Source organism: Pseudoalteromonas sp. SWXJZ94C (assembly GCF_015864385.1).
Classification (GTDB): domain Bacteria; phylum Pseudomonadota; class Gammaproteobacteria; order Enterobacterales; family Alteromonadaceae; genus Pseudoalteromonas.
Genome location: NZ_JADYXF010000012.1, coordinates 57,672 through 106,686, shown reverse-complemented (window position 1 = coordinate 106,686; position 49,015 = coordinate 57,672). Strand labels below are relative to the sequence as shown.

General features: G+C 39.2%; 44 protein-coding genes (1 of these 44 running past the window's edge). 20 read left to right on the top strand and 24 right to left on the bottom strand.

Going from position 1 to position 49,015, the window contains the following annotated elements:
* Positions 1-309: 309 nt before the first annotated feature.
* Both I6F65_RS07290 and I6F65_RS07285 read right to left on the bottom strand, forming a co-directional pair.
* Positions 310-1,260, bottom strand: a complete 951-nt coding sequence (locus I6F65_RS07290) for a hypothetical protein (RefSeq protein ID WP_165729605.1) — start codon at positions 1,258-1,260, stop codon at positions 310-312.
* Positions 1,261-2,458: 1,198 nt separating this feature from the next.
* Positions 2,459-2,674 carry a hypothetical protein gene (locus I6F65_RS07285; protein ID WP_197112214.1) on the bottom strand — a complete coding sequence of 72 codons (216 nt, stop codon included), beginning with the start codon at positions 2,672-2,674 and terminating at the stop codon, positions 2,459-2,461.
* A 240-nt stretch (positions 2,675-2,914) separates the two neighbouring features.
* Between I6F65_RS07285 and I6F65_RS07280 the strand changes: the two genes are divergently transcribed.
* Positions 2,915-3,883, top strand: a complete 969-nt coding sequence (locus tag I6F65_RS07280) for an integron integrase (protein WP_024592411.1) — start codon at positions 2,915-2,917, stop codon at positions 3,881-3,883.
* Between the two features lie 244 nt (positions 3,884-4,127).
* Here the strand turns inward: I6F65_RS07280 and I6F65_RS07275 are convergent, their stop codons facing one another.
* The 7 genes from I6F65_RS07275 to I6F65_RS07245 form a co-directional block, all read right to left on the bottom strand.
* A complete protein-coding gene (locus tag I6F65_RS07275) occupies positions 4,128-4,907 on the bottom strand; it encodes an SDR family oxidoreductase (protein WP_024592410.1) in 780 nt (259 codons plus the stop codon).
* 9 nt (positions 4,908-4,916) lie between these two features.
* Positions 4,917-5,816, bottom strand: a complete 900-nt coding sequence (mmsB, locus tag I6F65_RS07270) for a 3-hydroxyisobutyrate dehydrogenase (RefSeq protein WP_197112212.1) — start codon at positions 5,814-5,816, stop codon at positions 4,917-4,919.
* Between the two features lie 24 nt (positions 5,817-5,840).
* Positions 5,841-6,998, bottom strand: a complete 1,158-nt coding sequence (locus I6F65_RS07265; RefSeq protein WP_197112211.1) for an enoyl-CoA hydratase/isomerase family protein — start codon at positions 6,996-6,998, stop codon at positions 5,841-5,843.
* Positions 6,998-7,789 (bottom strand): enoyl-CoA hydratase, encoded by a 792-nt coding sequence (locus I6F65_RS07260; protein ID WP_166110970.1) that lies wholly within the window; start codon positions 7,787-7,789, stop codon positions 6,998-7,000. The genes I6F65_RS07265 and I6F65_RS07260 overlap by 1 nt, the downstream gene beginning before the upstream one ends.
* 10 nt (positions 7,790-7,799) lie before the next feature.
* Positions 7,800-8,957, bottom strand: a complete 1,158-nt coding sequence (locus I6F65_RS07255) for an acyl-CoA dehydrogenase family protein (RefSeq protein WP_197112210.1) — start codon at positions 8,955-8,957, stop codon at positions 7,800-7,802.
* A gap of 172 nt (positions 8,958-9,129) precedes the next feature.
* On the bottom strand, positions 9,130-10,620 hold the full coding sequence (locus tag I6F65_RS07250; RefSeq protein WP_166110964.1) for a CoA-acylating methylmalonate-semialdehyde dehydrogenase: 1,491 nt from the start codon (positions 10,618-10,620) through the stop codon (positions 9,130-9,132).
* A 129-nt stretch (positions 10,621-10,749) separates the two neighbouring features.
* The gene (locus tag I6F65_RS07245; RefSeq protein WP_166110961.1) at positions 10,750-11,931 is read right to left on the bottom strand and encodes an acetyl-CoA C-acyltransferase; all 1,182 of its coding nucleotides are present in this window, start codon (positions 11,929-11,931) and stop codon (positions 10,750-10,752) included.
* A 330-nt stretch (positions 11,932-12,261) separates the two neighbouring features.
* On the opposite strand from I6F65_RS07245, the gene I6F65_RS07240 reads away from it, so the two are divergent.
* From I6F65_RS07240 to I6F65_RS07200, 9 genes are all read left to right on the top strand, one after another.
* A complete protein-coding gene (locus I6F65_RS07240) occupies positions 12,262-12,696 on the top strand; it encodes a MerR family DNA-binding transcriptional regulator (RefSeq protein WP_008169212.1) in 435 nt (144 codons plus the stop codon).
* 56 nt (positions 12,697-12,752) lie between these two features.
* The gene (locus I6F65_RS07235; protein WP_101163880.1) at positions 12,753-13,928 is read left to right on the top strand and encodes an isovaleryl-CoA dehydrogenase; all 1,176 of its coding nucleotides are present in this window, start codon (positions 12,753-12,755) and stop codon (positions 13,926-13,928) included.
* A 10-nt stretch (positions 13,929-13,938) separates the two neighbouring features.
* Positions 13,939-15,558, top strand: a complete 1,620-nt coding sequence (locus tag I6F65_RS07230) for a carboxyl transferase domain-containing protein (RefSeq protein ID WP_197112209.1) — start codon at positions 13,939-13,941, stop codon at positions 15,556-15,558.
* A gap of 12 nt (positions 15,559-15,570) precedes the next feature.
* Positions 15,571-16,341, top strand: a complete 771-nt coding sequence (locus tag I6F65_RS07225) for an enoyl-CoA hydratase/isomerase family protein (protein ID WP_197112208.1) — start codon at positions 15,571-15,573, stop codon at positions 16,339-16,341.
* Between the two features lie 8 nt (positions 16,342-16,349).
* Positions 16,350-18,368: an acetyl/propionyl/methylcrotonyl-CoA carboxylase subunit alpha gene (locus tag I6F65_RS07220; protein WP_197112207.1), complete on the top strand. Its 2,019-nt coding sequence runs from the start codon at positions 16,350-16,352 to the stop codon at positions 18,366-18,368.
* Positions 18,365-19,261: a hydroxymethylglutaryl-CoA lyase gene (locus I6F65_RS07215; protein ID WP_197112206.1), complete on the top strand. Its 897-nt coding sequence runs from the start codon at positions 18,365-18,367 to the stop codon at positions 19,259-19,261. The genes I6F65_RS07220 and I6F65_RS07215 overlap by 4 nt, the downstream gene beginning before the upstream one ends.
* Before the next feature lie 63 nt (positions 19,262-19,324).
* Positions 19,325-20,023 carry a CoA transferase subunit A gene (locus I6F65_RS07210; protein ID WP_197112204.1) on the top strand — a complete coding sequence of 233 codons (699 nt, stop codon included), beginning with the start codon at positions 19,325-19,327 and terminating at the stop codon, positions 20,021-20,023.
* A gap of 14 nt (positions 20,024-20,037) precedes the next feature.
* Positions 20,038-20,694, top strand: coding sequence for a CoA transferase subunit B (locus I6F65_RS07205; RefSeq protein ID WP_007376577.1), 657 nt, complete (start codon positions 20,038-20,040; stop codon positions 20,692-20,694).
* A 342-nt stretch (positions 20,695-21,036) separates the two neighbouring features.
* Entirely contained in the window at positions 21,037-21,918 is an 882-nt protein-coding gene (locus I6F65_RS07200) for a LysR family transcriptional regulator (RefSeq protein WP_024612440.1), read from the top strand.
* 798 nt (positions 21,919-22,716) lie between these two features.
* On the opposite strand, the gene I6F65_RS07195 is transcribed toward I6F65_RS07200, so the two are convergent.
* Positions 22,717-23,493, bottom strand: a complete 777-nt coding sequence (locus I6F65_RS07195; protein ID WP_166110942.1) for an amino acid ABC transporter substrate-binding protein — start codon at positions 23,491-23,493, stop codon at positions 22,717-22,719.
* A 137-nt stretch (positions 23,494-23,630) separates the two neighbouring features.
* Positions 23,631-24,920, bottom strand: coding sequence for a peptide-methionine (S)-S-oxide reductase MsrA (gene msrA / locus I6F65_RS07190; RefSeq protein ID WP_024612438.1), 1,290 nt, complete (start codon positions 24,918-24,920; stop codon positions 23,631-23,633).
* A 313-nt stretch (positions 24,921-25,233) separates the two neighbouring features.
* Here msrA and pxpB point away from each other — a divergent pair, with 313 nt between their 5' ends.
* The 7 genes from pxpB (at position 25,234) to I6F65_RS07155 (ending at position 31,882) form a co-directional block, all read left to right on the top strand.
* A complete protein-coding gene (gene pxpB, locus I6F65_RS07185) occupies positions 25,234-25,899 on the top strand; it encodes a 5-oxoprolinase subunit PxpB (RefSeq protein WP_166110939.1) in 666 nt (221 codons plus the stop codon).
* Positions 25,892-26,821 (top strand): biotin-dependent carboxyltransferase family protein, encoded by a 930-nt coding sequence (locus tag I6F65_RS07180; RefSeq protein ID WP_166110936.1) that lies wholly within the window; start codon positions 25,892-25,894, stop codon positions 26,819-26,821. The genes pxpB and I6F65_RS07180 overlap by 8 nt, the downstream gene beginning before the upstream one ends.
* Before the next feature lie 17 nt (positions 26,822-26,838).
* Positions 26,839-27,549 carry a DUF969 domain-containing protein gene (locus I6F65_RS07175; protein WP_024612436.1) on the top strand — a complete coding sequence of 237 codons (711 nt, stop codon included), beginning with the start codon at positions 26,839-26,841 and terminating at the stop codon, positions 27,547-27,549.
* Positions 27,546-28,571: a DUF979 domain-containing protein gene (locus I6F65_RS07170; protein ID WP_166110931.1), complete on the top strand. Its 1,026-nt coding sequence runs from the start codon at positions 27,546-27,548 to the stop codon at positions 28,569-28,571. Before I6F65_RS07175 ends, I6F65_RS07170 begins: the two co-directional genes overlap by 4 nt.
* Positions 28,564-29,232: a pyroglutamyl-peptidase I gene (gene pcp / locus I6F65_RS07165; RefSeq protein WP_197112202.1), complete on the top strand. Its 669-nt coding sequence runs from the start codon at positions 28,564-28,566 to the stop codon at positions 29,230-29,232. Before I6F65_RS07170 ends, pcp begins: the two co-directional genes overlap by 8 nt.
* A 153-nt stretch (positions 29,233-29,385) precedes the next feature.
* Positions 29,386-31,059 carry an asparagine synthase B gene (gene asnB / locus I6F65_RS07160; RefSeq protein ID WP_024612788.1) on the top strand — a complete coding sequence of 558 codons (1,674 nt, stop codon included), beginning with the start codon at positions 29,386-29,388 and terminating at the stop codon, positions 31,057-31,059.
* Positions 31,043-31,882, top strand: a complete 840-nt coding sequence (locus tag I6F65_RS07155; protein WP_231613129.1) for a PhzF family phenazine biosynthesis protein — start codon at positions 31,043-31,045, stop codon at positions 31,880-31,882. The genes asnB and I6F65_RS07155 overlap by 17 nt, the downstream gene beginning before the upstream one ends.
* 43 nt (positions 31,883-31,925) lie before the next feature.
* Here the strand turns inward: I6F65_RS07155 and egtD are convergent, their stop codons facing one another.
* Both egtD and egtB read right to left on the bottom strand, forming a co-directional pair.
* Positions 31,926-32,900, bottom strand: coding sequence for an L-histidine N(alpha)-methyltransferase (gene egtD, locus I6F65_RS07150; RefSeq protein WP_166110928.1), 975 nt, complete (start codon positions 32,898-32,900; stop codon positions 31,926-31,928).
* Positions 32,897-34,192, bottom strand: a complete 1,296-nt coding sequence (egtB, locus tag I6F65_RS07145; RefSeq protein WP_197112200.1) for an ergothioneine biosynthesis protein EgtB — start codon at positions 34,190-34,192, stop codon at positions 32,897-32,899. Before egtB ends, egtD begins: the two co-directional genes overlap by 4 nt.
* A 461-nt stretch (positions 34,193-34,653) precedes the next feature.
* Here egtB and I6F65_RS07140 point away from each other — a divergent pair, with 461 nt between their 5' ends.
* Positions 34,654-36,234, top strand: a complete 1,581-nt coding sequence (locus tag I6F65_RS07140) for a BCCT family transporter (RefSeq protein WP_166110922.1) — start codon at positions 34,654-34,656, stop codon at positions 36,232-36,234.
* A gap of 171 nt (positions 36,235-36,405) precedes the next feature.
* Here I6F65_RS07140 and I6F65_RS07135 read toward each other — a convergent pair whose 3' ends face one another.
* The 3 genes from I6F65_RS07135 to I6F65_RS07125 all read right to left on the bottom strand — a co-directional run bounded on the left by I6F65_RS07135 (position 36,406) and on the right by I6F65_RS07125 (position 40,173).
* A complete protein-coding gene (locus I6F65_RS07135) occupies positions 36,406-37,116 on the bottom strand; it encodes a 3'-5' exonuclease (protein WP_024612793.1) in 711 nt (236 codons plus the stop codon).
* A 3-nt stretch (positions 37,117-37,119) separates the two neighbouring features.
* Complete coding sequence (locus I6F65_RS07130) at positions 37,120-39,015, bottom strand: putative nucleotidyltransferase substrate binding domain-containing protein (protein ID WP_024612794.1); 1,896 nt, start codon at positions 39,013-39,015, stop codon at positions 37,120-37,122.
* 150 nt (positions 39,016-39,165) lie between these two features.
* A complete protein-coding gene (locus I6F65_RS07125; RefSeq protein ID WP_024612795.1) occupies positions 39,166-40,173 on the bottom strand; it encodes a rhodanese-related sulfurtransferase in 1,008 nt (335 codons plus the stop codon).
* A 209-nt stretch (positions 40,174-40,382) separates the two neighbouring features.
* On the opposite strand from I6F65_RS07125, the gene I6F65_RS07120 reads away from it, so the two are divergent.
* Both I6F65_RS07120 and I6F65_RS07115 read left to right on the top strand, forming a co-directional pair.
* Positions 40,383-41,705 (top strand): DEAD/DEAH box helicase, encoded by a 1,323-nt coding sequence (locus I6F65_RS07120; protein WP_024612796.1) that lies wholly within the window; start codon positions 40,383-40,385, stop codon positions 41,703-41,705.
* Between the two features lie 2 nt (positions 41,706-41,707).
* Entirely contained in the window at positions 41,708-42,541 is an 834-nt protein-coding gene (locus I6F65_RS07115) for a S1 RNA-binding domain-containing protein (protein WP_024612797.1), read from the top strand.
* Positions 42,542-42,579: 38 nt separating this feature from the next.
* Here the strand turns inward: I6F65_RS07115 and I6F65_RS07110 are convergent, their stop codons facing one another.
* The 8 genes from I6F65_RS07110 to aroA all read right to left on the bottom strand — a co-directional run.
* On the bottom strand, positions 42,580-42,954 hold the full coding sequence (locus tag I6F65_RS07110; RefSeq protein WP_024612798.1) for a hypothetical protein: 375 nt from the start codon (positions 42,952-42,954) through the stop codon (positions 42,580-42,582).
* A 91-nt stretch (positions 42,955-43,045) separates the two neighbouring features.
* The gene (gene pyrF, locus I6F65_RS07105; protein ID WP_024612799.1) at positions 43,046-43,750 is read right to left on the bottom strand and encodes an orotidine-5'-phosphate decarboxylase; all 705 of its coding nucleotides are present in this window, start codon (positions 43,748-43,750) and stop codon (positions 43,046-43,048) included.
* A 43-nt stretch (positions 43,751-43,793) separates the two neighbouring features.
* The gene (gene lapB, locus I6F65_RS07100; RefSeq protein ID WP_166110916.1) at positions 43,794-44,930 is read right to left on the bottom strand and encodes a lipopolysaccharide assembly protein LapB; all 1,137 of its coding nucleotides are present in this window, start codon (positions 44,928-44,930) and stop codon (positions 43,794-43,796) included.
* A 2-nt stretch (positions 44,931-44,932) separates the two neighbouring features.
* Entirely contained in the window at positions 44,933-45,214 is a 282-nt protein-coding gene (locus I6F65_RS07095; protein WP_024612800.1) for a lipopolysaccharide assembly protein LapA domain-containing protein, read from the bottom strand.
* Positions 45,215-45,239: 25 nt separating this feature from the next.
* Positions 45,240-45,527: an integration host factor subunit beta gene (gene ihfB / locus I6F65_RS07090; RefSeq protein ID WP_024612801.1), complete on the bottom strand. Its 288-nt coding sequence runs from the start codon at positions 45,525-45,527 to the stop codon at positions 45,240-45,242.
* A 67-nt stretch (positions 45,528-45,594) separates the two neighbouring features.
* Complete coding sequence (gene rpsA / locus I6F65_RS07085) at positions 45,595-47,262, bottom strand: 30S ribosomal protein S1 (protein WP_008171719.1); 1,668 nt, start codon at positions 47,260-47,262, stop codon at positions 45,595-45,597.
* 96 nt (positions 47,263-47,358) lie between these two features.
* Complete coding sequence (cmk, locus tag I6F65_RS07080) at positions 47,359-48,069, bottom strand: (d)CMP kinase (protein ID WP_197112198.1); 711 nt, start codon at positions 48,067-48,069, stop codon at positions 47,359-47,361.
* Between the two features lie 105 nt (positions 48,070-48,174).
* On the bottom strand, positions 48,175-49,015 hold the 3' portion of the coding sequence (gene aroA, locus I6F65_RS07075) for a 3-phosphoshikimate 1-carboxyvinyltransferase (protein WP_166110910.1). The gene runs 437 nt beyond the window's last position; the window shows 841 of its 1,278 coding nt (coding positions 438-1,278); its start codon lies beyond the right edge, outside the window; it ends in the stop codon at positions 48,175-48,177.

Here is a 49,015-nt window from a genome sequence, read left to right as displayed (position 1 = left end):
TATTCAAATGTGCCAGGCAAAATTTGCTCAGCGAAATTGATAGGAATGAATTTATTTTGACAGGATAAGTCAGGCTTGTAGTTAGCCATAACAGTTTACCGTGGGTGAATAATATCTATTAGATCACAGCGAACAGATGGATTCAAGGTTAAAAAGCAACCAATCAAGAATAGTTGGATACGTTCCTAAAAAGAGTAATTCTACAGCCTCAACGCCTCACTAAGAGGCAAATAATAGTTGGCTAAAATAGACGACGAAGGAGTAAATAGCCAACTGTTATTTGTCCTTTTGAGTGACTTGTTATGTGCCTTATTTAACTCGATACCTGAATAATACAAGGTTATCTAAAACAAGATTGCTTGACCAAATAAATGAAGCACCAGAACCTGAGAACTGTTCTTGGAAATTCATATAAGCTTTCTTATTATTAACACCAATTTCATCTTCCGTAAATTCCACTGAATTTGGCCAAGATAAGTAACTTTCGTTTAATTTCCAATTTACTGGGATATCCCAATGTAACGAATAGGTCTCAATATACTTATCCGCACCATTGGTACTGCATTTTGTTGTTAAACGCTGATCTCCTATTTCTTTAGCACACTTCAGATCATAAACAGGAGAGGTATAAAAAGTTTGAGCTGACCATTTAGAATTGGTTTTCGTACCATCTGAGAAGCTTGCAATAAAGCCACCGTCTCCAGGGTGAAAACGTTTACCACGGTTATCTTCACTACCCAAGCCTGAATTTTCTTCCCAATCAACAACTTTGATTGCTATATCATATGGCTTTTTAACTTTAAATTTCACGATATTGGAATTAAAAGGAGTAAAAGGTATAGGATCCACGGCTATTAACTTACCGTTTATAAATAATTCAAAGTAATTATCTGCAAATATGTACCCTGTAATAACTTCCCCATCTTTATCTACTTCTATGATAGGTACGGACGACAAGTTAACCTCAGATAAAGATTTTGGGGTTACCTTCGAGCATTCATTATAAAGGTCTGTGGCAAAATTCTTTTGTTCATATTGAACCTTTGCAGGAACAAGATATTCAATATTATCATATTTTTTAATGCCGACTGGAGACGGACGTGAACGTCCGTTTTTACAGGTAAATAACGTTGAAACGTTGACTTCAGCCTCACCTTTAATTACATGAGCAGTCCCAGCATAATCACTAGAACTAGCTGATGACGAAAAACTTAACATAGTAAATAACGATAGTACCGAAAATTTAATTTTAATATTCATAAATATTCCCATATATAGAAGAGCCAAAGCATAGGCACATAACGAGGCTGTAGAATAACTCCAACAGCCAAACCCAATTAAAAAATCGAGTTCCTGTAATTAACACTAAGCGCTTTTAAAGCATTAGGTAACGCATTTGGAACCCTATAAAACAGGCTGTTTTTCTTAAAAAAGAGAAATTCTACAGCCTCAACGCCTTGCTAAGAGGCAAAAAATAGTTTGCTAAAATGTTTGAGGAACGAAAAACAGCAAACTGTTTTTTGTCCTTTTGAGCAACTTGTTAGGTGAATTACCAACTTGTAAGTGCCACACGTTACACAAACCTAAAACTAAATAAAACCGTCGCCACCATAAAAATGACAACCAAGATTTTGAGCCATAACACAAAAGCTTGATAAGCAAATGCGCGTAGGACTTTTTGTCTCTAATAAAAGCCCGGAGACGCTATTAGCGTATGCGCCGATGCCTTTGGCGAAACCCACTAAAGCTACCAAGTTTAACAAAACACCAAACTACAATTGGCAAACGCACTTAACAATAAAAGAAGTGGCGAATGAAACCTAACGCCTTGCTAAGGGGCTAAAATGGTTGGCTTGCTTTTTTGCGGTTCTTTGCAAAAAACGAGCAAACTGTTTTAGTCCTTTTGAGCAACTTGTTATATGCTTTTTAGTTAGAAAACACATAACATTTAAAAAATATAAAGGTTAATTACATGGAATGAGTAGAATTAAAAAACCTACCACCACTTGCCACTAACCGTGAATTTGAGCCGCTTACACTATTGTTAATTATTCACGCTAATCGAGTTAGGCGAAAACTGTGTAGCAACAAATATAAAACTTTTTGATCGCGCTAAAACTTCCACGAAAAAGAACGAAACAAGCGCGAAACTTTTAATAAAAATACAAAAGCCACACAAATAAAGATCGAACAAGTGGTGGCATATAACGAGGCTGTAGAATAACTCCAACAGCCAAACCCAATTAAAAAATCGAGTTCCTGTAATTAACACTAAGCGCTTTTAAAGCATTAGGTAACGCATTTGGAACCCTATAAAACAGGCTGTTTTTCTTAAAAAAGAGAAATTCTACAGCCTCAACGCCTCATTAAGAGGCAAAAAACAGCTTGCTAAAATGCCTGAGGAACGAAGGACAGCAAGCTGTTTTTTGTCCTTTTGAATGGCTTGTTATAAGCCCAACTACTGTTCTGATTCATTAAGAACACAAGCCAATTGGTCGTCTTCGTCAAATACAGACTCGACAACCGCATATGGCGGTCCATTTAGCCAACTGCGATCTTTATTACATTCAGAAACACAAATTGCTATTACTACACGAGTACCGATATCTGTACAGCGCCACTTTTTTCCGCCGCAAAAAAACTCATTATTTATACAAAACTCATTTATATTCATATTAACCTGAGGGGCTTATAACAGCTTTATCAGAGGACACTTTCCTCTTTTTATGAGCAATGTATGTCCTCTTAATTATTTTTAATATTAATAACAAATCCTGTAACACATTGCCAGCTTTAAACTTTAAGTCAGGCTGTTCTTTTATTAAAATGCAGAAAAGAGGAAAATGTCCTCATTTCTTGACTTAGGAGGAAAAATGTCAATACTGTATATAAATACAGTTAATTGAGAATTAAAATGAAAACTAAATCCCCTTTTCTTAATAGTATTATCAACTATATGTATAGCCATCACTATGCTAAAAAATCTATCGAAACTTATGTATTTTGGATTACTGCCTATATCCATTTTCATAATAAGCGGCACCCTACCAGTATGGGCAATAATGAAGTTGAAATATTTTTAAATCACTTAACAGTCACTAAAAAAGTAGCAGCGAGAACACAAGCAACCGCTTTAAATGCACTAGCTTTTTTATATAAACATATTATCAAGAATGAGCTCTCATTAGATTTAAATTTCGTTAAAAGTAACCGCCAACAGAAACTTCCTGTCGTACTTACACAGACTGAGGTATCGCTATTTTTTAGAAATATAAATAAACGACATTATTTGATAGCAAGCCTGCTATATGGAAGTGGTTTACGGCTGATGGAAGCAGTAAAAATAAGAGTTCAAGATATTGACTTCGACTATAAAAACATACGCATTTGGAACGGTAAGGGTAATAAAAATCGTATTGTGACACTTGCTGAAGAATTAATACCAATGCTAAGAAATCAAATAATTCAAGTTGATGAATATTTACAGTTAGATTTAAAAAATGATGCGTACGCCGGTGTATGGATGCCTCATCGACTTAGTAAAAAATACCCAAGCGCTAATAAGTCTTTACAATGGCAGTTTTTGTTCCCATCACATAAATTAAGTACAGACCCTGAAACAGGAGAAATAAGACGTCACCACTTAGATCATTCAGGGGTAAGAAAGGCAGTTAAACTGTCTTCAACAAAAGCTGAAATTAATAAACACGTTACGCCACATACTTTGCGTCACTCTTTCGCTACGCATTTGCTGCAAAGCGGCGCTGATATCCGCACAGTACAAACACAGCTAGGTCATAGTGATGTGCGTACTACACAAATATATACGCATGTACTACAACAAGGTGCCAACGGTGTTATTAGCCCTTTTTCAAGATTATAAATATCTCAGTAACAAGGCAAAAATTTAGTTATATTGTTTGTCTATATGAGAAGTTTTTAACGCAGTTAATTAGAACGCTAGAATGTTCTACGCTTTAATTCAACGGGTATCCTACTCATGTTTTACAACAAATTGTCAACGCCGTTGTTAGCCCTTTTTCAAGGTTATAAACTCCCCGATTTAAAACAAAAAAGCACAGTCCACAACAACCATGCTTTTTAAATAAACCTTAATTCAGTTCGGTTTACAAACGAATACCGCCGTCTATTTCAACCACGCGACCGGTAAAAAAGTCGTTTTCGATTATGTATTGTGCAGTATGCGCAATTTCGTCGCTTTCGCCTAAGCGCCCGACTGGCGTTACTGCAAGCATACGCTGTTTGGCTTCGGGCTTCATGGCGTCGGTCATGGCGGTGCTTATTACACCTGGTGCAATAGCGCCTACACGTATACCAAAACGACCAAGTTCTTTAGCCCATGTGGTGGTAAGTGCCACTACGCCTGCTTTTGATGCCGCGTAGTTTGTTTGGCCTATGTTACCTGCTCGCGCTACGCTCGACATATTAACGATTACGCCGCCTTTACCTGATTCAATCATGTGGCTTGCAGCTTCCCGCCCTGCTAAAAACACACCTGTCAGGTTTACATCAATCACTGATTGAAATTGCTCAAGAGACATTTTTTTAACGACTTTACCGTCTTTTGCTTTTATAAACATGCCATCGCGTAAAATACCGGCGTTGTTTATAAGGACGCCAATGTGACCAAAATCGCTGTTAATGGTATTAAATACGTTTTCTACTTCGCTCTCATTTGTTACGTTTGCGGCATACCCTTTTATATTGCTAGTTACACCTTCAAGCTGCATTAGTTGCATAAGTTGCTCGCATGCGGTGTTTAATAAGTCTTGTGCCATATCTATTAAAGCGATATTTGCACCCATAAGAGCAAACTTTTGCGCCATTGCAAAGCCTAAACCTTGTGCGCCACCGGTTATTACTACCGTGTTATTTTTAATTTCCACGCGTTGCTCCTACTTAGAAAACAGTTTAAAAATGGCACTAAAGTCATCACTACCCGCACCTTGGTGTTGTAGCATAGTGTATAAATTTTTAGCCATTGAACCCATAGGGGTTGTTGAATTACTTTGCTGCGCGGCTTCCATGGCAAGGCCTAAATCTTTAGCCATTAAATCAACCATAAAGCCTGGTTTATAATCGTTACTTGCAGGTGCACCGTCCATTACACCTGGGCAAGGGTTGTAAAGTTCAAGCGTCCAGTTACGGCCAGAACTTGCGGTCATTATGTCGCTAAGTACTTTAGGATCGAGGCCGTTATTTATGCCCATTTGTAGTGCTTCGCTGGTGCCTGCCATTAAAATGCTAAGTAGCATGTTATTACATATTTTTGCAACTTGTCCTGCGCCAATATCACCAGCATGAAATATGTTTTTACCCATATCACTAAGCACTGTATTTGCTTTATCAAACGCTGCTTTTTCGCCGCCTACAATAAAAGTAAGAGTGCCTGCAGTTGCACCCGCAACGCCGCCCGATACCGGTGCATCTACAAAGTTTATGCCCTGCTCGCCAAGCGCACTGCCTACAATACGAGCTGACTCTGCATCTATTGTTGAGCAATCAATTACTAATGTACTTTTGCTCAGCACGTTAATTAAACCGCTGTCGTCGTTATTACCTAAGTAAAGCGATTTAACATGTTTGCCCGCAGGTAACATACTAATAAGTACGTCAGCATTAGTTGCGCACTGCTTTGCATCAACCGCTGCTTTTGCGCCTTTGCTTGCAAGTTCATTTATGACCGACTGGTTTAAATCGAACACGCTAACAGTATGCCCAGCTTTAATTAAGTTAGCCGCCATTGGGCCGCCCATATTACCTAAACCAATAAAACCTATGTTTAATTTACTCATAGTTGTTCCTTTTAGATACCAATTTTATTTAACAGCAAGCTCATTGAGCGGGTGATTTTCGCCAAAGCGGTTAGCAAAAAAGCTATCTATTATTGTTTGTGGTACATCACTAAGTGTTTTGTATTGCCAATTTGGCGCACCGTCTTTATCTATTAGTAGCGCCCTTACACCTTCTTGAAACTCACCTACTTCGCCAGCGCGAACCGACATACCCAGTTCCATTTTAAAACACGCTAATAAGCTTTTGCCTTGGCTTGTTTTTAATTGCTCACTTACAAGTGCACAACTTAGTGGGCAGCCATGTTTAAGTGATTTTTGAGCGCGTTGTAACCATTTATCGTCAGTAGTTAGCCCTAAAATGTAATCAACCTGCTCCTGCAAGGTTGTAAACTCACCCAATTTTTGAATCGTTTTTAGGTTAGCCTTTATATTGCCTTTAGGCATACGCGCCGACTGGTTGTCTAAATCGGTGAGTAAATCGGTTAACCGCTCATGATTTAGTATGTCATGATTTGAATTTGCTGCTTTATCCCACTTGGCAGTTAAAATTTGTGCAAGCATGGCATCATATTTATTGCTATCGATAAAGTGATCGCTAAGCGATACAAAACGTGCGTCTTCGCAGTTTATAGAGGCCGACGTTAGCCCTAAAAATAACCCGACGCTTTGTGGCATTTTATGTAAAAAGTAACTGCCGCCTACATCTGGGTATAAACCAATTGTTTGCTCTGGCATGGCAATGCGTGATGTTTCCGTTACTACGCGGTGGCTAGCACCGGCCATTAACCCTAAACCGCCGCCCATTACTATGCCGTTACCCCAAACAAGGATTGGTTTATCAAAGGTATGAATAAGGTAATCAAGTTTGTACTCAAGAGTAAAAAACTCTTCAACTAGGCTTGTTGGTTTACCTTGCGCCATTGCACGATGAAGGCTTACAACATCGCCACCAGCACAAAATGCTTTATCGCCAGCGCCTTTTAACAACACCATTGCAATAGCATCATCGTCTTGCCAAGTTCGCAGCTGCGGCTCAAGTAATTTGATCATCTCAAAATTAAGTGCATTTAAGGCTTTTGGCGCATTGAGTGTAATAAGCCCTATTAAACTGCCGTTTTCTGCGGTGGCGGTTTCAAATATCACGGGCTCATCGGTGCTATTTAATACTGTTAAAGCACTCATTAGCCGTTTACCCAGTTAGCGCGGCGTTTTTCTAAAAAGGCATTTACGCCTTCTTGTTGATCTTCGGTATCAAATAAACCAACAAATAACTCGCGCTCAAGAGGCAATACACTTGCCATTGGTTGATGGCGCCCTTTTTGAATCAATGTTTTACACGCTGCAACTGAGGTAGGGCTTTGCTCGCTTACTTGATTAGCTAGTTTTAATGCTGCCGCAAAGCTTTCGCCCTGCGGTACTACTTCTTCTACTAAGCCAATTTGCAGGGCTTTATCGGCTTTTAAGCGCTCGCCGCATAAAATCATGCGTTTTGCCCAGCCTTCGCCTACTAGCCATGCTAAATTTTGTGTGCCACCAGCACAGGGTAATAAACCTACTTTAGCTTCAGGGAGCGCCATTTGTGCTTGCTCTTCCGCTATACGTACGTCGCACGCAAGGGCGACTTCTAACCCGCCGCCCATTGCATAGCCGTTTATGGCAGCAACCGACACGCCTCTAAAATTAGTAAGCGCTTCAAATGCTTCACCAAATACACGCGACATATCGGCGGCTACGCCTTTATCGCCACATGCAAATACGTTTAAGTCGGCGCCGGCGCTAAAAAACTTTTCGCCTTCGCCAGTGAGCACTAATGCATAAATATTTTTATTATTATTAAGCTCATTAACGGTATTTTTTAAATCAACTAAGGTGTCTTTTGTCCAGGTGTTTGCTGGCGGATTAGACATCGTTAAAATAGCAACATGACCTTCGATTGTAAGTTCAATACTCGGATTAGATTTAGATTCTGACATACATTGCTCCTTATAAAACGTCGTTTGCTGACTCAGCCAAAATACGGCGCGCAATTATTACACGCATAATTTCGTTAGTGCCTTCTAAAATTTGATGAACGCGTACATCACGTACATGGCGCTCAAGCGGGTATTCTTTTATGTAACCGTAACCACCATGAATTTGCAGTGCGTCGTTACACACGGTAAAGCCAACATCGGTAGCAAAGCGTTTAGCCATGGCGCAGTAAGTGGTTTTTTCAACGTCGTTATCATCAAGTTTAAATGCTGCAAGCCTAACCATTTGGCGCGCAGCTACAAGCTCGGTGTTCATATCGGCAATTTTAAATTGCAATGCTTGAAACGCAGCCAATGGTTTACCAAATTGGGTGCGTTCTTTTAAATATTCACGGGCGGTATTAAGCGCCGCTTGCGCTGTACCAATTGAACATGTGGCAATGTTAATTCGACCGCCATCAAGACCTTGCATCGCAAATTTAAAGCCTTCGCCCTCTGCGCCTAATAAGTTATGTGCAGGAATACGGACATTTTCAAAGCTAATAGAACGAGTAGGTTGTGCGTTCCACCCCATTTTTTCTTCTGCTTTGCCGTATTCAACGCCTTTTGCATCGGCAGGGACTAAAAATGCCGAAATACCCGCAGCGCCTTCGCCGCCAGTACGTGCCATTACAACTAATACTTCGGTTTCGCCAGCGCCCGATATAAACATTTTTGAGCCGTTAATAACGTACTCATCGCCCTCAAGCACGGCTTTTGTTTTAAGTGACGCGGCATCTGAGCCAGAGCCAGGCTCTGTTAAACAGTAAGAGGCAAGTAACTCGCCCATTACTAATTGCTCTACGTATTTGTCTTTAACTGCATCGGTACCAAAGCTTGCTATCATCCACGTTGCCATATTATGAATGGTCAACATGGCCGTTGTTGCGGTACAGCCCATAGCAAGCTGTTCAAAAATAATGCTCGAATCTAAACGAGATAAACCAAGGCCACCCGCTTCCTCTGGCGTGTATAAACCACAAAAACCAAGCTCGCCCGCTGCTTTAATCGTGTCTTTAGGGAAAATATGTTCGCGATCCCATTTTGCTGCATAGGGTGCGAGTTCTGACTCGGCAAATTGACGTGCTGTTTGCGCAAAGGCTTGTTGATCTTCTGATAAATTAAAGTCCATGGTAGAGACCTCTTTAGTTGTGTGTTTGTTGTTGTGTGTTTGTTGCGTGTCGTTTTCCCATTACAGGAATAGTTAGTGACGAGCAGCGAAGACTTATGTGTGTTGTGTGTGAAGTAGCCTTCGCGCCCATCTTTTTTATTATTAGTTATTTAGTTATTCGTTTTAATCATGATTACTTTAAGTTAATGCTCATGTTTGGACCAGACGCAATGTCGTCTTCAAACCAACGTGAGGTAATCGTTTTAGTTTCTGTGTAAAAACGAATACCTTGTTTACCGTACGTGTGTGTATCGCCGTAAAACGAGCCTTTCCAACCAGTGAACGAAAAGAACGGAAGTGGCACCGGAATTGGCACATTAATACCCACTTGGCCTACTTCAATTTCGTGTTGGAATTTACGAGCCACTGCGCCGCTTGATGTAAATAACGAGGTACCGTTACCGTATGGGCTGTCGTTAATAAGTGCGATCGCTTCATCAAGCGTGTTTACAAACATACACGCTAGTACTGGGCCAAATATTTCTTCTTTGTATAAATCCATTTCTTTGGTTACGTCAGTAAATAACGTTGGGCCAACCCAGTTACCTTGCTCATACCCTTCAACCGTAAAGTCAGAACCATCAATTAAACAGGTAGCGCCTTGCTCTTTACCACCGGCAATGAGTGATAAAATACGTGCTTTTGCTGCTTTTGATGTTTGTGGACCGTATGCCGCATTAGCATCATCCCACACGCCTGGGCGTACATTTTCAAAGCCTGCTTTAATTTCATCTACCCATTCGCTTGCTTGACCTACAAATACAGCAACCGAAATACCCATACAACGTTGGCCAGCTGCACCGACCGATGCGCCTACTAGGTTGTTTACAACGTGCGATTTACTTGCATCAGGCATAATAACCATGTGGTTTTTAGCGCCAACACACGCTTGCACACGTTTAAGATTTTGTGTGCCTTTAGAATAAATATAAGCACCTACACCACACGAACCAACAAACGAAATAGCACGCACTGCTTTATCTTCTAGTAAGCGGTCTACTTGTGGTTTTGTACCGTGAACAACTTGTAATACGCCTTTTGGTGCGCCGGCTTCAATAAATAGCTCTGCTAAGCGCATTGGTGTAAGTGGATCTTGCTCAGACGGTTTTAAAATAAAGGTGTTACCACACACAATAGCCAGCGGGAACATCCAAAGTGGGATCATTGCAGGGAAGTTAAACGGAGTAACGCCCGCACACACGCCAAGTGGCTGCATGTAAGAATACGTATCGATTTTACGCGCTACGTTTTCCATTGTTTCACCCATCATTAATGATGGTGCGTTCGCTGCTTGCTCTACTACTTCAATACCACGCCAAACATCGCCTTTTGCATCTTCAAATGTTTTACCCAATTCGTGGCAAATAATGGTAGCAAGCTCATCGTGATGTTCTTTTAATAGCGCAGCGTACTTCATCATAATGCGTGCACGTTCAGTAATGGGTACGTCTTTCCATGTTTTAAACGTCTCAGAGGCTGAGGCAATTGCCGCGTCCATTTCTGAATCGGTAGTGCATGGCACTTGTGCAAGTACTTCTTGAGTTGCTGGGTTTATAACGTCGATAAGCTCTTTAGACGCTGATTGAATAAATTCGCCATTAATAAGTAGTGGAACTTGGTGCATAATTAAATCCTAGTGTGTGAGTTGTGTGTTCTCTTTTAGAATTGGTAGCGCCGCTTTGTTAGTATTATGAGTGCAGCGCTTTTATAGTTATTCGTTAAAGTATTCGTCTAGCTATTCATGTAACCCTAATTAGTAAGCTTCTACGGCCATAGCAACTGCTTCACCGCCGCCAATACATAAAGACGCAATGCCTTTTTTAAGGCCTCGGTTTTTAAGGGCATGAATAAGCGTTACTAAAATACGCGCGCCGCTTGCACCAATTGGATGACCCAATGCACATGCACCGCCATTCACGTTTACTTTGCTTTCATCAAGTTTTAACTCGTTAATAGCCAGCATGGTTACCATGGCAAATGCTTCATTAATTTCCCAAAGGTCAACGTCGTTTACAGCCCAACCTGCTTTTTCAAGCACGCTGCTTATTGCACCTACTGGCGCTACTGTAAATTCACTTGGTTTTTGAGAATGAGTACTGTGCGCTACAATTTTACAAAGCGGTGTTAAACCCTGCTCTTTTGCTTTTGATTCGCTCATTAATATAAGCGCCGCGCCCCCGTCTGAAATTGACGATGAATTAGCGGCTGTAATGGTGCCGTCTTTTTTAAAGGCTGCACGTAAGGTAGGGATTTTTTCTGGGCGGGCGTTACCTGGTTGCTCGTCAATCGAAACTGTTACATCACCTTTGCGTGTTTGCATTGTGTGCGGTGCAACTTCGTTATCAAAGCTACCATTTTGTATTGCTGCTTTTGCTTTACTTAATGAGCCTAATGCAAACGTATCCATTTGCTCGCGACCAATGCCGTATTCGTCGGCGGTGTCTTGTGCAAAACAACCCATTGCTTTGTTGTCGTAGGCATCTTCAAGGCCGTCGCTCATCATGTGATCTTTTATTTCGCCATGCCCCATACGCATTCCGCCACGCGCTTTTGGAATAAAGTACGGTGCGTTTGTCATGCTTTCCATGCCACCAGCAATAGCAGATTGAATAGAGCCCGCCTTAATTAAATCGTTTGCAAGCATGGCTGCTTTTAAACCAGATCCGCACACTTTATTAATTGTTGTAGCGCCAGTGCTAAGTGCAAGCCCTGCTTTTAACATTGCTTGGCGTGCAGGCGCTTGCCCAAGGCCCGCTGGTAATACACAGCCCATAATTACTTCATCTATAGCGTTATTAGCTAAACCAGTTTGTGCAAGTGCGCTGGCAATGGCGGTAGCGCCAAGCTCGGTAGACTGCGCATCACTTAACGCTCCCATAAATCCACCCATTGGGGTGCGTTTTGCTGCTACAATTACCACTGATTCTAAAGTCATAACTAACTCCGTTGTAATTTAATGCAAATAGTTGTTAGTATATTTGCTCTATTAATTTAGTATTCATTTATTATTTAACACCCATACACAATACTAACGTTTACGCCAACGTCAACTAAAAACAGCTTAATTTTTTGTTTTAAAAGTGTACGCATTATTTCCCAACTGTAAGGCTACACCTACCAAATAAAAATAAACTATTGAATATTAGCAACATAACTCAACACTTCGCACCAACACTTCTTTATAAATAGTTTCAAAACACACCAAGCTTTACCTTTACGTAAACTTCACTTATATTGGGGTTATTCGAATGAGGTAAATACAATTATGAAACCAGATAATCAAACAAACTTTGCAAGCTCATCTAATATACCGGCAAGTAATGAACAAACATTTAGCATTAGCGAACTCGCTAAAGAATTTGACATTACAACCCGCTCTATTCGTTTTTACGAAGACCAAGGGTTAATTACACCAGAGCGAAACGGGCAAACCCGTATTTATTCAAAACGCGACAAAGTGCGTTTAAAACTAATACTACGCGGTAAGCGCCTTGGCTTTACATTGGCCGAAACCGGTCGTTTGTTTGAACTGTACGACGCAGATAAATCAAGCGCTAAGCAGTTGGTTACCATGCTTGACCTTATTTCAGAAAAAAAAGCAGACCTATCTCAACAAATGGACGACATTAAAGTTGTTCTGATGGAATTGGTGACAGCCGAGCGCCGCTGCCGCGACACCCTTAACAAAATAGACGAGTAAGTTTATTTTTAAAATAAAAACACACTGACAACACACACGTCACACAGGAATGAATCATGAGCACTATTTCACTATATAAAGAAATGAACTTTGGCCTTGGCGAAACTGCCGATATGATCCGCGACCACGTAAACAGTTTTGCGAGTCAGGAGATTGCCCCGCTTGCTGAAAAAACTGATTTAGATAACGCTTTTCCAAATCAACTTTGGACACAAATGGGCGAAATGGGCGTACTGGGTATGACCGTATCTGAAGAACTTGGCGGCGCCGGTTTAGGTTACTTAGAACATGTTATTGCTATGGAAGAAATTAGCCGTGCCAGTGCCTCTATAGGTTTAAGCTATGGAGCACATTCTAACCTGTGTGTTAATCAAATTAACCGTAACGGTACACAAGCTCAAAAAGAAAAATACTTACCAAAGCTTATTAGTGGCGAGCACATTGGTGCTCTTGCAATGAGCGAGCCTAATGCGGGCTCTGATGTTGTATCGATGAAACTTAAAGCCGAGAAAAAAGGCGATAAGTACATTTTAAACGGTAACAAAATGTGGATCACTAATGGCCCAGACGCGCACACGTTAGTTATTTACGCTAAAACAGATTTAAACGCAGGTGCTAAAGGCATTACCGCGTTTATTGTAGAGAGCAACTTTCCGGGTTTTTCTACGGCGCAAAAGCTCGACAAACTAGGCATGCGCGGCTCAAACACCTGTGAGCTAGTATTTGAAAACTGCGAAGTGCCCCAGGAAAACATTTTAGGTAACTTAAACGAAGGCGTTAAAGTACTTATGAGTGGCCTTGATTACGAACGCGTAGTACTTGCAGCAGGCCCGCTTGGCATAATGCAAGCGTGTATGGATATAGTGGTACCGTATATTCACGAGCGTAAACAGTTTGATACCCCGATTGGTCAATTTCAGTTAATTCAGGGCAAAGTAGCCGACATGTATACGCAAATGAATGCTGCGCGCTCATATGTGTACACGGTAGCTCGCTCATGTGATCGAGGTGAAACAACCCGTAAAGATGCAGCCGGTGCAATTTTATACGCCGCAGAGCTTGCAACTAAAATGGCACTCGATGCGATTCAAATTTTAGGTGGCAATGGCTACATAAACGAATACGCCACAGGTCGCCTACTGCGTGACGCCAAGCTATACGAAATTGGTGCAGGCACATCAGAAATACGCCGCATGCTTATTGGTCGCGAACTTTTTACAGAAAGCCGTTAAGGATTAAACCATGACGATTTTAAAATCGAGTGTTAACCCTCACGATCCAACGTTTGTGCAAAACGATAAAAAAATGTCGGCGCTGGTGGATGATTTACGCAGTAAGGTAGCAACAATTAGCCAAGGCGGAGGCGCTGCATTAAAGGAGCGCCACGAAGGCCGTGGTAAATTATTTGTACGCGACCGTATAAGTACGTTAATTGACGAAGGCTCACCGTTTTTAGAAATTTCGCAATTTGCGGCATTTGGTGTGTACGAACAAGCAATACCGTGCGCCGGTGTTGTAGCCGGTATTGGCCGTGTTAAAGGCATTGAATGCATGATTATTGCAAACGATGCCACGGTTAAAGGCGGTACGTATTTTCCGCTTACTGTTAAAAAGCATTTACGTGCACAAGACATTGCAGAGCGCTGCCACTTACCGTGTATTTATCTTGTAGATTCGGGCGGTGCTAACCTGCCTGAGCAAGACGATGTATTTCCGGATAAGCTGCATTTTGGTCGTATTTTTTACAATCAAGCCCGTATGTCGGGTAAAGGTATTCCACAAATTGCCGTGGTAATGGGGTTGTGTACCGCAGGTGGTGCGTACGTACCGGCAATGGCAGACGAAAGCATTATTGTAAAAGATCAAGGCACTATATTTCTAGCCGGCCCGCCGCTGGTAAAAGCAGCAACGGGCGAGGAAGTAACAGCCGAAGAACTAGGCGGTGCCGATGTGCACTGTAAAGTGTCGGGTGTTGCCGATCACTACGCTGAAAATGATGCTCATGCACTGTCTATTGCGCGCCAATGTATAGAACGTATTAACTACACACGCCCCACTGCGCCGTTACTTAAACAAGAGCTAGAAGATGTAAAACCACCGCGTTACGATATTAACGAGCTTTACGGCATTGTAGGCACCGACCTTAAAAAGCCGTTTGATGTACGCGAAGTAATAGCCCGCACTGTAGATGACTCATCATTTGATGAATTTAAACGCTATTTTGGTGAAACGTTAGTCACCGGTTTTTCCAGCATTTATGGCAACCCCGTTGGCATAGTGGCTAATAACGGTATTTTATTTAGTGAGTCGGCGCAAAAAGGCGCGCACTTTATTCAGCTGTGTGCTCAGCGCAATATTCCTTTAGTGTTTTTACAAAATATTACCGGCTTTATGGTGGGTAAAAAATACGAAGCTGAAGGCATTGCAAAGCACGGCGCTAAAATGGTGATGGCGGTTTCGTGTGCTGATGTGCCAAAATTTACAGTACTTATTGGCGGCTCTTACGGCGCCGGTAATTACGGAATGTGTGGTCGTGCATTTGAACCAACCATGATGTGGATGTGGCCTAATGCCCGTATTTCGGTCATGGGCGGCGAACAAGCAGCGGGTGTAATGGCGCAAGTTAAACAAGATGGTTTAGCACGCAAAGGTCAAAGCATGAGCGAGCAAGAAATCAGTGACTTTAAAAAGCCAATTATTGACCAGTACGAAGAGCAAGGTCATCCGTATTACGCCAGCGCACGCTTGTGGGATGACGGTATTATAGACCCTGTCGACACGCGTAATGTATTAGGGCTTGCGTTAACAGCTGCGAACAACGCACCAAAACGTGATTCGAAATTTGGCGTATTTAGAATGTAACCGGAGCGCAAAATGTCAGTAACACTACAAATAACAAAATCTAATGTGGCTGTACTTGTGTTAAGCCGCCCAGAAAAAAGAAACGCATTTAACAGTGAAGTAATACACGAGCTGATCCAGTGTATTGAACATGCAAATACGCTTGATATTCGTGCTTTGGTTTTAAAAACAGAAGGTAAACACTTTTCAGCCGGTGCTGATTTAGCCTGGATGAAATCGATGGCGGATAACAACTACGCCGATAATCTAGCTGATTCAATGCAATTAGCTAAATTAATGCAGGTATTAGCAAGATCCCTTCACCCTACAATTTGCGCCGTGCAAGGGGCTGCTTTTGGCGGTGCATTGGGCTTAATTGCCTGTTGCGACATAGCTCTAAGTAAAGACGATGCACAATTTTGTTTAAGCGAAGTAAAGCTTGGCCTTATTCCGGCTGTTATCAGTCCATACGTCATTAAAGCGATTGGTGAGCACGCTGCTCGCAGGTACTTTTTAACAGCTGAAGTGTTTGATGCACATACTGCTAAACAACTTGGTTTAATTCATCAAGTGACCGGCAATTTAGACTGTGCGGTCGATAATATGCTGCAAACACTAATTGATAACGGACCTGTTGCAGTAAAAGCTGCTAAAGCATTAATTAACGATGTAGCAAATAAACCAATAACCGATGAACTCATTGAGCTTACCGCAGAGCGTATTGCAAAAATTCGCGTATCTGAAGAAGGTCAAGAAGGGCTAACTGCTTTTTTTGATAAACGCCCACCCGCTTGGCAACTGTAGGATTGATTATGAACACACAACGATTACAAAAAATACTGATTGCCAATCGTGGAGAAATTGCGTGTCGAGTAATGCGCACTGCAAAACAAATGGGCTTAACCACGGTCGCGGTTTATTCTGATGCAGACAAACATGCTCAACACGTAAAAATGGCCGACGAGGCTTACCATATTGGTGCTGCGCCAAGTAAAGATTCGTATTTAGTAGCAGACAAAATTTTACAAGTTGCCAAAGACTGCGGCGCTGATTGTATTCACCCAGGCTATGGTTTTTTATCTGAGAACAGCGATTTTGCTAAAGCCTGCGAAGCTAACAACATTGCGTTTGTAGGACCACCAGCAAGTAGCATTGAAGCAATGGGGTCTAAAACCCGCGCTAAAGAAATAATGGCAGCTGCTAACGTGCCGTTAGTACCTGGTTATTATGGCGATAAACAAGATCCTGCTTTTTTACAAAGTGAAGCTGAAAAAATTGGCTACCCTGTACTAATTAAAGCTGCCTTTGGTGGCGGTGGTAAAGGCATGCGCGTTGTACAAAACGCCAAACAATTTATGAGTGCACTTGAGGGCGCGCAACGTGAAGCAATTGCCGGTTTTGGTAACGATTTAGTATTGCTTGAGCGCTACGTAAACCAGCCTCGCCATGTTGAAGTGCAAGTATTTGCAGATAACCATGGTAACTGTGTTTATTTAGGCGATCGTGATTGTTCTTTGCAACGTCGTCATCAAAAAGTAATTGAAGAAGCCCCTGCTCCGGGTTTATCTGACGAGCTACGCAAAGAAATGGGCGAAGCGGCTGTACGTTGTGCATTGGCTATAAATTATAGAGGTGCAGGTACGGTTGAGTTTTTACTGTGTGGCGATGAATTTTTCTTTATGGAAATGAATACGCGCCTTCAAGTAGAACACCCAGTGACCGAAATGGTAACCGGTGTAGATTTAGTCAATTGGCAAATTAATATTGCGGGTGGGCAAACACTGCCACTGACACAAAGTGATATTCAATTGCAGGGTCATAGCTTTGAAGCGCGTATATACGCAGAAGATCCAGCTAACGACTTTATTCCGTGCTCAGGCACTATTGAAGCGCTACATACGCCACTTAACAGCGAATTTGTGCGCATTGATACAGGCATTGCACAAGGCGACGAAATCAGCCCGTTTTACGATCCAATGATTGCAAAACTTATTGTGCACGACGACAATCGCGAACAAGCCTTGAGCCGTTTACAACACGCCCTTGAGCAATTTCATTTAGCAGGTTTTAGCACTAACATTGGCTTTTTACATAACTTAGCAAGCCACCCTACGTTTAAACAAGGTGCGCCAAGTACACACTTTATTGCTGAGCAAGGCGAGTCGTTAGTTGCGGTTGATAAATCGTTATTACAAGCAAGCCAACTTATTGGTGCTTTTGCATATTTAGAATCGTTAACTAGCACCCAAAATGCGCAAAACAGTGCAAGCCCTTGGCAACAACTGAGTGGTTTTACACTCAATGCTCCGCAAGCAATTAAAATCCCTTTTGCCGATTTACAGCTAAGCGCTATAAAAACGTCAGCGGGCTATAGTATTACGCATAACGAGCACGTATTTAACCTACAAGGCACATTAAATAATGGTCTTTGCAGTGTATTTATTAATGGCGAAAAACATACCGCGCATGTAACTACGGTAGGTAATAATACTGTTGGCAATAGTACCGTGACCAATATTGTCACTGTTATGAATAAAGCACTGCAAACTAAGCTTGAACTAGTTGATAAACATTATATTAGTTCGCACGAAAGCGAAGCACTGCCACTTGCCGCGCCGCTTAATGGCACGGTAGTTAAGCACTTAATCGACATTGGTAGCACAATTACCAAAGGTGATGCGGTTGTTATTATTGAAGCCATGAAAATGGAATACACGCTTAACGCACCGCATGACGGAATTTTAAAAAGCTACTGTTTTGGTGAAGGCGAATTAGTAACGCATGGCGCTCTACTTGCGATAGTAGAAGATACGACTGAGGAAGCATTATGAGTGCATTTCCAAGTAAAGTTCGTATTGTTGAAGTTGGCGCACGAGACGGCTTACAAAACGAAAAAACAGTAAGCACAGCCGATAAAGTAGCACTTATTAACGCCTTAAGTGCTGCTGGCTTAAAAGATATTGAAGCTGGCGCGTTTGTGTCACCAAAATGGGTGCCGCAAATGGCAGACTCAGCCGATGTAATATCAGCCCTTAATTTACCCGATGTAAATTTAAGCGCCCTTACACCTAACTTAAAAGGCGCACATGCAGCGCACGCTGTCGGCATTAAAGAGTTTGCTATATTTACCGCTGCGAGTGAGTCGTTTTGTCAAAAAAACATAAACTGCTCAATAGAGCAAAGTATTGAACGATTTAGCGAAGTAATGGCGTTTGCTAAAGCTAATAATATCCGCGTACGTGGTTATGTAAGCTGTGTGCTAGGTTGCCCTTATGAGGGTGAAATTAACCCGCAAGCAGTACTGAGTGTATCGCAAAATCTGTTAGATTTAGGATGTTACGAAGTAAGCCTTGGCGATACCATTGGTGTTGGCACCGCTAAAAAAGTAACGCAGTTAATAGAGTTACTTTTAACGCACATTGATAAAACCAAACTTGCCGTGCATTTTCATGATACTTACGGTCAAGCGCTCACAAATATTTACGCAGCCTTAAGCCTAGGTATAGCAACGGTTGACGCGGCAGTCGCAGGCCTTGGTGGCTGTCCTTATGCTAAGGGTGCGTCAGGAAATGTTGCCACCGAAGATGTAGTTTACTTACTGCAAGGGCTTGGCATTGAACACGGAATTGATTTACAAAGGTTAAGTGAAGCTGGCTGGGAGATAACCAAAGTACTTGGTAAGCAACCTGTGAGCAAAGTATCTGTGGCACTGCACACTAAATAGCTATCTTATAAAATGATGATTCAAGATAGTTAACAACAAATAGCACACAATGAGGAGAGACTCATGGCCGGTTTTGATAAGGTAGTTTATAGCTACGAAGCTGCAATGGAAGGATTAAAAGACGGCGATACCATTATTGCCGGAGGTTTTGGTTTATGTGGTATTCCAGAGGGTTTAATTAAACAAATTAAGCACATGCAAACAAAAGACTTAACCGTGGTATCTAATAACTGTGGTGTTGATGACTTTGGTTTAGGTATTTTATTACAAGACAAACAAATTAAAAAAGTAATTGCCTCATACGTTGGCGAAAATGCCCTATTTGAGCAGCAGTTATTAAGTGGAGAAATTGACGTAGAGCTTACACCTCAAGGCACACTTGCTGAAAAAATGCGAGCTGGTGGCGCGGGTATACCTGCGTTTTACACCGCCACCGGTTACGGTACTCCTGTGGCTGAGGGTAAAGACGTAAAAGAATTTAATGGTCGCCCGTATATTTTAGAAGAGTCTATAACAGGTGAATTTGCCATAGTAAAAGCATGGAAAGCCGATCGTTACGGTAATTTAGTGTTTAGACACACCGCAATGAACTTTAATCCAATGGCGGCAACGGCTGGCAAAATTACCGTTGCCGAAGTAGAAGAGATTGTAGAGCCGGGTGAGCTTGAACCAAGCCAAATTCATACCCCAGGTATTTTTATAAATCGCGTTATTAAAGGCAGCTTTGAAAAACGCATTGAACGTGTAACAACACGAGATTAAGCAGGAGCATAATTATGGCATTATCACGTGAACAAGTTGCAATGCGCGTTGCACAAGAACTACAAGATGGTTACTACGTTAATTTGGGCATAGGAATTCCGACACTCGTCGCAAACTATGTACCGGATGATATTGAAGTTATGTTACAGTCCGAAAATGGTCTTTTAGGTATGGGTCCGTACCCTACTAAAGCAGAGCTAGATGCCGATATGATAAACGCGGGTAAAGAAACCGTGACAGCTGCTAAAGGTGCAGCCATATTTAATAGTGCGGATAGTTTTGCCATGATACGGGGTGGTCATGTAGACTTAACTGTTCTGGGTGCATTTGAAGTTGACCAGAACGGCAATATTGCATCGTGGATGATCCCTAAAAAGCTAATTAAAGGCATGGGCGGCGCGATGGATTTAGTCGCTGGCGCAAAAAATATTATTGTTACTATGACTCATGCGAGCAAGCATGGTGATTCTAAACTATTAGAGGCATGCTCTTTACCGCTTACAGGCGTTAATTGCGTTAAAAAAATAGTGACAGACTTAGCCGTACTAGAAGTGAAAGACGGCGCATTTCATCTATTAGAACGCGCTCCTGGTGTATCAGTTGATGAAATTATTAGTAAAACAGCAGGTAAACTACTTGTTGATGGTGAAGTACCAGAAATGGTTTTTTAGTTACTTTTAAAAAGTTTAATTAAAATATCGCTTTACCTTGTACCGACCTCATTCCCAGTGCCAATGGCGCTGAGTTACCCAAAATCCCTCTTACGAGGGATTTTTTTTATCTTTTTCTTTATTTTTTGGTCTTATTCATACATCTGTAGTAAATTATTATCTATAATAAGTGAATATTTAGATAGTCAGTATCTAGAGCTTTTGCACTACATTGTTGTTATCATGCACCACTTTTGTGAACTTGCTCTATAAATATTATTAACTAATTGATATTATTAGTTTTAATAACTGGTTCGATTATTGCCTATAGTAGGCGTCTCAAATAACTTTATATTGGAAAACATGCAAACTCCTATTCGTGGCCTTCGCTCTTTTTGCTTTGCAGCAAGAAGCCTAAGTTTTAAGCATGCAGCTAACGAGCTGTACTTAACTCCGTCTGCGGTAAGCCATCAAATTAAACAATTAGAAGAACAACTTGGCATTGAACTTTTTCAGCGTAAAACTCGCTCAATTAGTTTAACTACGGCCGGAAAAAACTTCTTTGATGCTATATCTCCAATAATTAGCACCTTAGAGGGCACCATCAATGAATTTAGTCAGATGCAGCAAAATACAAACTTGACGATAACGTTACCTGAGTTTTTTGCTAGTGAATTACTTATGCCTAGATTGCGTGAATGGACGTCAGAACATCCTAATATCAATTTGCAAATGGACACGCTTAAAACACGTAAAGAATTAACGCGCCATAGTGATTTATCAATCGTTTTATCATCAAGTAAGCCCACTGAAGGGTTAACAACTGAGTTGTTTAATTTAGAGTATATTCCGGCTTGTAACGAAAAATTGCTAGTTCAATGGAAAGACGATCACCGTAAAGCGCTTAATCAAGTCCCGCTTATTTTGCATAAAGCTCGCCCATGGGCATGGCATCAATGGGCTGAAAAGTCAGGAATAGATGATTTTTCTCCAACACAAATCATTCAAATTGACAGCATGTTTGGTGTAGCTAGAGCTGCACAACAAGGCATGGGAATAGCATTAATCCCATTACCGATAAGCCAGAGTTGGTTAGATGAAAAATGGTTATTTAAACTGTTTGAACAGCCACTAACAACGAAAGATAAATACTATTTAGTACAACATGAAGCAAGTGAGCCAAACCACCCTCTTGATATATTTGCTAAATGGGTTGTAAGTACATTTAGAAAAATACAAGACTGATCTCCTCTTTATTGTGGGCGAACCAATACTTAATAACTAATTATGTATTGTACAACTAATTCGCCCTAACATTATTTATACCTAACGTTTTTAAAACAAACCCACCAACTTTATTTATATTTAAAAAAATCAAGAGCTTAAAAAACCAACCTAGACTAAAGTCTATAGTTTAGTTTTTTTCACTTATTAGATTCGTTTTTATCGTTTGTCGAAAATGCGCTAACGATTTAAAGTAAATTCATCGGATACGCAAGCAGCAAAACTTGATTTATTTAATAAAACGCCAAGTTAATAAATGCAATTATTTGGGTTGTTAAGCTCATATAGCGTAAGAAAAAATCTTTATATTGTGTGTGAAGATGTTGTCAGTGTGAAAAGCAGTTCAGGTTAGGTGGTGACTTGATTTGAACTGTTTTTATTTTCGCTACAATCCACGTAATATTATTAATAAAGCTACAAGTATTAAAGTAGCAAACTATATCTTTATATTGTGTGTGAAGATGTTGTCAGTGTGAAAAGCGGTTCAAGTTAGGTGGTGACTTGGCTTGAACTGTTTTTATTACTTACTAACACCCATATAATATTAAATTGCCTGAGTTAAAGGCAGAAACAGAATCTTTATATTGTGTGTGAAGATGTTGTCAGTGTGAAAAATGGTTCAAGTTAGGTGGTGACCTAGCTTGGACTGTTTTTATTATTAAGACATAACTGCATAATACATATTTAATACATATTTAATACAATTTAAATATCTCATATAAAAAGCCCCGTAAGCTAATACTTACGGGGCTTTTTTAGTTAATTTTTTATATGATATTGTTGCTTTAATTTGTTAATTTGAATTTTATGAGAAACTAAAAACTGATCAAACTTCTTAACTATCTCAGGATACTCAATAGACGATAATGAAAATGTTTGTAGATCCACAGACAATTGATTTTGAAAATAAACGGGTCGGATTAATTTAAAGTATTTAACGATATTATAATCAAGTACGTCGTTGGATATATAAATGCACTTTACGCGTTCTTTCAAAAGTAACTCAATTAATTCCATCACATTGGCTGTTTCTATTAACTCTATTTTTTTACTGTACATTAGTGATTTAAAGCTTTGCGGTGTAAACCCTCTTACCGTGGCAAAACTCACACACTCACTAATAGTAATTTTTTTATTTAAGCTTGCAATACCCGTTTTCGTTTCAACTATAGGCCGTGAATAAATAATATCATTAACATCCATAAATGAAGCTTTATAACTTGGTTTCCATTTAGGGTTATCTGGGTATTTAAAATCAACATGGCGGTGTTCTATAAACTCTTTGTAAAGACGGTTAATAGGCAATGCATAAAACTCAAGTTCAAACTCGTGCTGCTGCGCAAACAAAGTAAGTAATTTTTCGCTAAAGCCATAATAGTCAGCCTTATCGATACCGCTGCCGTCATAATATGGGAGATATTCAATGTTCTCAACACCCACTACATAGTGAGTAGCCGACCTTGCATTGCACATAAAGAGCAGCATAACGACAGAGAAATACATAAACTGCTTTAGTATTTTTTCTAATTGATTCATTTACAACCTAAATTAAATAATGTGTGTGATAGTTGTCGATGTGAATTTTAACAAGTTTGCAACGATTTTCATAAACCTATTTTGTTTTATGCAAAAAAAAGCCTGATTAAAAAATCAGGCTTAACTAGATTATTGGCTTAGCTTTTGTCTCTTGGTACAAAATCTAATACGGTTGCATTTATACAGTAACGATCACGACCTCTTGGACCTTCACCAGGAAATAGATGACCTAAGTGAATACCAGTGCTTTTTGAACGAAGCTCTATTCGAGTCATACCCCAACTGCTGTCGTCGTGCTGAGTAACGCTGTCTTTTACTGGATGTGTAAATGAAAGCCACCCTGTTCCAGAATTAAATCTATCGCTTGTATCAAACAGCTTTTCTCCACTTAATTTATCGACAAAAGTACCATCGGGTGTATTTTTAAACTCTTTGTACTCTTTGCAATAAGGTCTATCTGTTCGCGCATCAAATGCTACTTTATAAGCATCGCTGTTACCTAGCTTAAATGCACCTAACGATTTATAAAACTCTTCAGGCGTTGCATAACCTTGTCTGCCATATACTTCTACACCATTTTCTAAAAATAGAATGGTCGGTGTTGCCCACGTTGCCGACTTAATTGTTAAACCTTTAAGCTGATCCGCATGACGAAATGTCATTGGTATAGTGCCTTTATAGTCATTTGCTACTGCCTTTTTAAACTTTTCACAGTATGGGCAATAATCACGTGAGTCTAATACCACTATTTGTTTACCTGTTAATAAAGCAGCGTTATCAACTTTTTCTACTGGCATTTTATTAAAAACCACACCAGTTGAATGATCTGGACAGTACCCTTTAGGATTTTTTTCCAAATAATTTTGATGATATTCCTCAGCCGAATAAAAGGCTTCTAGAGGTTTGATCGTTGTTTCTATTTTTCCATAGCTTGCGCTCGTTAATAGCTGCTGATACTCAGATTTAACTTTTTCTGCTACTTGCGCTTGCTTTTGCGTTGTTGTTAAAACAATTGAGCGATATTGTGTTCCAACATCGTTACCTTGGCGATTTTTTTGCGTAGGATCATGGCTTTCAAAGTAACTTTTTAAAAGCTCTTCAGCTGAAATAATATTACTGTTGTACATCACCTGTACAACCTCAGCGTAGTTGTTATCGTCAAATCGACGAGATTGATCGGTAATGTTACGGTATGTGGCTTTAAAGCCATTTCCATCAGCGTAACCCGACTCTGCATCTATAACACCATTTAGTGCTTCGTAGTGCTTTTCGGCTCCCCAAAAACAACCTGAACCAAGTACAATAGTCTCTACATGCATGGTTGCTTCTACATTACTGTGTTCTACTTTTTCCATAGATAAAGCAAAACTGCCAGCGCTAAATAAAATAGCAGCGCCCGATAAATAAAATAATTGCTGGTGTTTCATAAAATACCTCTTAAACAAGTGCGTGCTAATTAAGACCTAACTATCTTAATTTTCATTTCAACCTAATTACTTATTTAGTACGAAATTAATCTTATAAGGTTTATTTTTAGATAGCTTTTGATCAATTTGGGGGGGATTTTTACATTCAAAGATTAAATTTAAGGAAAGCTTGTTCAAATAAACTAATGTTTATGCTCATTAATTTACAATAAGCAGATTAATAAACAAAACATACTTAACTTAGTCGCAATGGTGTGATTTATTTAATAAAACTATGTTAGGTTTGAGTTATCTAGTATTAATAGGTTTATATATGAACCCTGCGCCTCAAACTTATGCATTAAGCAATAATAGTTTACTGCTTGATGCATCGCATTTAGATACAAATAATATATTAGCTATTCAAAAAAGAATTTGGGCTTTAGCTAGTCACTGTAAAAACAGTGGTGAATTTATTGATTTAGTTCCGGCAATGAACTCGCTAACTCTTTATTTAAAATCAGAAAAACATTTAAATAAATGGCTGCAAACCTTACCAACGCTCTGGGACGATATTGCAAGTAGCTTCTTTACAGGCAAGCATCACTTAATTGAAACCACATACAATGGTGAAGATCTCAATTATGTAGCTAACTATCATAATTTAAGTGTGGCTGAAGTTATTAAGCTTCATAGTAAAACGCATTACCATGTTTTATTTTTAGGGTTTCAGCCTGGTTTTGCTTATTTATATGGCTTAGACGAGCAATTATACACACCAAGGCGCGATGAACCGCGTATTAAAGTCCCTAAAGGATCTGTTGCTATTGGCGCAACGCAAACTGGTATTTACCCTGCCGATACACCGGGTGGCTGGCATATAATAGGTCATACAGATATATCTCTGTTTGATTCGACCTCTGAACAACCTTGTTTAATTCAACCAGGCGACACGCTTGAATTTGTTCCTATTAATATAAAGGGGGCTACTCATGATTAAAGTACTCAAAAGTGGTGTACAACTTACCATTCAAGATTTTGGCCGCGCTGGTTACCGCCATTTAGGTGTAAGTAAAACGGGTAGCTTAGACCCCTATGCACAAATAATTGCTAACCGGTTACTTAACAACAATGACAGCGATGCCGTTTTAGAAATAACGGTTGGTTTGTGCGAACTTGAATTTACCTGCGATACAGTTGTTGCCCTTTACGGCGCTGATTTACAGGCAAAGCTTGACGGAAAAGCAATTTACCCAGGCTGGACTTATGCAATAAAAAGCAAACAAGTACTTAGCTTTGCAACCGGTAGAGCTGGCTTAAGAGCTTATTTAGCGATTAAAGGCGGCGTACAATGCAATGAAATTATGGGGTCTAAATCTACAGATTTAAACGCGTGCTTTGGCGGTCTACATGGGCGAGCTCTTACCAATAATGATGAAATACCTATTACGCCCTATCAACAAGAATTTGTTGAAGTAGGTGCTATTCCTCTTCCGCAACGCAAACTTATACGTTTACACCCAAGTCCTCACGTTAACCTGTTAGGTCAGTCGCTACTTAATACCTTTGCATCAACAACATTTAAAGTCAGCACTAACAGCAATCGTATGGGAGTAAGGCTTGAGCACAATAAAAATAACTTGGTGCACTGCCACTCGTTGCCGTCGATGGGTGTAAGCCCTGGGAGCATTCAGTTACCACCAAATGGTGAGCCAATTGTGCTGCTTAATGATGGGCAAACAACTGGAGGTTATCCGCTTTTAGGAACCGTTATTGAAGCCGACCTACATCAATTCGCTCAATTTAGACCTTTAGATACGGTCGAATTTGAATACGTTACTTTTGAACAGGCAACTAAAGCTAAGCAAAAACTTGATGGGCATTTACATCAATTAAGCCTTGCACTTAAAAATAACCTATAAAAATAAATAGGAAAACTATGTTCGATTTAAACTATTGGCCACTTATTGGTATACCGGTTGTGGTGGTTGGTTTTGCCTTGAGGTTTAACCCTTTATTAGTTGTTACATTTGCAGGATTAGCGACGGGTTGGGCGGTTAACCTCGATTTTATTACGCTACTGCAAACCTTTGGCGAAAAGTTTATGAACTCGCGTCAACTTGCAAGCTTTGTATTAATTTTGCCTGTTATAGCTCTGCTTGAGCGTTATGGATTACAACAACGCGCGCGCGATTGGATTTCACAAATTAAAACAGCCACCAGCGCACGTATTTTAACATTTTATTTTATTGTTAGAGAATGCTCTGCGGCTCTAGGATTACTCTCCTTAGGTGGGCAAGCTCAAACCGTACGTCCACTTTTAGCGCCTATGGCATTGGGAGCGGCAACAAACAAATACGGCGAACTTCCAAAACCCGTAAAAGATATGATTAGCGCTCATGCTGCAGCAGTAGATAATATTGCGATGTTTTTTGGCGAGGATATATTTATTGCCTTTGGTGCGGTACTGCTTATGGACGCATTTTTAAAAGAAAATGGTATTGCAGGCATAGAGCCTCTTCATATTGGTTTATGGGCTATTCCGACAGCTATAAGCGCATTAATTATTCATTTATTTAGATTAGCTCGTCTGGAAAGCAAAATAGCCAAAGCGATTGAAAAATACAACGCTGTGGAGTCTTCAGTATGAGTAAGTTAATCGACACCGATGTAACTCAATCAACCACTGCCATTGTCACTATTGAAAACGTTTATTTACTTATAGGCGTTATGGTAATGTTTTTAGTTGTACGAACGTTGCAAGACAAGCAACACCCTAAAAAATTAACAACCGCTCTATTTTGGTTTTTATTTGGTAGCAGTTTTTTATTCGGTGATTTATCGATTGCTCTATTTGGTGCGCCAATGACATATTTAATAGTTGGCATAAGTATTATAGTCATTGCGCTACTGGCGGGCTGTAATTTAGTGTCAATGGGAAGCTATTCAGTACTAACTGATGAGCAGCAAACTAAATCATCAAAACGATTGGGTAATAAGCTCTTTATACCGGCATTAATGATACCCGTAGTAACCGTAATATTTACTGTATTACTCGATGGCGTAGCTATTAATGATTTATATTTACTTGATCAACGTCACTTAACGCTCGCTTCACTTACGATAGCTTGTTTGCTGGCGTTATTAGTAGGTTGGAAAATCACGGGAGGAAGCCCAGTCGAGGCTGTTAGCGAATCGCGCCGTTTAGTCGACTCAATTGGTTGGGCTGCTATTTTACCGCAAATGCTAGCCATGCTCGGTGGTGTATTTATCGTCGCGCAAACAGGCGATTCAATCAAAGAATTAGTTACTTTGTTTATCGCGCCTGATAACCGCTTTATGTTGGTTGTTTTATATTGTGTGGGAATGGCGTTTTTTACCATGATTATGGGTAATGCGTTTGCTGCATTTCCGGTAATGACGGCAGGTATTGCGATGCCATTTTTAATAGAAGGTCACGGCGCAAGCCCTGCACCTTTAGTTGCGCTGGGTATGTATAGCGGCTATTGCGGTACTTTAATGACCCCTATGGCAGCTAATTTTAATATCATTCCTGCGGCATTATTAGACTTAAAAGATAAGTATCATGTAATAAAAGTACAAATTCCTACGGCGGTTACTCTTCTCGTCGTCAATATTATTTTAATGTATAGCGTGGTGTTTAATGACTAAATCAACTTCTTCAATGCCGTGTGTTTTAATCACCGGCTTTGCTCCATTTGGTGGCGAAACAGTTAACCCGTCATGGCAAGCAGTGCAAAAACTCGATGAAAGCATCATTATGAAACACCGTGTTTGTACTCTTGAACTGTCGTGTGAGTTTAATACTTCTATCAAAGAGCTTCATCAAGCAATAGAGTCACATAATCCCAAAGTGGTTATATGTATTGGACAAGCTGGTGGGCGCAGTGAAATATCAATTGAGCGTATTGCAATTAATATTGATGATGCTCGCATAAAAGATAACGCAGGCAATCAACCTATCGATATTCCTATAGAAAAAAATAGTCCTGATGCCTATTTTACTAACCTACCTATAAAACGCGTACTGCAAGCATTACATAACAGTAATATACCTGCTGCAATTTCAAATACAGCCGGTACGTATGTCTGCAACCATGTAATGTATGGGCTTATGCATTACATTAATGAGCACTACACAAATATGAAAGGCGGCTTTGTACATATTCCTTATTTACCGAGCCAAGCAGTGCACCACCATGGTGCGCCCAGTATGAGTGAAGAAACCGTTATAAACGCACTTAAAGTGATAATAGCGCAAGCTTTGAGCAATGATGTTGATGTTAAAATAGCCGCCGGAACCACACACTAACCGCTTTGGTGCACCAATTTTCACGTTGGTGCATAAATTATTCTTAATTAATTGTAAAAGCAGTGTGACTTGAGTAATTTTTTCTGATAAAACAAGGTTTCGCAGTACAGCAAATTGGCTCTACTGCACACATAATAGGAATGAGGAGTTACTATGTGTTCAATTTTTGGGGTATTAGATATTAAATCTGATCCCGCTCAGTTGCGTACCCAAGCAATTGAAATGTCAAAACTGCTTAGACACCGTGGCCCGGATTGGTCTGGTGTATATGCATCTGAAAAAGCTATTTTAGTGCACGAACGTTTAGCCATTGTTGGCGTATCAAGTGGTGCACAGCCTTTATATAATCCAGAAAAAACCCATATTTTAGCGGTTAATGGCGAAATTTATAATCATAAAGAGCTAGCTGCTAATTTAGAAACAGATTTTACTTTTCAGACTCAATCAGACTGTGAAATTATTTTAGCGCTTTATAAGCAAAAAGGTCCTGACTTTTTAGATGACCTAAATGGTATTTTTGCATTTTGTTTATATGACGAAGAACAAGACGCTTACCTAATTGGTCGCGATCATATCGGTATTATTCCGCTTTACACTGGTCACGATGAGCACGGTAACTTTTATGTTGCCTCAGAGCTAAAAGCGTTATCGCCAATTTGTAAACATATTGAAGAATTTCCTCCAGGTCATTACTTGTACAGTAAAGATGGTAAAGTTACGCCTTATTACAAGCGTGACTGGGAAAGCTTTGATGCAGTTAAAAATAACAGTGCAAAATCAGAAGATGTTAAAGAAGCATTAGAAGCCGCTGTAAAACGCCAACTAATGTGTGATGTACCTTACGGTGTACTACTTTCTGGTGGTTTAGACTCATCTGTTATTTCGGCAATTACACAAAACTTTGCTGCAAAACGAATTGAAGACAACGATGAAAGCGACGCTTGGTGGCCAAAACTACATTCTTTCTCTGTTGGTCTTGAAGGTTCACCTGATTTAGCTGCGGCTCAAAAAGTAGCAGATATGATTGGTACTATTCATCACCCGATTTTGTTTACAATTCAAGAAGGGATTGATGCGTTACGTGAGGTGATTTACCACATAGAAACCTACGATGTAACAACTATTCGTGCATCAACACCAATGTATTTAATGGCTCGCCAAATTAAAGCAATGGGCATTAAAATGGTGTTGTCGGGCGAAGGCGCTGATGAGCTATTTGGTGGCTACCTTTATTTCCATAAAGCACCAAACGCACAAGAGTTTCATGAGGAGCTAAATCGCAAAGTATCAAAGCTTCATATGTTTGACTGTTTACGCGCTAATAAATCTATGGCGGCATGGGGCGTAGAAGCACGTGTACCGTTCCTTGATAAAGAATTTGTTGATGTCGCTATGCGTATTAACCCTGAAGCTAAAATGTGTAAAGATGGTAAAATTGAAAAACACATTTTACGTGAAGGTTTTGAAGGCTACTTACCTGATGAAGTTTTATGGCGTCAAAAAGAGCAGTTTTCTGATGGTGTAGGCTACAGCTGGATTGATACATTAAAAGAGTTTGTAAATGAGCAAGTAAGCGATCAAGAGCTTGCAAATGCGAAATTTAAATACCCTATTAATACGCCAGATTCTAAAGAAGCATATTACTATCGCTCAATTTTTGAATCTCACTTCCCAGGTGATGCATCGGCTAAATGTGTACCGCATGGTAAGTCGGTAGCGTGTTCAACTCCTGAAGCACTTGCATGGGACGCATCGTTCCAAAATAATGCAGATCCTTCAGGTCGTGCTGCAGGTATTCATAACGACGCCTATGCAAGCAAAGGCTAAACGCGTTAATTGTACGCTGCATAAATCATTTTTATTTATGCAGCGTTTTATTTTTCATATTTCAGAGCGAACTGTTTTTTCATACAAAAAAAATAACTTAGGCGGCTCTAGCGCATTAATTGTTATTTATAAGACCGGTTTAACCTCAAGAATGATGCAGCGCATTGCCGCAACAACTCATCACCCTGCTACCGTATTTTTAAACAAAGCTGATACAAACAAACCCATGTGTCAAATTCGCTGGTTTAATCAACTTAATGAAATTAAACGCTGCGGACACGGCACGCTCGCTGCAGCAAATTATTTATTAGAATCGCAACCTTATTGCCCTAAAGTGTTTATTTCAAATAGTAACGAACGATTTTTAATTAAGGTTAAACGCACCGCTGCACAACTTGAGCTACTAACAATTAATGCCACTACATTTACTGCTGATAAATTACTACAAAGCATTATTAATACGCCTATTAAAGCTGCGTTTAAAACTGCACCTAAAAATGGTTATACGGTGATTTTAATAGATGAAGAAGTGAATTTAAAAAATCTTGATGTTGATATTAATGCTATTGAGCAATCACAAAAAAACGCGGTAATTATTATGCAAATAAAAAGTGCTAATACGCAGCAGTCTAATGTTTACTTTCGCTATTTTGCGCCGCAATTTGGTGTAAATGAAGATAGTGCGACAGGTTCAGCCGTATCTGTTATTGCCCAAGTCGCTTTTAGACTATCAGGTTTAAAGTCGGGATTGCTTATTCAGCAATCAGCCAGCGGCGCTTTGCTTAACTATGCGTTAAACAAAAGCCGAGTACTGGTTTATTAGAGCATGTTTATTAGAGCGTGTTTATTTAAGTCAATATGAAGCCTTATGCGGGTCTTAATAAGCACAAGGCAAAATAACCTTGATCATCTTGCCAAGTATTTTGTAATGTAAGCCCTGCTTGCCCAGCAAGCTCTGTGAACGACTCTACGGTATACTTATGTGAGTTTTCAGTATGAATACTCTCACCTTTTTTAAAGTCTATTTGCTGAGCGTTAATAGTAACTGATTGGTCGCACATGCTAACTAAGTGCATTTCTATTTTGCTATGTACTTCGTTAAAACGTGATTGATGCCCAAATTGAGTTAAATCAAAATTTGCATTTAACTCATTATTAATTCTCTCAAGTAAATTTTTATTAAATGCTTCGGTTACGCCAGCTTTATCATCGTAAGCATCAAGTAATACTTGGCGCTCTTTTACTAAATCAATCCCTATTAACACATAACCATTTACACCACATAACCGGTGAAAGTTACTCATTATTTCGATGGCTTTAACAGGTGAAAAGTTACCAAGTGTAGAGCCTGGAAAATACACCAAGTTAGTTTGGCTGTCTAAAGCAGTATCTTTAGTTAACTGCTTAACCATTTGACTATGTGTAAAGTCACCTAATAAAGGTGAAATGGCGAGTTCAGGAAACAACGGTGATAAATGTGCTAATGAATAACTTAGCATTTCTTCAGATATTTCAAATGGAACAAACGTTTTTACGTTTGCCATATGCGCTAATAAATACGCTACTTTTTTACCGGAGCCACAACCTGGTTCAATAATAGAGAGGTTTTCAGGGAGCATTTGTGCAATTGCTTGTGAATATGCCTCTAAAATAGAAAGCTCAGTGCGTGTTACATAATACTCTTGCAGGGTTGTTATTTGTTCAAACAACGCAGCGCCTTTGTCATCATAAAAATATTTACACGGAAGCGTTTTTTGTTGTTGAGTTAATCCGTCTATAACGTCATTTAAAAATTCAGTGTCGGTTATATTAGTTTGTTTTATTGCTGTTACTTGACTCATATTTTATCCTTCGCCAGTCTTATTCCACTACACATCCACGCCTGATGCGGATAATAAAAGTTTCTGTACGTATTACGTAAATGATTTTGAGGGGTAAATACACATCCGCCACGTAATATCATTTGATTAGTCATAAATTTGCCATTGTACTCACCCGCTACACCTTCTATTGGTCTAAAACCAGGGTATGGTAAGTATGCGCTGTTTGTCCATTGCCAGCATGAATCTGCCAATTGCGCTATCTCGCTTAACCCTTTATGGGGAGTTGGCATAAGCTGATTATGTACTGCACTCTCAACGTTGCTATTTTGGGCTGCATATTCCCATTCAAATTCGGTGGGTAATCTTGCATTCGCAAAATTTGCATACGCACTTGCCTCAAAGTAACTAACATGGCAAACCGGTGCATTTAAATTAAGCGGCTGTAATCCATAATGTGTAAATTCAAACCATTCGTCATTTATACAGTGCCAATATAAAGGATGGCTCAAATTATTAGTTTGAATATTTGCCCAACCGTCACTTAACCAATACTGAGGGTTGTTATAAGCACCGCTGTTTATAAATGCTAAATATTCTGCATTAGTCACTAACCGATTAGCAAAACTAAATGGGTGTATTAACACTTGGTGTTTAGGTTGTTCGTTATCGTAAGCAAATTCAGTCTCGCTTTTGAAATTAATATTGGTCCCCATATCTGTACCAATATTAATTATTGCTTGTTCAAAATCGACAAAATTGATTGGCTTTACACAAGGCTTATCAGTTAATTTGAGTGGTTTTTCTGACTCGTATGTTGGGAAAAGCGGATTAACCGAAAAGTTATATTTAATATCCATAAGCATGAGTTCTTGATGTTGTTGCTCATGATTAAGTCCAAGTGTAATTATTTGCTTAAGTGTTTCGCTGGTGTCTGACTGCAATAATTCAATAACGGCGTTATCAGCATACTCTCTATATGCAATTACATCATCTAGATTTGGTCTAGATAAACTGCCTCTATTAGAGCGCGTAAACTGCTCGCCAATACCGTTGTAATAAGAATTAAATAACACTTTAAATTTTGGGTTAAATAAAGTGTATTGAGTGCAATGCGCTGTTAGTAAAAATGTTTCAAAAAACCACGTTGTATGGGCAAGGTGCCACTTACTTGGGCTAGCATCTGGCATTGCTTGCAATTGGCAATCCTCGGCTGATAACTCTTTTACGATAGCCATACTTTGGCTGCGAACAGACTTAAAGTAATAAGCGAGTTCATGCTCATTATAATTTTTTTTAATGTGAAAATTCATAGTAATACTTTAGTCCTTTGTCTATTCTTAGTTAAAATATAGCTTACTGTAGTGTTAAATCATATTCATATTACAATCTGATTAAAGGTTTTTATTAACGTGTAAATCAGGATGCTTAATATACATATTTAAAAAATATTTATAAAAAACTGATCTAATTTCACATTAATACAGTAGCCATTACTTTAAGTAACAAACTAAATTTTAATGCTCGCTGAATTTGATTTTTATTTTTGTAAAGTAAAAAAATCGTAAGTATGGCTATAATATCAGCGTTTTAAGTACAAAATCATTTACATTTAATATTTAACTCATACACTAGTAGCTGTATGATCACGCTTCAAATTAGTTAGTCTTCAAATAAAATTAAGCATCTATTCTTACTTTGTATTTAAAGATTAATGTAATTAGATAGAACCCGGTTGTAAACCGGCTTGTTAGGACAACAAAAGAGGTATTGCATGAGCGAAAATCATGACAAGTATAGTATTGACAATACGGACTACACCGTAGGTCAAGACAATGTGCAAAAATGGGGGTTTGATATACATAATCCTGTTTTTGGAATTAGTGCGGGCCTGATTGTCATTTTTTTAGTCGCCATTCTCGTTACAGATCCACAAACTGCAAAATCTGCACTTGATGGTGTAAAACTCGATATTATTAATAATTTTGATGCCCTATTTATGTGGGCTGCTAACTTCTTCGTTATTTTTTGTTTAGCACTTATAGTTTCTCCTTACGGTAAAATTCGCTTAGGTGGCGATGATGCTAAGCCTTCATATTCTCGCGTATCATGGCTTGCTATGTTATTTGCTGCAGGCATGGGTATAGGCTTAATGTTTTGGGGTGTTGCTGAACCAGTTGCTTACTTTACTGGCTGGTACGAAACACCACTGAACGTAACACCTAATACACCAGAGGCTGCAAAACTAGCAATGGGCGCTACAATGTTCCATTGGGGTCTGCACCCTTGGGCTATTTATGCTGTAGTTGGCTTATCTTTATCATTTTTTACTTACAACAAAGGTTTACCTCTTTCTATTCGCTCAATATTTTATCCAATATTAGGCGATAAAGCATGGGGCTGGCCTGGTCACATCATCGATATTTTAGCTGTACTTGCCACGTTGTTTGGTCTTGCGACTTCTTTAGGTTTAGGAGCACAACAAGCATCTGCGGGTATTAACCATGTATTTGGTCTTGAGGGCGGAATTGGCTCACAAATTTTAGTTATTGTTGGTGTAACAATGCTCGCTATTATCTCGGTTGTTCGTGGTATTGATGGCGGTGTTAAATTACTCAGTAACGTGAATATGCTTATTGCTTTTGCACTACTTATATTTGTTTGTTTAGTTGGTTTTGCTGTTGCTGTGGGAAACATTCCTACTACCTTTATGGGTTATGTAGAAAATATCATCCCGTTAAGTAACCCACATGGTCGTGAAGACGAAACATGGATGCATGGCTGGACTGTGTTTTACTGGGCTTGGTGGATTTCTTGGTCACCGTTTGTAGGTATGTTTATAGCACGAGTATCACGCGGTCGTACTATTCGTGAGTTCTTAATTGCGGTATTACTTATTCCTACATTAGTGACTGTGCTATGGATGTCGATTTATGGCGGTATTGCTATTGATCAGGTTGTACAAGGCGTTGGCGCGCTTGGTACTAATGGTCTAACCGATGTACCTATGGCTATGTTCCAAATGCTTGATGAACTACCTATGTCGAACATTTTATCGGTAATTGCTGTTATCTTAGTATTGGTGTTTTTTATTACTTCATCTGACTCTGGCTCATTGGTAATTGATTCAATTACTGCTGGCGGTAAAATAGATGCACCTATACCACAACGTATATTTTGGGCATCTATTGAAGGTGCTATTGCAGCTGCTTTACTTTGGATTGGTGGCACACAAGCAATTGAAGCACTACAAGCGGGTGCAGTATCAACCGGCTTACCATTTACAATTGTGTTGTTATTTATGTGTGTTAGCTTAATTTTAGGATTAAGAACAGAACCCCGTCTAAATAAATAATACAGACTATAAGTTACAAAAACGCCGCAAATTTTGCGGCGTTTTTTTTATTTAAATTATTACTTATTAATAAAAGTCAGTTATACCAACTTGCTTAAATATGGGGTTATTTAACGACGTTATAGAGTGATTTAATTCGCTAAATTGTTCAAATACTTATACTGATTGGTACTATTCCCACAACTCCGAAATGGGTGTTTCTAATTTGTAATGATGGCTTAACTGCGCTTGTAATAATTCAGCCGTTGCTAACGCATCTGTTAAAGCATTATGATTTTTATAGGCTGGTAATGAATAACGCTCACGACAGTGCGTTAATCTAAGTGAGCCAAGGTTTGTATTAAATAGCTTACCTAATAAACCCTGCCTTGCTTCTAACGCTTTTCGCTCGATATCCATAGTATCAACAAGTGCAAACTCAATACCTTCTTTAAGCCTTAATAATAATGCATTATTTAAAAATTGACGCTCTATTGCAGCGTAATGCACAACAACGACTTTCCCACTTAAAGCCTGAAGTAACGGCTCAATAATTCTATTAAAATCAGGTGCATCGTCAACTTCTGAGTGTGTTATTCCATGTATTACAATAGATTCTTCATGCAAATTTCGACGTGGTTGAACAACCCAGTGTCTGCTGTGTTTACAGTAAATACGTTGAAAATTAAACGGCACTAAACCAACACTGACTATGTCGTCGTTTTTACTATTTAAGCCCGTAGTTTCAAAATCCATTGCAACAAAAGGAACATCCTTAATTGCAGCTAAGGGTTGATTAAATGCTGACGAGTAAAAGTTTTTTAACACTTTATTTTCAGTACTATTTATTAGCTGTTCATAGCGAGTTGACCAATCTATAACCGCACTTTTTTTAAAAACCATAGCCTATTTAACACCTGAGTTAGCAGAATAACTAAATTTTAAATAGCTTTGTGCTTTTTCGAGTATTGCAAATGCCTCTTTCAAATTACGTTGCTCAAAAGGTGAAAGCTGGCGTGGATCTAGATTATTATCAGGCTCTTCGCCTTTTTCTATTTGCCATGCTTGATGACGAATTCTCATCATTGCAATATATTCAAGCGCATCTCGTAAGTCTTGTGCTTTACCTTCAGGTAACAGATTCGCTTCAATAATATCTTCTAATCGTTCGAACGAATTTTGTTTACGTGAACCAACTGCAAGTGCATGCACTCGGATAACGTCAGAGAGCGGTGCAGTCCCTCTTCGCTTTAAGTTCATAGAATGCTTATGTTGACCATTATGCTCCATTACAAAGCCTTTAAAAAAGCCAAGCGGTGGTGTTCTATTTCGTGCATTAGATGCCATATTTGCTAAAAATAAGCGGTTAATTTTACTTTGTTTAGCTATAAATATTTTAAGCTCATCAGCCCATTTTGTTTTACCCCAAACGCCATCTAAATCAAAAAATATTGAGCTATTGAGTAAAGCTTGAGGTTTAGGCTGAGCCATCCAACCTGCAAATTGGTCAAACCATTCTGAACGCGTTTTACGCCATTTTTTAAACGACGCCATTATTTCTCCATCACAGTAGGTGTAACCACACTGCGCTAGACCATCACAAACAAAGTCCGAAATATTTTGAAAATACTCGTTATGTTTTTCATCATCGTAGCTATCATCTAAAATAAGCGCGTTATCTTGATCCGTTACAATTAATTGCTCATCGCGCGCCATTGACCCTAATGCTATAAAACAATAAGGCACAGGTGCTGGACCAAATTTATCCTCGGCTAAACCTAAAAGACGTTGCTTAAATGTACGCCCTATAACGGCCATAGCGGTGCCAATCATATGTGAGTTTGCATCTTCATTAACCATACGAACAAATACATTGGGTAATTGGCGAGCATAATGCGCTAAGTCTTCTATTGATTGCTGGGCAAGAATACCCCGTACAAGTAAAAGGCTACTTTGTGACTCATAGCGTAAAATATCAGAAAGCGATATAACGCCAATAGGACGTCGCTTTTGTACAACTGGCAAATGATGCAAATTATCTCTTAACATAGCAAGTACAGCTTCAAATACGTAAGAGTTAGCATCTAAAAGCACTAAGTTTGTAGACATAATGTCTTGTGCTTGAGTATCAAAAGCGAGCCCTTGGGCAACTACCTTTGACCGTAAATCTCGATCGGTAATTATACCAACAACTTGTCCATCATCTTCCTCTGGATCGTCGTTAATGGGTTTATTTATATCAGTAACTAATACAGATGAAACAGCTTCTTCTGTCATTAGTTTAGCTATATCTTGAATCGTTGAAGTTGTATTTACGGTCACTACATCACGGTGGATAAGCGATTTTACTTTTGCAGTTGTTAAGTCATTACTGTCGGCTTGTTCTACAATTGCTTGATGTAGGCGCACATTACCATCGGTTTCGAAGTAGTCAGCAAACGCATCAAACTCATCGCAATAACGATTAAATAATTCCACATTAATACAATACACTAATGAATCTTCAAGAGCCGTTGCAGGGAAACGAACTTTGCGGTTCATTAACAATCCCATTTGTCCAAAAATACCACCAACAGATAAGCGATTATAAAGCTCTCCATTTCGACGATACATTTCGACCGAACCACTCCTAACCACATACAAATCAGCAATATCTTTACCAAAGTGCAAAATTTCGGTTTGCGCTCTAAAATAGGTAACTTCGACTTGCTGTGCCAATTCGTTAAGTGCTTTATTTGGCAAATCATCAAAAGGTGGGTGTTGTGCTAAAAATTGCGCTATTTCAACTTGTTCGGCTTGCATAAATGCCTTCCTGCGTAGTGCTTTAAAATCACTGGTTATTGTTTGCAGATTAACATTATCAATTAGAGGTTAAAACAATTAACGTACTATTTTAAATACAAAAAAAAGAGCCTATAAAGGCTCTTCTATAATCACACTTGATGTGATGTATTATTTTCCGCGCTGAGCTTCTTTATGTGCTTTTTTAGCATCTTTACGTTGTTGTAAAACTGCCTGTGCTTCGCTACCAATGTGGCCTTCACCACGCGCTTGCGCGAGCTCTATCTGTTTTTGGCGCTCTGCAAAGCGTTCGCGCTGTTCATCAGTTACTTCTTCAATGCAATGATGACAAGATACACCTTCCATGTATTCAGGCTTTAATTTTTCTTCTTCTGTAATTGGCATGCGACAGGCGTGACATTGATCATAAGAGCCTTTTTGTAAGTCGTGATCAACCGCTACACGATTATCAAATACAAAACACTCGCCTTCCCACATTGTTTCCTCTTTTGGCACTTCTTCTAGGTATTTTAAAATACCACCTTCAAGATGATAAACCTCATCAAAGCCCTGCTCTTTCATATACGCAGTTGATTTTTCACAGCGAATACCGCCAGTACAAAACATAGCCACTTTTTTATGTTTTTCAGGGTCTAAGTTTTCTTTTGCCCACTGAGGAAACTCACGAAATGTTTTAGTGTTTGGATCGACTGCGTTTTGAAAAGTACCAATTTCTATCTCGTAATCATTACGAGTATCAATAAGTATAACGTCAGGGTCTGATATTAACGCATTCCACTCATTAGGCTTAACATAACTACCGACTACTTTAAGTGGATCTATCCCTTCAACACCCATTGTTACTATTTCATTTTTAAGCTTTACTTTTGTACGATAGAACGGACATTCATCATCATAAGACTCTTTGCTTACAATGTTATTAAGATTTGGTTGTTTCCCTAACCATGTTAGGAGGTTATCTATGCCTTCACGCTTTGCCGAAACAGTACCGTTAATACCTTCAGCAGCAATAAGTAAAGTGCCACGAACTTCGTTCGCTTCCATTACTTCTAGTAATGGTTTTCTGAGTGCTTCATACTCAGGTAAAGCTACAAACTTATACATTGCGCACACAACAAAGTGATCCTTTGTTACATCATTTTTATTAACAGCTGTCATCTTATTTCCTATTTTGCTTTTAGTTGCCACAATTGGCATTTACCGAATCGTAAATCCGGCGCATATGGGGCGCGTATTTTACGCTTTTTAAGATTAAATGCAAAAAATAGCCCTATAATTTGCATTTTACTGTTAGCGACCTACCTGTGTAAGCTATAATGCGCTGATAAATTTATAGACTTAATTTGCTCATTTTGGAGAAACACACATTGCAGTTTACTGATCTTGGGATTGATACACGCCTTGAAACACAACTAGCACATCAAGGGATCACCCAGCCCACCGACATTCAAGCTCATGCAGTGCCTACAGCACTTGCAGGGTATGATATTTTCGCTCAGTCTAAAACTGGGTCGGGCAAAACCTTGGCGTTTTTATTACCCGCTGTTCAACGGGTTATGAAACAAAAAGCACTCAGTAAACGCGATCCCCGTGTACTTATTGTTGCTCCTACTCGTGAGCTTGCTACGCAAGTATTTACACAACTTCGTTTATTAATTGCAGGCACAAATATTAAGGCTGTAAAAATATTAGGCGGGGAAAACTTTAACGATCAAATAAAAGCATTAAGAAATGACCCACAGTTTGTAGTTGCTACACCGGGTCGTTTAGCTGATCATATTACAAAGCGCTCACTACAACTAAGTGGCTTAGAGTTACTTATTTTTGATGAAGCCGACCGTATTTTAGATTTAGGTTTCACCGAACAACTAAAAATGATTAACGAGCAAGCTAATCACCGTTTGCGCCAAACGTTATTGTTTTCAGCCACACTTGACCATGCTCAAGTTGACGCTCTGTCACGTAATTTATTAAAAAAACCAAAACAAATTACATTAAGTGCCGCAAACGAGCAACATAGCGATATTAAACAAACTTTATATTTAGCCGACCACCTTGATCATAAAGAAGCATTACTTGAACACTTTTTGAATCAAGATAACGTAGGTCAATGTATTATATTTACTGCAACACGAGCAGATACGAGTCGCTTAAGTGAAGCCCTTAACGCTAAAGGATTTAAGTCTGTAGCGCTTGCGGGTGACCTTACGCAAAATAAACGTCTCGATATTATGGACTCGTTTAGTCGCGAAAACTTTAAAATATTAATAACAACAGATGTAGCATCACGTGGCTTAGATTTATTAAGCGTAACGCACGTTATTAACTTTGATTTACCAAAACACGCCGAAGAATATGTTCACCGAATAGGTAGAACCGGTCGTGCTGGTTTTAAAGGTAATGCACTCTCACTTGTTGGTCCTAAAGATTGGGCTAGTTATTTAGCGATAAAAGCATTCTTAAATGACGAATTAAATTTTGCGAGTATTGATGGTTTAAAAGCTAAATTTAAAGGGATTAAAGAGAAAAAACCTGAATCTACCTTTAAAAAAGAAAAAATAGTTGCTGTTAAAAAGCCATTATTTAAACGTAAAGCAAAGCCTAAAAAGCCATCTGCCCCAATTAAAGCACCTATGAACATAGATGGTGACACACCTATGCGCCGTAAAAAAAAGCCTGAGCAGGAATGATTATGAGTTACCTTGGAACAACACAAACCTTATTTGTAAAAGAAGTGAGCAATGAAGGTGCTTACCTTGATGGTCATGATTTAGGCGAGGTTTTTTTACCAAAACAAGAAATAAAACATGAGCTTGAAGCTGGCGATAGCATTAGTGTATTTATATATTTGGATAATGCTAATTTAGCTACAGCTACGATTAAAAAACCACATGCACAAGTTGGTGAATACGCCCTACTTCGTGTTAAAGAAATAAATAGTATTGGTGCATTTTTAGATTGGGGTTTAGAGAAAGACGTTCTTGCTCCTTTTAACGAACAAAAGCCACGCATGCAAGAAGGTCACTCTTATTTAGTACGCTTGTACCTTGATAATGCAAGCCAACGTATTTGTGCTTCGAACAACTTTAACCGCTTTTTGTCAAAAGATGAGCCAGAATATACTCACTTACAAGAAGTAGACATAATTGTAGCGGGTAAAACTGATATTGGTTATAAAGTGTTAATTGAAGAATCGCACTTTGGCGTTGTATTTTACAATATGGTATTTAAAAGCTTATTTGTCGGGCAAAAGCTCAAAGGTTTCATTCAAAAAGTTCGTGATGACGGTAAGATTGACGTAGTACTTGAAAAACCCGGCATGGGTAAAGTAAGTGACCTTGGTGAAACTATTATGCAAAAGCTTAAAAATGAAGGTGGTGTAATACCACTAGGTGATAAGTCTGATCCTGAAGCAATAAAAAAGATGTTTTCAACCAGTAAAGCTAATTATAAAAAAGCAATTGGTGGGTTATTTAAACAAGAATTAATAGATATTGAAGCGAAATCCATTCGCTTAAAATCTTAATTTGAGTGATCGATTTTACTTATTATAAAAGTTTGTTACTAACCTAGAATATATTTATAAGGTAATGTACATTGCGTATATTGCCTTGAATAATCAAGAACTTCTATTTCTGACTCTAAGTTTAGCGGTGCTAAACGAAAAATTTTCCTTTCACATTCTATCTTTGTTGCATCAAGCTTAGATAAACATTCATCCACGCTTATATGTTGAAAGCTTAAGGTTTCTTCGTTTTTGTAACATAAGTGATGTGCATAGTTTTGCATTGTGTGTTTAAAATCGAACATATCGACTGGATAAGCCGATATCATATCCGTTACGACTGTAACACCATCATATGCCTTATTAGAAAAAACATACTTGTTTACTGAGAAACCCGCAATAATAAGAACTACAGAGCTAAAAAATAACTTCAAAACAAACCCCTACTGCATTTTATTTTATTAATGTAACATAATAACTACATTAAGTAAGGGTTTTAGCACTATATTGCTGCTTTTTGTTAAACTAACCTATAGATTTATTAACATCATTCAACACTTTAACTGGATTATCCGATTGTGTAATCGGACGTCCAATAACTAAATAATCACTGCCCGCGTCTATAGCTTGTTTGGGTGTCATAATTCGTTTTTGATCGCCCGCATCACTGCCTTCTGGTCGAATACCTGGTGTTATAAGCTTAAAACTTTTCCCTAATTGTGCTTTAAGTATTTCAGCCTCCTGTGCTGAACATACAACTCCGTCGAGCCCAGCTTCTTTTGCTAGTTTAGCTAAATAGAGAACTTGTTCTTGAGGTGTTTTTTCGACACCTAAACGTTTTAATTCTTTTTCATCCATACTTGTTAAAACAGTCACTGCAATAAGTAATGGTGCTTCGTCGCCGAATTCTTCTAGGGCTAACTTAGCTTTATTCATCATCTCAAAACCGCCACTAGCATGTACATTTACCATCCATACACCCATTTTAGCTGCTGCAGTAACAGCTTTAGCTACCGTGTTTGGAATATCATGAAATTTTAAATCTAAGAAGACATCAAAGCCTAAATCAATTAATTCTTTAACAAAAGCTGGACCAAAATAGGTAAACATTTCTTTGCCTACTTTAAGTCGGCATGTGTCTGGAGATAGTTGCTTAACAAAGCGTAAAGCTGTTTGTTGATCGTCGTAATCTAAAGCAATAAGAATTTTTTTTGAGTGTTCGAAAGACATAACTATCCTAATGAATGGCAGTAAAGTTATTAATATGGGGTTATTAAAATCCGTCTAAGCCTCTGCTTGGAACAATGGTTTCCCAATGTTTACAAGATGGGCAATTCCAATAAATGGTGTAACTAGTAAAACCACAATGCTGACATTGAAAGTCAGGCTTGGTGGCAATATACGATGTAACTAAATGATCTATTTGATCGAGAACTTCTTTATTATTTTTATTTTGGTCGCCCATTAACTGCAATAAAAAACTGAACCCTCTAATAGTAGGTTGACGTTTTAAACTGTCTGTTAAAAATTCAAAGGCTTGTTTTGTATGACCTTGTTCAAGCAATGCTTGGCAATGTTTTATTTTTATTAATACACCACCTTTTTCTAACAAGTCACTTAATAAATCATGAAATTGATGCGTCAAATTTAATTGTTTATAACTATGCGAAAGTTCATCAATAAATAACGGAGCAAATAAAGTAAATTGGCAAACTAATTCTCGCCAATAATAAATTGCTTTAACGTAATCTTCTTTTGTATAAGCAACTAAGCCCAACTCATAAAGCGGACGAATAGCTTTATAGTTTAAGCTAATCGCTTTTCTCATGAGGGGCGGATCATTATCGCTAATAGCTGACTCACAGTAAAAATTGGCAATTGCTTTAAACTGTTGTTCTTTAGAGAATAATTCGCTATGGGCTTCAAACATATTGATGCCTTTTTCCCAGTCACGAGTTTGCGAATACAATGTAATAATAGGATCAAGTGCTTCAACATGCCCTGCTTTTACCAACCAGACTAAATGCTCTTCTGCGCTATCAAGTAAGCCCGCCATAATATAATCTTCGGCAAGTTCTAAACGGCTTGTTGCGGCTTGTTGCTCATTTAAGCTTGGATGTTTTAAAAGGAGTTCATGGATTTTTATTGCGCGATCTAGTTCACCTCGACGGCGGAACATAGTGGCAAGTGTAGAATAGTGCTCAACAGAATCAGCTGAAACTTCAAGTAAATTAATTAAATGCTCTAAACCTTGATCTTCTTCTCTATCAAGTAAAAACTTTAAGCCTTTACTATACTCAGAAGTGATCTGACGGTTAAGCTGATGAGCTTGGTTTTTAGCACTGTTTTTACCCATAATCCAGCCATAACCAGCTGCTATAGGTAATAATAAAAACAAAAGCTCAATCATAGTTAGGTGTCTTTATTAGCAGCAAGCTTTTTTTTGTCTTTTTCTGGCGCTAATTGCTTTTTTAAGCGGTAATTTTGCCATTTTAGTTGCGAGAACAATTTAAAGCTAATAAAACATCCAATTACAACACCTAACAAAAAGCAAATACTTATTATTACAGCTAAAGGTAAAGTATTACTGGCAATAATATAATTTATTTGTACTAATTGCGGATTTTGAGAACCCAATACAAATGCGCTAATAAGGCATAGCGCAACCAGAATAATTTTTAATACCTTAAACAAGTAACTACTCCAATAAGTTAGTTAACTAGGCAATACTTTCGTTTACGCGGTCACGTAATTCTTTGCCTGGTTTAAAATGAGGTACATGCTTTCCGTCAAGCTCAACTGTATCGCCAGTCTTAGGATTACGACCTGTGCGAGGAGCGCGGAAATGCAAAGAGAAACTACCAAAACCTCTGATCTCAATACGATCTGAAGTAGATAATGAGCCGGCCATTTGTTCAAGAATTTCTTTTACTGCATCCTCAACATCTTTCACTGGAACGTGTGAGTGTTGTTCCGCAAGTGTTTCTATCAGTTCTGACTTAGTCATAGCGTTTCCTTAAAAAGAGATATAGGAAGGGCAAAAAATGCCCTTCCAACTAAAAACTAATTATATATTAGTCTTTTTGTGCATTTGCGAAAGCAGCTGCCATTGCGTTTTCAAACACTGGCTCTTCTTTCTTAAGCTTCTCTATTACTTCTTTCTCTTCTGCTTCGAAAAGAGCTTTAACAGATAGGCTTAAAGTGCGGTTTTTGCGATCAACGCCAACATATTTAACTTCGATTTCGTCGCCAACAGAAACAACAGTAGTTGCATCTTCAACGCGCTCTTGAGCGATATCAGCTACACGGATGTAACCTTCAACGCCTTCGATAAGTTCAACAGTTGCGCCTTTAGCATCAACTTCAGTCACTTTACCCTTAACAATAGCACCTTTTTTGTTTGCATCAAGGTAGTTATTGAATGGGTCAGCTTCGATTTGCTTAACACCTAGAGAGATACGTTCGCGCTCTGGGTCAACTTGCAATACGATAGCAGTGATTTCGTCGCCTTTCTTGAATTCACGTACAGCTTCTTCGCCAGGTGTATTCCAAGAAATGTCTGAAAGGTGTACAAGACCATCAATTCCACCGTCAAGACCGATAAAGATACCGAAGTCAGTGATTGATTTGATCTTACCAGTAACTTGATCGCCTTTGTTCTGTAGACGAGCAAATTCCTGCCAAGGATTAGCAATACATTGCTTAAGACCAAGAGAAATACGACGACGTTCTTCGTCAATCTCAAGAACCATAACTTCAACAGTGTCGCCTAAGCTAACAACTTTTGAAGGATGGATGTTCTTGTTAGTCCAATCCATTTCAGAAACGTGTACTAAACCTTCAACGCCTTCTTCGATTTCCACGAAACAGCCGTAATCTGTAAGATTAGTAACACGACCAGAAAGTTTAGAACCTTCTGGGTAACGACCAGCGATAGCTGCCCATGGATCTTCACCAAGCTGTTTAAGGCCTAGAGATACACGAGTTTTATCTTTGTCGAATTTAAGAACTTTAACTGCGATTTCGTCACCAACATTAACGATCTCTGAAGGGTGCTTAACACGCTTCCAAGCCATATCTGTAATGTGTAGTAGACCATCAACACCACCAAGGTCAACGAATGCACCGTAGTCAGTAAGGTTCTTAACGATACCTTTAACTTCTTGACCTTCAACAAGGTTAGCAAGAAGCTCTTCACGTTCTTGTGAGTTTTCAGATTCGATAACTGCACGACGTGAAACAACAACGTTGTTACGTTTTTGATCAAGCTTGATTACTTTAAATTCAAGCTCTTTGCCTTCAAGGTGAGTTGTGTCACGTACTGGACGAACATCAACAAGTGAACCAGGTAGGAAAGCACGGATTGAATCAACTTCAACTGTGAAACCGCCTTTAACTTTACCGTTGATAACACCAGTAACAGTTTCTTGCTCTTCACATGCTTTCTCAAGACGGATCCACGCTTCGTGACGCTTCGCTTTCTCACGAGAAAGGATAGTTTCACCGAAACCGTCTTCAATTGCATCTAGTGCAACATCTACTTCGTCGCCAACAGCAACTTCAAGTTCACCAGCAGCATTTTTGAACTGCTCAGCAGGGATAGCACTTTCTGATTTAAGACCAGCATCTACAAGTACAATGTTATTCTCGATTGAGATTACTGTACCTTTAACGATAGAGCCTTGCTCTGCTTCAAAACCCTTTAAGCTTTCTTCAAATAACTGCGCAAAATTTTCTGACATACGAATATACGTCTCATCTATTAATACCAATAAGCAACCATGCTGCATGGGGTTGTTAAAATAGCACTGGCATCCTGCTGGCGCATAAAATGTGTTTTAGCTTCGTTTAGGAAGCTTACCTTCAGAGATAGCAATATCTAGTAAAGTTATAACTTTATCAAATACTTGCTCTGCATTAAGCTCGCTAGTATCAAGCTCAATAGCATCCTCTGCAGGCACAAGCGGCGCAACGACACGATTCATATCGCGCTCATCACGAGCTTGAATGTCCTGTAATAGACCACTTAGTGTAACATCAAGACCGCGAGCATTCAACTCAACAAATCGCCTACGAGCACGTTCTTCTGCACTTGCGGTTAAATATATTTTTAATGGCGCGTCCTGAAAAACCACAGTGCCCATATCTCTACCATCAGCAACCAACCCGTTTTCTGTACGAAACGCACGCTGACGACGTAATAGCGCTTCTCGAACGCGAGGCAATGCTGCTACTTTTGACGCTGCAGCACCTACTTCTTCATTACGAATAGTAGTACTTACATCCTCGCCTTCTAAAATAACTTTTCCTGCATTAGTTTGGCTATCCACCAAAAACTGCACATCTAAATTTGCAGCAAGTGGCACAAGTGCCTCTTCATTGTCTAATGCTATTTGATGATGGAGTGCTGCAAGGGATAAAACGCGGTAAATTGCACCACTATCCAATACATCCCATCCTAATTTCTCGGCTAACAAGCGACAAACAGTTCCTTTACCTGAACCACTTGGGCCATCAACGGTGATCACTGGCATTAATAACGCCTGCATTTAAACCTCCTGCGATGCACACCTAAATAAACCGCGATATTATACGTCAGTTATTAAAATAGATCTGCTATTAGCATGTAACTTTTATAAATACTTATAAATAGTCTATTCACTAACCGATGCTAAAACATTGAAAAACGTAGGAAATGTTTTATAAGTACATTTCGGATCATTAATCGTTATTGGCTTACCGCCTACGGCAACCATGGCAAAACACATGGCTATACGGTGATCATCGTAGGTATCAATTGCAACATCATTGAAGTGTTTAGGAGGTGTGATTTCAATAAAATCATGTCCTTCTACTACCTCAGCACCTACTTTTCTAAGCTCAGTAGCCATTGCGTACAACCGATCTGTTTCTTTTACGCGCCAATTATAAATATTTCTAATCGCGGTTGGACCTTTAGCAAATAGAGCAACCGTTGCAAGTGTCATGGCTGCATCTGGAATTGCATTAGCATCGATATCAACACCATTTAATTCTCCTTTACGGACAACTAGACGCTCATCATACCAATCTATTTTTGCACCAACCTGCTCCATTACTTTAGCAAAACCTATATCACCCTGAACTGATTTTGCCCCTACACCTTTAATCTCAATTTCACCACCCGCAATCGCAGCGGCTGCAACAAAGTAAGAAGCAGAAGACGCATCGCCCTCAACCATAATACGATCTAGTGATTGATACTGTTGACCACCTTTAACATTAAAAGTTGCATAATTACTGTGCTCAACGTTAACGCCAAAACGTGCCATTACATCAAGGGTTATATCAATATAAGGTTTAGAAACCAAAGTGCCTTTAATGGTTATATTTGTATCGCCACTAAACAAAGGTGCAGCCATTAGTAATGCGGTTAAAAATTGGCTTGAAATACTGCCATCTATTTCAACTGAGCCGCCCTTAATTTGTCCACCCACGATTTTAAGTGGTGGGTAG

What these genes read in the sequence shown, in the direction of transcription:
- rpsA (WP_008171719.1), bottom strand. Translation starts at nt 47,262, where the DNA reads ATGTCAGAAAATTTTGCGCAGTTATTTGAAGAAAGCTTAAAGGGTTTT.
- I6F65_RS07220 (WP_197112207.1), top strand. Translation starts at nt 16,350, where the DNA reads ATGAACACACAACGATTACAAAAAATACTGATTGCCAATCGTGGAGAA.
- ihfB (WP_024612801.1), bottom strand. Translation starts at nt 45,527, where the DNA reads ATGACTAAGTCAGAACTGATAGAAACACTTGCGGAACAACACTCACAC.
- I6F65_RS07130 (WP_024612794.1), bottom strand. Translation starts at nt 39,015, where the DNA reads ATGCAAGCCGAACAAGTTGAAATAGCGCAATTTTTAGCACAACACCCA.
- pxpB (WP_166110939.1), top strand. Translation starts at nt 25,234, where the DNA reads ATGAACCCTGCGCCTCAAACTTATGCATTAAGCAATAATAGTTTACTG.
- I6F65_RS07140 (WP_166110922.1), top strand. Translation starts at nt 34,654, where the DNA reads ATGAGCGAAAATCATGACAAGTATAGTATTGACAATACGGACTACACC.
- egtD (WP_166110928.1), bottom strand. Translation starts at nt 32,900, where the DNA reads ATGAGTCAAGTAACAGCAATAAAACAAACTAATATAACCGACACTGAA.
- I6F65_RS07135 (WP_024612793.1), bottom strand. Translation starts at nt 37,116, where the DNA reads ATGGTTTTTAAAAAAAGTGCGGTTATAGATTGGTCAACTCGCTATGAA.
- I6F65_RS07200 (WP_024612440.1), top strand. Translation starts at nt 21,037, where the DNA reads ATGCAAACTCCTATTCGTGGCCTTCGCTCTTTTTGCTTTGCAGCAAGA.
- I6F65_RS07180 (WP_166110936.1), top strand. Translation starts at nt 25,892, where the DNA reads ATGATTAAAGTACTCAAAAGTGGTGTACAACTTACCATTCAAGATTTT.
- pcp (WP_197112202.1), top strand. Translation starts at nt 28,564, where the DNA reads ATGACTAAATCAACTTCTTCAATGCCGTGTGTTTTAATCACCGGCTTT.
- I6F65_RS07195 (WP_166110942.1), bottom strand. Translation starts at nt 23,493, where the DNA reads ATGAATCAATTAGAAAAAATACTAAAGCAGTTTATGTATTTCTCTGTC.
- I6F65_RS07175 (WP_024612436.1), top strand. Translation starts at nt 26,839, where the DNA reads ATGTTCGATTTAAACTATTGGCCACTTATTGGTATACCGGTTGTGGTG.
- I6F65_RS07250 (WP_166110964.1), bottom strand. Translation starts at nt 10,620, where the DNA reads ATGCACCAAGTTCCACTACTTATTAATGGCGAATTTATTCAATCAGCG.
- I6F65_RS07230 (WP_197112209.1), top strand. Translation starts at nt 13,939, where the DNA reads ATGACGATTTTAAAATCGAGTGTTAACCCTCACGATCCAACGTTTGTG.
- mmsB (WP_197112212.1), bottom strand. Translation starts at nt 5,816, where the DNA reads ATGAGTAAATTAAACATAGGTTTTATTGGTTTAGGTAATATGGGCGGC.
- pyrF (WP_024612799.1), bottom strand. Translation starts at nt 43,750, where the DNA reads ATGTCTTTCGAACACTCAAAAAAAATTCTTATTGCTTTAGATTACGAC.
- I6F65_RS07265 (WP_197112211.1), bottom strand. Translation starts at nt 6,998, where the DNA reads ATGAGTGCTTTAACAGTATTAAATAGCACCGATGAGCCCGTGATATTT.
- I6F65_RS07170 (WP_166110931.1), top strand. Translation starts at nt 27,546, where the DNA reads ATGAGTAAGTTAATCGACACCGATGTAACTCAATCAACCACTGCCATT.
- I6F65_RS07240 (WP_008169212.1), top strand. Translation starts at nt 12,262, where the DNA reads ATGAAACCAGATAATCAAACAAACTTTGCAAGCTCATCTAATATACCG.
- asnB (WP_024612788.1), top strand. Translation starts at nt 29,386, where the DNA reads ATGTGTTCAATTTTTGGGGTATTAGATATTAAATCTGATCCCGCTCAG.
- I6F65_RS07210 (WP_197112204.1), top strand. Translation starts at nt 19,325, where the DNA reads ATGGCCGGTTTTGATAAGGTAGTTTATAGCTACGAAGCTGCAATGGAA.
- cmk (WP_197112198.1), bottom strand. Translation starts at nt 48,069, where the DNA reads ATGCAGGCGTTATTAATGCCAGTGATCACCGTTGATGGCCCAAGTGGT.
- I6F65_RS07280 (WP_024592411.1), top strand. Translation starts at nt 2,915, where the DNA reads ATGAAAACTAAATCCCCTTTTCTTAATAGTATTATCAACTATATGTAT.
- I6F65_RS07245 (WP_166110961.1), bottom strand. Translation starts at nt 11,931, where the DNA reads ATGACTTTAGAATCAGTGGTAATTGTAGCAGCAAAACGCACCCCAATG.
- I6F65_RS07285 (WP_197112214.1), bottom strand. Translation starts at nt 2,674, where the DNA reads ATGAATATAAATGAGTTTTGTATAAATAATGAGTTTTTTTGCGGCGGA.
- I6F65_RS07125 (WP_024612795.1), bottom strand. Translation starts at nt 40,173, where the DNA reads ATGACAGCTGTTAATAAAAATGATGTAACAAAGGATCACTTTGTTGTG.
- I6F65_RS07115 (WP_024612797.1), top strand. Translation starts at nt 41,708, where the DNA reads ATGAGTTACCTTGGAACAACACAAACCTTATTTGTAAAAGAAGTGAGC.
- I6F65_RS07215 (WP_197112206.1), top strand. Translation starts at nt 18,365, where the DNA reads ATGAGTGCATTTCCAAGTAAAGTTCGTATTGTTGAAGTTGGCGCACGA.
- I6F65_RS07155 (WP_231613129.1), top strand. Translation starts at nt 31,043, where the DNA reads ATGCAAGCAAAGGCTAAACGCGTTAATTGTACGCTGCATAAATCATTT.
- I6F65_RS07225 (WP_197112208.1), top strand. Translation starts at nt 15,571, where the DNA reads ATGTCAGTAACACTACAAATAACAAAATCTAATGTGGCTGTACTTGTG.
- I6F65_RS07235 (WP_101163880.1), top strand. Translation starts at nt 12,753, where the DNA reads ATGAGCACTATTTCACTATATAAAGAAATGAACTTTGGCCTTGGCGAA.
- msrA (WP_024612438.1), bottom strand. Translation starts at nt 24,920, where the DNA reads ATGAAACACCAGCAATTATTTTATTTATCGGGCGCTGCTATTTTATTT.
- lapB (WP_166110916.1), bottom strand. Translation starts at nt 44,930, where the DNA reads ATGATTGAGCTTTTGTTTTTATTATTACCTATAGCAGCTGGTTATGGC.
- I6F65_RS07290 (WP_165729605.1), bottom strand. Translation starts at nt 1,260, where the DNA reads ATGAATATTAAAATTAAATTTTCGGTACTATCGTTATTTACTATGTTA.
- egtB (WP_197112200.1), bottom strand. Translation starts at nt 34,192, where the DNA reads ATGAATTTTCACATTAAAAAAAATTATAATGAGCATGAACTCGCTTAT.
- I6F65_RS07260 (WP_166110970.1), bottom strand. Translation starts at nt 7,789, where the DNA reads ATGTCAGAATCTAAATCTAATCCGAGTATTGAACTTACAATCGAAGGT.
- I6F65_RS07255 (WP_197112210.1), bottom strand. Translation starts at nt 8,957, where the DNA reads ATGGACTTTAATTTATCAGAAGATCAACAAGCCTTTGCGCAAACAGCA.
- I6F65_RS07205 (WP_007376577.1), top strand. Translation starts at nt 20,038, where the DNA reads ATGGCATTATCACGTGAACAAGTTGCAATGCGCGTTGCACAAGAACTA.